This is a genomic window from Acidovorax sp. FG42, assembly GCF_057809195.1.
Window position 1 is genome coordinate 55249 of record NZ_JBMDJM010000015.1, and the last position, 55237, is coordinate 110485.

At 66.1% G+C, this 55237-nt stretch carries 55 protein-coding genes (1 of these 55 cut by a window edge); 39 read left to right on the forward strand and 16 right to left on the reverse strand.

Annotation, left to right across the window (positions count from 1 at the left end; genetic code table 11):
* Positions 1 to 188 precede the first annotated feature (188 nt).
* The 5 genes from ACODSM_RS15970 to ACODSM_RS15990 all read right to left on the reverse strand — a co-directional run bounded on the left by ACODSM_RS15970 (position 189) and on the right by ACODSM_RS15990 (position 4590).
* Positions 189 to 371 carry a hypothetical protein gene (locus ACODSM_RS15970; protein ID WP_488805999.1) on the reverse strand — a complete coding sequence of 61 codons (183 nt, stop codon included), beginning with the start codon at positions 369 to 371 and terminating at the stop codon, positions 189 to 191.
* 34 nt (positions 372 to 405) lie between these two features.
* Positions 406 to 1665 carry a tyrosine-type recombinase/integrase gene (locus ACODSM_RS15975; protein ID WP_488806001.1) on the reverse strand — a complete coding sequence of 420 codons (1260 nt, stop codon included), beginning with the start codon at positions 1663 to 1665 and terminating at the stop codon, positions 406 to 408.
* A gap of 359 nt (positions 1666 to 2024) precedes the next feature.
* Positions 2025 to 2453, reverse strand: a complete 429-nt coding sequence (locus tag ACODSM_RS15980; protein WP_422847278.1) for an RNA-binding S4 domain-containing protein — start codon at positions 2451 to 2453, stop codon at positions 2025 to 2027.
* Complete coding sequence (locus ACODSM_RS15985; protein ID WP_488806003.1) at positions 2450 to 3910, reverse strand: sensor histidine kinase; 1461 nt, start codon at positions 3908 to 3910, stop codon at positions 2450 to 2452. Before ACODSM_RS15985 ends, ACODSM_RS15980 begins: the two co-directional genes overlap by 4 nt.
* Positions 3907 to 4590 carry a response regulator gene (locus ACODSM_RS15990; protein ID WP_488806005.1) on the reverse strand — a complete coding sequence of 228 codons (684 nt, stop codon included), beginning with the start codon at positions 4588 to 4590 and terminating at the stop codon, positions 3907 to 3909. The genes ACODSM_RS15985 and ACODSM_RS15990 overlap by 4 nt, the downstream gene beginning before the upstream one ends.
* A gap of 129 nt (positions 4591 to 4719) precedes the next feature.
* Here ACODSM_RS15990 and ACODSM_RS15995 point away from each other — a divergent pair, with 129 nt between their 5' ends.
* The 14 genes from ACODSM_RS15995 (at position 4720) to ACODSM_RS16060 (ending at position 21598) form a co-directional block, all read left to right on the forward strand.
* A complete protein-coding gene (locus ACODSM_RS15995) occupies positions 4720 to 5679 on the forward strand; it encodes a Bug family tripartite tricarboxylate transporter substrate binding protein (protein WP_015014956.1) in 960 nt (319 codons plus the stop codon).
* Positions 5679 to 6200: a tripartite tricarboxylate transporter TctB family protein gene (locus ACODSM_RS16000; protein ID WP_110961057.1), complete on the forward strand. Its 522-nt coding sequence runs from the start codon at positions 5679 to 5681 to the stop codon at positions 6198 to 6200. Before ACODSM_RS15995 ends, ACODSM_RS16000 begins: the two co-directional genes overlap by 1 nt.
* Positions 6201 to 6264: 64 nt before the next feature.
* Complete coding sequence (locus tag ACODSM_RS16005) at positions 6265 to 7770, forward strand: tripartite tricarboxylate transporter permease (protein WP_110961058.1); 1506 nt, start codon at positions 6265 to 6267, stop codon at positions 7768 to 7770.
* A 202-nt stretch (positions 7771 to 7972) separates the two neighbouring features.
* Positions 7973 to 8602 (forward strand): DUF2325 domain-containing protein, encoded by a 630-nt coding sequence (locus ACODSM_RS16010; protein ID WP_488806009.1) that lies wholly within the window; start codon positions 7973 to 7975, stop codon positions 8600 to 8602.
* A gap of 134 nt (positions 8603 to 8736) precedes the next feature.
* On the forward strand, positions 8737 to 10248 hold the full coding sequence (locus ACODSM_RS16015) for a sigma-54 interaction domain-containing protein (protein ID WP_291447584.1): 1512 nt from the start codon (positions 8737 to 8739) through the stop codon (positions 10246 to 10248).
* Between the two features lie 151 nt (positions 10249 to 10399).
* Positions 10400 to 11593 (forward strand): substrate-binding domain-containing protein, encoded by a 1194-nt coding sequence (locus ACODSM_RS16020; protein ID WP_116747498.1) that lies wholly within the window; start codon positions 10400 to 10402, stop codon positions 11591 to 11593.
* A 163-nt stretch (positions 11594 to 11756) separates the two neighbouring features.
* Positions 11757 to 13241 carry an extracellular catalytic domain type 2 short-chain-length polyhydroxyalkanoate depolymerase gene (locus tag ACODSM_RS16025; RefSeq protein WP_488806012.1) on the forward strand — a complete coding sequence of 495 codons (1485 nt, stop codon included), beginning with the start codon at positions 11757 to 11759 and terminating at the stop codon, positions 13239 to 13241.
* 82 nt (positions 13242 to 13323) lie between these two features.
* On the forward strand, positions 13324 to 14106 hold the full coding sequence (locus ACODSM_RS16030) for an ABC transporter ATP-binding protein (RefSeq protein WP_015014949.1): 783 nt from the start codon (positions 13324 to 13326) through the stop codon (positions 14104 to 14106).
* A complete protein-coding gene (locus ACODSM_RS16035) occupies positions 14103 to 14840 on the forward strand; it encodes an ABC transporter ATP-binding protein (protein WP_060986967.1) in 738 nt (245 codons plus the stop codon). Before ACODSM_RS16030 ends, ACODSM_RS16035 begins: the two co-directional genes overlap by 4 nt.
* A 115-nt stretch (positions 14841 to 14955) precedes the next feature.
* A complete protein-coding gene (locus ACODSM_RS16040) occupies positions 14956 to 15942 on the forward strand; it encodes a branched-chain amino acid ABC transporter permease (protein ID WP_488806015.1) in 987 nt (328 codons plus the stop codon).
* 16 nt (positions 15943 to 15958) lie between these two features.
* A complete protein-coding gene (locus ACODSM_RS16045) occupies positions 15959 to 17032 on the forward strand; it encodes a branched-chain amino acid ABC transporter permease (RefSeq protein WP_060986968.1) in 1074 nt (357 codons plus the stop codon).
* A gap of 93 nt (positions 17033 to 17125) precedes the next feature.
* A complete protein-coding gene (locus tag ACODSM_RS16050; RefSeq protein ID WP_488806017.1) occupies positions 17126 to 19282 on the forward strand; it encodes a D-(-)-3-hydroxybutyrate oligomer hydrolase in 2157 nt (718 codons plus the stop codon).
* Between the two features lie 98 nt (positions 19283 to 19380).
* Positions 19381 to 20547: an ABC transporter substrate-binding protein gene (locus tag ACODSM_RS16055; protein WP_488806019.1), complete on the forward strand. Its 1167-nt coding sequence runs from the start codon at positions 19381 to 19383 to the stop codon at positions 20545 to 20547.
* Between the two features lie 175 nt (positions 20548 to 20722).
* Positions 20723 to 21598 (forward strand): alpha/beta fold hydrolase, encoded by an 876-nt coding sequence (locus ACODSM_RS16060; protein WP_488806021.1) that lies wholly within the window; start codon positions 20723 to 20725, stop codon positions 21596 to 21598.
* Positions 21599 to 21645: 47 nt separating this feature from the next.
* On the opposite strand, the gene ACODSM_RS16065 is transcribed toward ACODSM_RS16060, so the two are convergent.
* Together ACODSM_RS16065 and ACODSM_RS16070 are read right to left on the reverse strand one after the other, a co-directional pair.
* The gene (locus ACODSM_RS16065) at positions 21646 to 21897 is read right to left on the reverse strand and encodes a DUF2789 family protein (RefSeq protein WP_015014942.1); all 252 of its coding nucleotides are present in this window, start codon (positions 21895 to 21897) and stop codon (positions 21646 to 21648) included.
* Between the two features lie 249 nt (positions 21898 to 22146).
* On the reverse strand, positions 22147 to 22389 hold the full coding sequence (locus ACODSM_RS16070; RefSeq protein ID WP_295940833.1) for a glutaredoxin family protein: 243 nt from the start codon (positions 22387 to 22389) through the stop codon (positions 22147 to 22149).
* Between the two features lie 116 nt (positions 22390 to 22505).
* On the opposite strand from ACODSM_RS16070, the gene ACODSM_RS16075 reads away from it, so the two are divergent.
* The 8 genes from ACODSM_RS16075 (at position 22506) to ACODSM_RS16110 (ending at position 30722) form a co-directional block, all read left to right on the forward strand.
* Positions 22506 to 23072 carry a lipocalin family protein gene (locus tag ACODSM_RS16075; protein WP_488806024.1) on the forward strand — a complete coding sequence of 189 codons (567 nt, stop codon included), beginning with the start codon at positions 22506 to 22508 and terminating at the stop codon, positions 23070 to 23072.
* Complete coding sequence (locus tag ACODSM_RS16080; protein ID WP_488806026.1) at positions 23069 to 24103, forward strand: NAD(P)/FAD-dependent oxidoreductase; 1035 nt, start codon at positions 23069 to 23071, stop codon at positions 24101 to 24103. The genes ACODSM_RS16075 and ACODSM_RS16080 overlap by 4 nt, the downstream gene beginning before the upstream one ends.
* Positions 24104 to 24146: 43 nt before the next feature.
* Positions 24147 to 25718, forward strand: a complete 1572-nt coding sequence (locus ACODSM_RS16085; RefSeq protein ID WP_488806028.1) for an FAD-binding domain-containing protein — start codon at positions 24147 to 24149, stop codon at positions 25716 to 25718.
* 3 nt (positions 25719 to 25721) lie between these two features.
* On the forward strand, positions 25722 to 25895 hold the full coding sequence (locus ACODSM_RS16090; protein WP_488806030.1) for a DUF2256 domain-containing protein: 174 nt from the start codon (positions 25722 to 25724) through the stop codon (positions 25893 to 25895).
* Positions 25892 to 27208, forward strand: coding sequence for a DASH family cryptochrome (locus ACODSM_RS16095; protein WP_488806032.1), 1317 nt, complete (start codon positions 25892 to 25894; stop codon positions 27206 to 27208). The genes ACODSM_RS16090 and ACODSM_RS16095 overlap by 4 nt, the downstream gene beginning before the upstream one ends.
* On the forward strand, positions 27205 to 28767 hold the full coding sequence (locus tag ACODSM_RS16100; protein WP_488806034.1) for a cryptochrome/photolyase family protein: 1563 nt from the start codon (positions 27205 to 27207) through the stop codon (positions 28765 to 28767). Before ACODSM_RS16095 ends, ACODSM_RS16100 begins: the two co-directional genes overlap by 4 nt.
* A gap of 47 nt (positions 28768 to 28814) precedes the next feature.
* The gene (locus ACODSM_RS16105; RefSeq protein ID WP_488806036.1) at positions 28815 to 29552 is read left to right on the forward strand and encodes an SDR family NAD(P)-dependent oxidoreductase; all 738 of its coding nucleotides are present in this window, start codon (positions 28815 to 28817) and stop codon (positions 29550 to 29552) included.
* Positions 29553 to 29696: 144 nt separating this feature from the next.
* A complete protein-coding gene (locus tag ACODSM_RS16110) occupies positions 29697 to 30722 on the forward strand; it encodes a phosphotransferase enzyme family protein (RefSeq protein WP_488806037.1) in 1026 nt (341 codons plus the stop codon).
* Between the two features lie 43 nt (positions 30723 to 30765).
* Here the strand turns inward: ACODSM_RS16110 and ACODSM_RS16115 are convergent, their stop codons facing one another.
* From ACODSM_RS16115 to ACODSM_RS16125, 3 genes are all read right to left on the reverse strand, one after another.
* On the reverse strand, positions 30766 to 30933 hold the full coding sequence (locus ACODSM_RS16115) for a hypothetical protein (protein WP_488806039.1): 168 nt from the start codon (positions 30931 to 30933) through the stop codon (positions 30766 to 30768).
* A gap of 141 nt (positions 30934 to 31074) precedes the next feature.
* Complete coding sequence (locus ACODSM_RS16120; RefSeq protein ID WP_488806041.1) at positions 31075 to 31311, reverse strand: DUF2805 domain-containing protein; 237 nt, start codon at positions 31309 to 31311, stop codon at positions 31075 to 31077.
* 113 nt (positions 31312 to 31424) lie between these two features.
* Positions 31425 to 32306 (reverse strand): LysR family transcriptional regulator, encoded by an 882-nt coding sequence (locus ACODSM_RS16125; RefSeq protein WP_488806043.1) that lies wholly within the window; start codon positions 32304 to 32306, stop codon positions 31425 to 31427.
* A gap of 127 nt (positions 32307 to 32433) precedes the next feature.
* Here ACODSM_RS16125 and ACODSM_RS16130 point away from each other — a divergent pair, with 127 nt between their 5' ends.
* From ACODSM_RS16130 to ACODSM_RS16145, 4 genes are all read left to right on the forward strand, one after another.
* Positions 32434 to 33132 (forward strand): class I SAM-dependent methyltransferase, encoded by a 699-nt coding sequence (locus ACODSM_RS16130; protein WP_488806045.1) that lies wholly within the window; start codon positions 32434 to 32436, stop codon positions 33130 to 33132.
* Between the two features lie 216 nt (positions 33133 to 33348).
* Entirely contained in the window at positions 33349 to 33774 is a 426-nt protein-coding gene (locus ACODSM_RS16135; protein ID WP_488806047.1) for a hypothetical protein, read from the forward strand.
* Positions 33775 to 33833: 59 nt separating this feature from the next.
* Complete coding sequence (locus tag ACODSM_RS16140; protein ID WP_488806049.1) at positions 33834 to 34634, forward strand: alpha/beta fold hydrolase; 801 nt, start codon at positions 33834 to 33836, stop codon at positions 34632 to 34634.
* Positions 34635 to 34705: 71 nt separating this feature from the next.
* Complete coding sequence (locus ACODSM_RS16145; RefSeq protein ID WP_488806051.1) at positions 34706 to 35593, forward strand: alpha/beta fold hydrolase; 888 nt, start codon at positions 34706 to 34708, stop codon at positions 35591 to 35593.
* A 373-nt stretch (positions 35594 to 35966) separates the two neighbouring features.
* Here ACODSM_RS16145 and ACODSM_RS16150 read toward each other — a convergent pair whose 3' ends face one another.
* Positions 35967 to 37031, reverse strand: a complete 1065-nt coding sequence (locus tag ACODSM_RS16150; RefSeq protein WP_343736424.1) for an alkene reductase — start codon at positions 37029 to 37031, stop codon at positions 35967 to 35969.
* A 216-nt stretch (positions 37032 to 37247) separates the two neighbouring features.
* Complete coding sequence (locus ACODSM_RS16155; RefSeq protein ID WP_172727634.1) at positions 37248 to 38210, reverse strand: GlxA family transcriptional regulator; 963 nt, start codon at positions 38208 to 38210, stop codon at positions 37248 to 37250.
* A gap of 117 nt (positions 38211 to 38327) precedes the next feature.
* Here ACODSM_RS16155 and ACODSM_RS16160 point away from each other — a divergent pair, with 117 nt between their 5' ends.
* Entirely contained in the window at positions 38328 to 38630 is a 303-nt protein-coding gene (locus tag ACODSM_RS16160) for a putative quinol monooxygenase (RefSeq protein WP_007182542.1), read from the forward strand.
* A gap of 308 nt (positions 38631 to 38938) precedes the next feature.
* On the opposite strand, the gene ACODSM_RS16165 is transcribed toward ACODSM_RS16160, so the two are convergent.
* Together ACODSM_RS16165 and hemH are read right to left on the reverse strand one after the other, a co-directional pair.
* Positions 38939 to 41425 carry a Lon protease family protein gene (locus ACODSM_RS16165; protein ID WP_488806060.1) on the reverse strand — a complete coding sequence of 829 codons (2487 nt, stop codon included), beginning with the start codon at positions 41423 to 41425 and terminating at the stop codon, positions 38939 to 38941.
* Positions 41426 to 41657: 232 nt separating this feature from the next.
* Entirely contained in the window at positions 41658 to 42770 is a 1113-nt protein-coding gene (gene hemH, locus ACODSM_RS16170) for a ferrochelatase (RefSeq protein ID WP_108498418.1), read from the reverse strand.
* 202 nt (positions 42771 to 42972) lie between these two features.
* On the opposite strand from hemH, the gene ACODSM_RS16175 reads away from it, so the two are divergent.
* The 12 genes from ACODSM_RS16175 to ACODSM_RS16230 all read left to right on the forward strand — a co-directional run bounded on the left by ACODSM_RS16175 (position 42973) and on the right by ACODSM_RS16230 (position 53294).
* On the forward strand, positions 42973 to 43644 hold the full coding sequence (locus ACODSM_RS16175; RefSeq protein ID WP_488806062.1) for an amino acid ABC transporter permease: 672 nt from the start codon (positions 42973 to 42975) through the stop codon (positions 43642 to 43644).
* 12 nt (positions 43645 to 43656) lie between these two features.
* On the forward strand, positions 43657 to 44310 hold the full coding sequence (locus tag ACODSM_RS16180; RefSeq protein ID WP_015014909.1) for an amino acid ABC transporter permease: 654 nt from the start codon (positions 43657 to 43659) through the stop codon (positions 44308 to 44310).
* A 63-nt stretch (positions 44311 to 44373) separates the two neighbouring features.
* Positions 44374 to 45180 (forward strand): transporter substrate-binding domain-containing protein, encoded by an 807-nt coding sequence (locus ACODSM_RS16185; protein WP_015014908.1) that lies wholly within the window; start codon positions 44374 to 44376, stop codon positions 45178 to 45180.
* 27 nt (positions 45181 to 45207) lie between these two features.
* On the forward strand, positions 45208 to 45987 hold the full coding sequence (locus ACODSM_RS16190) for an amino acid ABC transporter ATP-binding protein (RefSeq protein ID WP_056638118.1): 780 nt from the start codon (positions 45208 to 45210) through the stop codon (positions 45985 to 45987).
* 90 nt (positions 45988 to 46077) lie between these two features.
* On the forward strand, positions 46078 to 46824 hold the full coding sequence (locus ACODSM_RS16195) for a sugar phosphate isomerase/epimerase family protein (RefSeq protein WP_488806065.1): 747 nt from the start codon (positions 46078 to 46080) through the stop codon (positions 46822 to 46824).
* Positions 46821 to 47771, forward strand: a complete 951-nt coding sequence (locus tag ACODSM_RS16200; protein WP_343736420.1) for a sugar kinase — start codon at positions 46821 to 46823, stop codon at positions 47769 to 47771. Before ACODSM_RS16195 ends, ACODSM_RS16200 begins: the two co-directional genes overlap by 4 nt.
* Positions 47768 to 48793, forward strand: coding sequence for a 2-hydroxyacid dehydrogenase (locus ACODSM_RS16205; protein WP_488806067.1), 1026 nt, complete (start codon positions 47768 to 47770; stop codon positions 48791 to 48793). Before ACODSM_RS16200 ends, ACODSM_RS16205 begins: the two co-directional genes overlap by 4 nt.
* Complete coding sequence (locus ACODSM_RS16210; RefSeq protein WP_488806069.1) at positions 48790 to 49866, forward strand: LacI family DNA-binding transcriptional regulator; 1077 nt, start codon at positions 48790 to 48792, stop codon at positions 49864 to 49866. The genes ACODSM_RS16205 and ACODSM_RS16210 overlap by 4 nt, the downstream gene beginning before the upstream one ends.
* A gap of 100 nt (positions 49867 to 49966) precedes the next feature.
* Complete coding sequence (locus tag ACODSM_RS16215) at positions 49967 to 50674, forward strand: HAD-IA family hydrolase (RefSeq protein WP_110961316.1); 708 nt, start codon at positions 49967 to 49969, stop codon at positions 50672 to 50674.
* 112 nt (positions 50675 to 50786) lie between these two features.
* The gene (locus ACODSM_RS16220; RefSeq protein WP_291446205.1) at positions 50787 to 51650 is read left to right on the forward strand and encodes a DUF2189 domain-containing protein; all 864 of its coding nucleotides are present in this window, start codon (positions 50787 to 50789) and stop codon (positions 51648 to 51650) included.
* Positions 51647 to 51859, forward strand: a complete 213-nt coding sequence (locus ACODSM_RS16225) for a DUF2788 domain-containing protein (protein WP_110961089.1) — start codon at positions 51647 to 51649, stop codon at positions 51857 to 51859. The genes ACODSM_RS16220 and ACODSM_RS16225 overlap by 4 nt, the downstream gene beginning before the upstream one ends.
* 142 nt (positions 51860 to 52001) lie before the next feature.
* Positions 52002 to 53294 carry a type IV pilus assembly protein FimV gene (locus ACODSM_RS16230; RefSeq protein WP_488806071.1) on the forward strand — a complete coding sequence of 431 codons (1293 nt, stop codon included), beginning with the start codon at positions 52002 to 52004 and terminating at the stop codon, positions 53292 to 53294.
* Positions 53295 to 53318: 24 nt separating this feature from the next.
* Here the strand turns inward: ACODSM_RS16230 and ACODSM_RS16235 are convergent, their stop codons facing one another.
* Complete coding sequence (locus ACODSM_RS16235; protein ID WP_488806073.1) at positions 53319 to 54368, reverse strand: tripartite tricarboxylate transporter substrate-binding protein; 1050 nt, start codon at positions 54366 to 54368, stop codon at positions 53319 to 53321.
* Between the two features lie 34 nt (positions 54369 to 54402).
* Positions 54403 to 55237: the 3' portion of a sensor histidine kinase gene (locus ACODSM_RS16240; protein WP_488806075.1), read on the reverse strand. It continues 554 nt past the right edge of the window; the window shows 835 of its 1389 coding nt (coding positions 555-1389); its start codon lies beyond the right edge, outside the window; the stop codon is at positions 54403 to 54405.

Below are 55237 nucleotides of genomic sequence, written 5' to 3' on the forward strand. Positions count from 1 at the left end.
CTGGCGTTTAGGGCCCCAAGGGTTCGCATGCCAAGGTGCTCATTCCGTTCCATGCGCAGCCAGAGGCACGCAATCAGATGTGGGTAGAACTGCAGGGTTTGGAGAAGACCTTCGGGATTCGATCCGTACTGAACTGGACGGTTACTACCGCGCGGCGTGAAAGACTCTGGGCAGAGCCAGTACCTCCCTCAGGGTTCGTCGCGGTATGGTTCGATGATGTCGCCACGGCTCATGAAGCTTTCGAGCCCGAATCCCGGCTCCGACCTATCCTTGAGAAGTACACCACCCATTGGGTAGCCTATCTGGTTGATCGGCTTTGCATTAGGTAGTTGCAGCGCGTGGGCGCTTCCAGAAGCACCTTGCGTGGACATGTTGATGAGGGAACCACGTCTCTGGGCAAATACTCTAGCTCTTGGATATGTGCAGCATCGTAGATCGGGTATCGCTGAAAGCTGATGCCAGCAAACGCCTTGTGTCGCCAGCGCAAAACTCTGCCCAGTCTTGCATCATCTTGCGCCGTTTGTCCAATGCATCGCCGCGGCGGTATGCAGCTTCTACCTTGTTGTCCAGAACGTGAGCCAATGCTTGCTCAGCGATATCCCGAGGGTGATTGGTGAGTTCACCTGCCCAATCGCGGAACGTAGAGCGGAATCCGTGGGGCACTGCATCCACCTCCATGCGACGCAGCACAGAAGTCAATGCCATATCCGAGAGAGCTTTCCCGCTTTCGGTTGAAAAGACAAGATCAACATCTGTCTTCCTGGGTAGCTTTTTCAGAATTGCCAGTGCGAAGCTGGACAGGGGCACGCGATGCTCTTTGCCCGCCTTCATACGTTCAGCGGGAATGGTCCAGACGGAGGCCTCAAGGTCAAACTCATCCCAGCGAGCACCTCTCACCTCACCACTGCGTGATGCGCAAAGAATCGCAAACTCCAGCGCACGCGCAGCCAGACCTTCTCGGCTACTAAGAGCTTTCATGAACTCAACCATCTTGGCGACTGGAAGTGCGCGATGGTGTTCAACCTTCTGAATCTTTCCTGGGGCGGGCAGCAACTTGTCGAGATGGCCCTTCCAGCGTGCTGGGTTGTCGCCAGTCCGATATTTGCGAACGGTGGCCCAGTCGAGCACGCTCTCGATACGTCCACGCAGACGCGTGGCGGTCTCGGTCTTTGTTTTCCAGATGGGCTCCAGAACCTTCAATACGTGGTCTTGTCCAACATCCTGGACAAGAAGATCTCCGAGGTGTGGGTATGCATAGGTTTCCAGAGTTGCACTCCACTGTGCTCGGTGCTTGGGATTCTTCCAACCCTCGCCGTGGGCCTCGATATAGGCAAGAGCTGCCTGTTTGAATGTCTTCTGCGTTGCCTGCTGCGCCTTGAGGCTGCTAGCGATTGCCAGACGCTGCACGATGGGATCGATACCTTGGTCAATCTGCTCTTTGGCTGCGCGGGCCTTTTCCTTGGCTTTGGCCAAGGTCACTTCCGGAAAACCGCCAAGACCCATGTGCCTGCGTTTGTTCCCCACCATGGTCCGTAGGACCCAGGACCTTGCGCCCGACTCCACTACATACAGGTACAGGCCCGCCACGCCGCCCACGGCATGGTGTCCCACCTTCGTCAGGCGCCCAACCTCCAGCGCCGACAGTTCTTTCGCTTTACGTGCCATCTTTCGAATCCCAAAGTCACATCCTTGATGTCAGCGAGCTCGGCGAAGAGCTCTCTGACGTCAAATTGTGCCGTGTTTTTATCCGCCATGGTATCTACCATAATTGATCCGATTGAATCGGATTTGACTGGACTGATTTGGACTTTGAGATCGATTGATTTTCTGGAAAACCTATATAAATCAGCGGTCTAGGTGTTGTGCTTGGACTGATTTGGACTTTGTTGGAAGTTCGGCGGACGGACTCCGTTTCCGCCAAGATAAGCCCCAGGTGCTCAAGCACTTGGGGCTTTTTCTTTGGCGCTTTCTGCCGCCTCGTTCCCGCAGGCATCGCCTGCGAACTGTCAGGCTCCTCGCGCAGGTCACTCGTCGATGGAGGCGCTCCATCGGCTGCCCCAATCGTTTCCTTTGTGGACCTTGTCGATCTCGCGGCGGTCGCGTTTGGTGGGGCGGCCTTCTTGCAATGTGGCGGCGGGCTCGGGGGCCAGGCGGCGCATTTCCGCTGCTTTTTCGCGGGCGGCGATGCTGTCAGGGGTTTCCTCATACAGCTGCTGGGCCACAGGCGCGGGGCCCCGGGCGCCGCTCAGGCCCCGCACGAGCACGGTGCGTGCCACGGGCCCTTGGCGCAGCGCCACGGTGTCGCCGCAGCGCAGGTCGCGGGCAGGTTTGGCCAGTTGACCATTGACGGTGACCCGGCCTTTGCCGATTTCTTCCGTGGCGAGGCTGCGGGTTTTGTAAAAGCGGGCGCACCAGAGCCATTTGTCCAGCCGCATCGTCTCCATCGTGTTCATGGGTGAGATTGTGCCGCTTGCGCCGTCGGCGCGCTGTCAGTCAGGGGCGCAGGCAGTGGCAGGCGGACGACGGCGTCCAGCCCGGTCACCTTGTGGCCCTGGACCCGGTTGGTCAGCGCGATGCTGCCTTCCAGGGCCTGCACGATCTCATGGCAGATGGCCAGGCCCAGGCCACTGCCGGTGCGCACATCACCCGCCGAGAAGGGCTGGAACAGACGGGCCGCCAGTTCGTCATCAATACCCGGACCGTGGTCGCTGATGGTGAGCGCCACATGCCGTCCGTCGCTGCGCAGGTCCACGGTCAGCTCGCTGCCCGGTGGTGCGTGCCGCACGGCGTTATGCAGCAGGTTGCGGCTCAGCTCGCGCAGCATCCATTCGTGCGATTGCACCAGAGCGGGCTCGGTGTGGATGCCGAAGTCGAGGTCGCGCTGGGCGATGAGGGGCGAGATTTCCAGCGCCACTGCGCGCAGGACCTCGTCGAACCGGGTAGCGGGCGGCGCGCTTTGCTGGCGCAGTTGCTCCACCTTGGCCAGGGCCAGCATCTGGTTGGCCAGCAGCGTGGCGCGGTCCACGGTGTCGCTGATTTCGTGCAGGGCTTGCTGTGGCTCCACATCGCCGTGCAGGGCGGACTGCACCTGCGTCTTGAGCACGGCCAGCGGCGTGCGCAACTGGTGCGATGCGTCGCGCACAAAGCGCTTCTGGTGCCGCAGCAGGTGGCGCAGGCGCTGCATGACCTCGTTGGTTGCGTCCACTAGCGGTTGCAGCTCGCGCGGGGCCAGGGGGGCGGCAATGGGGCTCAGATCGCCTTCGCGCCGGGCCTGCAGCTGCTGGCTGAGCTGGCGAACGGGCTGGGTGGCGCGCTGCACCACCAGCACCACGGTGAAGGCGATCACCGCGATCAGCAGAGCCTGGCGCAGCAGGGTGTTGCGCAGGATCTGAAGGGCCAGGGTTTCGCGCACTTCCAGCGTCTCGGCCACCTGGATCACCGCCATAGCCCGCCCCTGGGAGCTGGCCACCGGCTGCAGCAGCACGGCGACGCGCACATCGCGGTCGCGAAAGCGGTCGTCGTAAAAGTCCACCAAGGCCGCATAGGGCGGGCGGGCAGGGATGCTGCCGTGCCACATCGGTAGGTCTTCAAAGCCCGACACCATCTCGCCCTTCAGGGTCGAGACGCGGTAGAACATCTGGCTCTGGTTGTCGGCTTCAAAGGCCTCCAGCGCGGAATACGGCACGATGGCGCGCAGCTGCGCCTCCTCGTCAAAACCCTTCACATCCAGCTGTTCGCTGATGCTCTTGGCAGATGCCAGCAGGGTGCGATCGTAGGCCGTGTTGAGGGATGCCAGTGTCTGGTGGTACAGACTCCAGGTGTTGAAGCCGATGAACAGCACCACCGGCAGCAAGATGCCCAGCAGCAGGCGCCGCCTTAGCGAGTGGTGGCGCACGCCTTTGGGGCTCATGTGTCGGCCCGCAGCAGGTAGCCCAGGCCGCGCAGCGTCATCAACGTCAGGCCCGTGCCTGCCAGCTTTTTGCGCAGCCGGTACACCACGACCTCGATGGCTTCGTATTGCACGTCCAGCTGGCCCGGAAACACCAGCTCATACAGCCGTTCCTTGGTCACCGCATGGCCGGGCTGGGCCAGCAGGGCGTGCATCAAAGCGAGCTCGCGCGGCGTGAGCTCCATCACCTCGCCGTGGAGGTACAGGGCGCCGCTGTCCTTGTCGTAGCGGATGGCGCCGATCTGCACGGTGCTGGGGGCGAGGGGCGCCACTGCGGGGTCTGCGCTGCGGCGCACCAGGGCGCGCAGACGGGCCTCCAGTTCGTCCAGGTCAAAAGGTTTTGGCAGGTAGTCGTCGGCTCCGGCGTTCAGGCCCATCACCCGGTCGCCGACGGTGCCGCGCGCTGTCAGGATGAGCACAGGGGTGCGCAGGCCGCGCGACCGGGCCTGCTGCAGCACTTGCAGGCCGTCCAGGCCGGGCAGGGTCAGGTCCAGGATGACGGCATCGGGCTGCAGCGCGGTCCACTGGCTGAGCGCCGCGCGCCCGTCGCCCACGGCTGTGACCTCAATGCCGCGCCGGGTCAGCGCGCGGTGCAGCGTGGCCTGCATGGTGGGGTCGTCTTCTACAAGGAGCAATTGCATGCGCGGCACCATAGCACCGTCTCGTCGGGCCCCGCGCATGAGTGTTTTCCCTGAGTCTGAGGACAGCCGTTTGACAGGCAGCGCGCGCATCATCGGGCGGTTCGCAAACCTTATCAGGAGACAGACACCATGCGTCGCGATACCTTTCTGAAATCCCTGGCCGCCTTGGCCGCAGCGGGTGCGCTGCCCGTCTCGGCCCAGACGGCATCTGCCATCAAGATGATGATCCCCGCCAACCCGGGGGGAGGCTGGGACACCACCGGTCGCGCGTTGGGCAAGGCAATGCAGGACGCAGGGGTTGCCAGCTCGGTCACCTATGACAACAAGGGCGGTGCCGCCGGCGCGATCGGTCTGGCGCAGTTCGTCAACGGCAGCAAGGGCGACCCGAATGCCGTGATGGTGATGGGTGCGGTGATGCTGGGCGGCATCATCACAGGCAAGCCCCCGGTGGGCCTGGACAAGGTCACGCCGCTGGCACGCCTGACCAGCGAATACAACGTGTTCGTGCTGCCTTCCAACTCGCCTTTCAAGTCGATGAAGGACGTGGTGGACCAGCTCAAGAAGGACCCCGGTAGCGTGAAATGGGGTGGCGGCTCGCGCGGCTCCACCGAGCACATCGCAGCCGCCATGATTGCCCGTGAAGTGGGCGTGGACCCGGCCAAGATCAACTATGTGGCGTTCCGTGGGGGCGGCGAGGCAACTGCCGCCATCCTGGGCGGCAACGTCACCATCGGCGGCAGCGGCTACAGCGAGTTTGCCGAGTACATCGCTGCGGGCAAGATGCGGGCCATCGGGGTCACGTCCGGCAAGCGCCTCAAGGGCGTCGAGGTGCCCACGCTCAAGGAGCAGGGCATCAACGTCGAGATCGGCAACTGGCGCGGTGTGTACGGTGCTCCCGGTATCGACAAGGCCCAGCGCGATGCACTGATCGCCTCCATCGAGAAGGCCACGAAGAGCAAGGCCTGGAGCGAGGCGCTGGCAAAGAACGACTGGACCCCCGCATGGATGGCTGGCGATGCGTTTGCCAGCTTCGTGGACCAGGAATTCGCCAGCCTGCGCGCCACCATGGTCAAGTCCGGGATGGTGTGATGACTGAAGGCAGCACCATTCCATCGCCGCGCGCGCAGACCATCGTCGGCGCCGGTGTGCTGCTGGTGGCCGGAGGCATGGCCTTCGGCGCCTTGCAGATTTCCGGCGAGGCCGGTTACGGCGGCGTCGGCCCCAACTTTCTGCCGTGGCTGTGTACCGTGGTGCTGGCCATTTGCGGCGCGTGGCTGGTGTGGGAGGCACGCACTGGCGGTTACCGCGAGATGGCCGAAGCCAGCGGGCACCCCAAGGCCGACATCGGCTCTTTCGTGTGGGTGTCTGCGGGCCTTCTGGTCAACGCCGCATTGATCGGCACCGTGGGCTTCATCGTGAGCTGCACGATCTGCTACGTGCTGGCCGTGCAAGGCCTTCGCCGCGCAGCACGGCAGCCCCAAGCCGGCTCCGTCGGCACGTGGGTGAAGGATGTGCTGACCGGGCTGGCGATCTCGGCGCCCGTGTTCTGGGCCTTCACGCAGTTTCTCGCCATCAACCTGCCGGGCCTCACGGGAACGGGCTGGCTGTAAGGCCTCCGCCTCCTCTGCCGCAGCCCGGCAAGACCCCTGACAACAACATCAAGAAGAGGTTCTGATGGAAATCTTTGATGCGCTTCTGGCGGGCTTTGCCACCGCCATCACGCCAGCCAACCTGCTGTGGGCGCTGGTGGGCTGTGCCCTCGGGACGGCCGTGGGCGTGCTGCCTGGCATCGGGCCCGCCGTGGCTGTGGCCATGTTGCTGCCCATCACCGCCAAGGTCGAGGTTACGGCCTCGATGATCTTTTTTGCCGGTATCTACTACGGCGCCATGTATGGAGGGTCCACCACGTCGATCCTGCTGAACACGCCCGGGGAGACGGCGAGTATGGTGACCGCGATGGAGGGCAACAAGATGGCCAAGAGTGGCCGCGCCGGTGCGGCGCTGGCAACCTCGGCGATTGGCTCCTTCGTGGCGGGCACCATTGCCACGGTGGTCGTGACGCTGTTCGCACCGGGCGTGGCGGAATTTGCCGTCAAGCTGGGGCCGCCGGAATACTTCATGCTGATGGTGCTGGCCTTCACCACTGTCAGCGCGGTGCTCGGCCAGAGCGCGTTGCGCGGCATGACAGCCCTCTTTGTGGGGCTGGCGCTGGGCTGCGTAGGCATGGACCAGATCTCTGGTGCCGCGCGCTACACCGCAGGCCAGATGGAGTTGCTGGACGGCATCGACATCGTTCTGGTGGCCGTGGGTCTGTTTGCCGTGGCGGAGGTGCTCTACGCTGCCATTTACGAAGGCAGTGTGAACGAGACGCAGAACAAGATGAGCCGTGTGCACATGACCGCACGGGACTGGAAACGGTCCTGGCCCGCGTGGCTGCGCGGTACGCTCATCGGCACACCGTTTGGCTGTATCCCTGCGGGCGGCACCGAGATCCCCACCTTCCTCAGCTACGCCACCGAGAAGAAGCTGGCCAAGGGCGAGGACAAGGCCGAGTTTGGGGGCAAGGGCGCCATTGAAGGCGTGGCCGGTCCTGAGGCGGCGAACAACGCCACCGTGACGGCTGCGCTGATTCCGCTGCTGACGCTGGGCATTCCTACCAGCAACACCACGGCCGTGCTGCTGGGCGCATTCCAGAACTACGGCATCAACCCGGGCCCGCAGCTGTTCACCAGCTCGGCGGCACTGGTGTGGGCGCTGATCGCCTCGCTGTACATCGGCAACATCATGCTGCTGGTGCTCAACCTGCCGATGGTGGGTCTGTGGGTCAAGCTGCTGAAGGTGCCGCGTCCGCAGCTGTACGCAGGCATCCTGATCTTCGCCACGGTGGGCGCCTACGGCATGCGCCAGAGCGCGTTCGACCTGTTCCTGCTGTACGCCATCGGCATTCTGGGGGTGGTGATGCGCCGGTTTGACTTCCCGACCGCGCCGGTGGTGGTGGGCATGATCCTGGGCCCCTTGGCCGAGGCGCAGATGCGCAATGCCGTGGCGCTGGGCGAGGGCAGCTGGTGGATCTTCCTGCAGCGCCCGATGTCGCTGACTCTGGTGTTGATCGTGACTCTGGTGCTGGTGGTTCCACGCGTGATGCGCCGCATGGCGGCACGCAAGCTGGCGTCTTCATAGAGACCCCTGCGTCTGCGCAATCGCGGCGCACGCTGCACGTAAAAAAACCGCGCTCCAGGGCGCGGTTTTTTGTTTTCAGCTCGGGTTGTCGTGGCAAGCCTGGCACCGGGCTGTAGATCCCGAGCCTCCCCACCAGGAGACTTGCTCAACGGGGCTGGATGATAACATAAAATGAGAATAATTCTTATTTGCAAGGTGGTGCATGGATTCACTTCCCCAGGAATTTATGGCGTTGTGCCGGCAGTGGGGTGAGGCGCAGCAACGGTGCAGCAAGCTGGTGGCCGCCCAAGCCGTGCAACTGGAAGCGCTGTCGGCGGAGGTGTTGCGCTTGCGTGCTGCTGTGATCATTCGGGACACGCGCCTCGCGTGGGCGCAGGATGCCCTGGCACAGTGGCAGGCAGCTCAGCCGGGCCTGCCGCGGCGACAGTCCATGGCCCGCCATATCGGCGTGCTGGCGGAACGCATCACTGCCTTGTCGCGCGAGTGCCTGCGATGGAAGCTGGCCGCATCGGCGCCGAGTGCGTCGTCTCAAGCCACTGCAACACCCCAGGGCGTGCACCCATGCACAGAGGTGGCTGTCGAGGAGGACGCGCCAGCCATCAGCGACGCAGCACTGCATACCAGCCTGGCGGCCGCAGACTGGGTGATTTGCCAGACCGGCTGCATCAGCCATGACCAGTACTGGCGGGTGCAGGACCATTGCCGCCGCACCGGCAAGACCTGTATCCTCATGGACCAGCCCCTGGCGGCACAGCCGATGCAGCCGCCATCCGTCGTGGTGCTGCACTGGGGGCGTGCCGAAGAGCGTCAGGCGGCTGACAAGATGCTGTAAATGCCTGATGCGCAGATAAATCATGCCTTGAATGCTACAAATAGAGTAGCGTATCGCTGAGGGCTACGCGCTGTGCTGCCGGTGACCGTGGCTGGGAAACGGATCCGCGTGCACCTCCGCGCTACCATCCGCCCATGCCCCTTCTCACCGATGACGCCCCCGCCTTGCCGCTGGATGCCCAGGGCATTCTGGAACTGGCGGCGCGCTCCATGTTCCAGCTGTTCTCCAGCGTCAGCCAGGGCATGTTCCTGGTGGACCGCAGCGGGCGCATCGTGTGGGTGAATGAAGGGTATCAACGCTTTCTGCCGGACCTGGGTTTTTCGTCGGTGGACCAGTTCGTCGGCCGCACGGTGGAAGAGGTGATCCCCAACACCCAGATGCGCCGCGTGCTGGAAACCGGCCAGCCCGTGCTGATCGACCTGCTCACCAACAAGGCGGGTACCTTTGTGGTCAGCCGCATCCCGCTGCGTGACGATGCCGACCGCGTGATCGGTGCCATCGGCATCGTGCTGTTCGACCACCCTGAGACCACGCTGCAGCCCCTCATCAGCAAGTTTGCGCTGCTGCAGCGCGACCTGGACGACGCCCGGCGCGAGCTGGCCAGCCAGCGCCGCCGCAGCCTCGCGGTGGCGGGCGATGGCGAGCGGCGGTCCAAGTACACCTTTGCCAGCTTCATCGGCTCCAGCCCTGCGGCGGCCGAGGTCAAGCGCCAGGCGCGCCGTGCCGCGCAGTCCACCAGCCCCGTGCTGCTGCTGGGCGAGACGGGCACCGGCAAAGAGCTGCTGGCCCACGCCATCCACGCCGCATCGAGCCGCGCCAGCGGCCCGTTTGTGAGCGTGAACATCGCCGCCGTGCCCGACACGCTGCTCGAAGCGGAGTTCTTTGGCGTGGCGCCGGGCGCCTACACCGGCGCTGACCGCAAGGGCCGCGACGGCAAGTTCAAGCTGGCCGACGGCGGCACGCTGTTCCTCGACGAAATCGGCGACATGCCGCAGAGCCTGCAGGCCAAGCTGCTGCGCGCATTGCAAGAGGGCGAGATCGAGCCGCTGGGCAGCAACAAGCTTGTGCCCTTCAACGTGCGCATCCTGGCCGCCACCTCGCGCGACCTGGCCGCGCTGGTGCGCGAGGGCAAGTTTCGCGAGGACTTGTTCTACCGCCTGCATGTGTTGCCCGTGCGCGTGCCGCCGCTGCGCGTGCGACGCAGCGACATTCCTGCGTTGGTCGAAGCCCTGGGCGAAGACCTGGCCCTGCGCAACGGCACCGCGCCTCCCGAGCTGCTGCCGGACGCCATGGCCCTGCTGGCGGGCCAACCCTGGCGCGGCAACATCCGCGAGCTGCGCAATGTGCTGGAGCAGGCGGTCATGCGCAGCGACTCCCAGTCCATCGACGCCGCGCAGCTGGAGCGCATCCTGCGCGAGGCCGGCGTGGAGCCCGCCGCCCCCGCCCCGGTGCAGGACCCGGGCCACGCCGCCGACGCCGATGACGAAAGCCGCTACCTGCGCCCGCTTGCCGAACAGGTGGCCGAGCTGGAGCGCAAGGCCATCGCGGCTGCGCTCAAAGCCCATGGCGGCAACAAGCTGGCCACTGCGCGGCAGCTGGGCATCTCACGCGCCACGCTCTACGGACGTCTGGAAAACCCTGAATAAATTTCAGGCAAATGTCTGAATTTCAGACATTTATTATGTATTAAATTCAGGCAGTGTCGCTGAGGTGTCAGCAAAAGTATCTTTGAAATCAAGCACTTGGATGCTGGCACAGACTGTGCAATAAAGAAGCATCACAACAGGAGACATCGCCATGCAACGTCGCACTCTGGTCGCCCTCGCTTCCGCAGCCGTTACCGCCGCCACACTTTCTGCCCCCGCGTTCGCGCAGACCGGTGAAATCCGCATTGCCCACATCTACAGCAAGACGGGCCCGCTGGAAGCCTACGGCAAGCAGACCCAGACCGGCCTGATGATGGGCCTGAACTACGCCACCGGCGGCAGCATGACCGTCAATGGCAAGAAGCTCGTCGTGATCGAGAAGGACGACCAGGGCAAGCCCGACCTGGGCAAGAGCCTGCTGGCCTCCGCCTACTCGGACGACAAGGCCGACATCGCCGTCGGCCCCACCTCCAGCGGCGTGGCCCTGGCCCTGTTGCCCGTGGCCGAGGAATACAAGAAGATCCTGCTGGTGGAGCCCGCCGTGGCCGACGCCATCACCGGCGACAAGTGGAACAAGTACATCTTCCGCACTGGCCGCAACAGCAGCCAGGACGCCATCTCCAACGCCGTGGCCATCGACAAGGCCGGCGTCACGGTAGCCACGCTGGCGCAGGACTACGCTTTTGGCCGCGACGGTGTGAAGGCCTTCAAGGACGCACTGAAGAACGCCAAGCTGGTGCACGAGGAATACCTGCCCACCACCACCACCGACTTCACCGCCGGTGCCCAGCGCCTGATCGACAAGCTCAAGGACGTGCCCGGACGCAAGGTCATCTTCATCATCTGGGCCGGTGCCGGCAACCCGTTCAAGATCGCTGACATGGACTTGAAGCGCTATGGCATCGAGATCGCCACCGGCGGCAACATCCTGCCCGCCATGGCTGCGTACAAGAACTTCCCCGGCATGGAAGGCGCCACGTACTACTACTTTGGCATCCCCAAGAACCCCGTGAACGAAGCCATGGTGGCCGCGCACTACAAGGAGTTCAAGACCCCGCCAGACTTCTTCACGGCCGGTGGCTTCAGCTCTGCCATGGCACTGGTCACGGCCCTCAAGGCCACGAACGGCGACACCAACACCAACAAGCTCATCAAGACCATGGAGGGCATGAGCTTCGAGACCCCCAAGGGCAAGATGACCTTCCGCAAGGAAGACCACCAGGCCATGCAGAGCATGTACCACTTCAAGATCAAGGTGGACCCGGCCTTTGCCTGGGGCGTGCCCGAGCTGGTGCGCGAGATCAAGCCTGAAGAGATGCAAGTTCCGATTCGCAACAAGCGATAAACGGTTTGCGTGGCCCCGCTGGCTGGCGATTGTTCAGCCCAGCGGGGATTCATCCTCGCGGGGGCGGCCGCCCCTTTTTTTCCAGTGAATTGATGCATGAACCCCTGGGTGTACACGGGGGCTGGGTCGGTTTTTCTCAAAAATTATTTGGAGACAAGACAACATGGCTTTCAATTTCATCCGGGCGGCTGCGGCAGGGGCTGCGATGGCACTCTGTGGCGTGGGCAGTGTTCACGCTGCCGTCAACCTGCCAGCACTCAAGATCGACAAGACACAGACGACGGTATCGGGCCTGTCCTCGGGCGGCTTCATGGCCGTGCAACTGCACGTGGCGTACTCGGCCACGTTTGCCAAGGGTGCGGGCGTGGTGGCCGGCGGCCCGTTCTATTGCGCCGAAGGGTCTATCGTCAACGCCACGGGGCGCTGCATGGCCAGCCCTGCAGGCATCCCCACCAGCACGCTGGTCAGCACCACCAACACCTGGGCCAGTCAGGGAGTCATCGACCCCGTGGCCAACCTGCAAAACTCCAAGGTCTACCTGTTCTCGGGAACGCTCGACAGCGTGGTCAAAACCGGGGTGATGGACGCGCTGCGCACCTACTACAACAGCTTCGTGCCCGCCGCCAACGTGGTCTACAAGAAGGACATTGCGGCAGAACACGCGATGGTGACGGACGACTACGGCAACGCCTGCTCCACCAAGGGCGCGCCCTACATCAGCGACTGCAACTTCGACCTGGCCGGCGCCATGCTGCAGCACCTGTACGGCACGCTGAACGCCCGCAACAACGCCACCCTGCCCACCGGCAATTACATCGAGTTCAACCAGAGCGAATTCATCACCAACCACGGCATGGCCACCACGGGCTGGGCCTATGTGCCCCAGGCCTGCCAGGCGGGCGGCACGGCCACCTGCAAGCTGCACGTGGTGCTGCATGGCTGCAAGCAGAACATCAGCGACGTGCAGCAGCAGTACGTGCGCAACACCGGCTACAACCGCTGGGCCGACACCAACAACATCGTGATGCTGTACCCGCAGACCAGCACAGCAGCCACCAACAGCTGCTGGGACTGGTGGGGCTATGACAGCGCCAACTACTCCAAGAAGTCCGGCCCGCAAATGGCGGCCATCAAGGCCATGGTGGACCGCGTTTCCAGCGGCACGGGTGGCACCACGCCCCCCGACCCTGTAGCCCTGCCAGCCCCCACGGGCGTGAGCACCTCGGGCGCCACGGCCAGCAGCATGGCCATCGGCTGGGCCGCCGTCACGGGCGCGGCCAGCTACAACGTGTACCGCAACGCCAACAAGGTCAACGCGCTGCCCGTGACTGCCACCAGCTACACCGACACCGGCCTGGCTGCCTCCACCACCTACAGCTGGACGGTGCGCGCCGCCGACGCCAACGGGGCCGAAGGCGCCACATCGGCCGCTGCATCGGGCACCACGCTGGCCGCATCGGGCGGCGGCACGGCCACCTGCACCACGGCCAGCAACTATGCACACACCCTGGCCGGGCGGGCCTATGCCGCCGGGGGCTACACCTATGCGCTGGGCTCCAACCAGAACATGGGTTTGTGGAACGTATTTGTGACCAACACGCTGAAGCAGACCAGCACCAACTACTACGTGATCGGCACCTGCCCCTAAAGTGCCGGGGCGCGCTGCCGCAGGGCAGGGCGCCCCACCCATTCCATCGATTGACTCAGACCGTGAAAGTGAACCCCCACCCATGAGCACCTTGGCTACCAAGGACTTGACCATCCGCTTCGGCGGCCATGTGGCGGTCAACGGCGTGACCTGCTCTTTCGAGCCTGGCACGCTGACCGCCATCGTGGGCCCCAACGGCGCGGGCAAGACCACCTACTTCAACCTGATTTCGGGGCAACTCAAGGCCACCAGCGGCAGCGTGATGCTGGGCGGGCAGGACCTCACGGGCCAGTCCGTCTCGGCACGTACGCACGCGGGCCTGGGCCGGGCGTTCCAGCTCACCAACCTGTTCCCTAACCTCAGCGTGCTGGAGAACGTGCGCCTGGCCGTGCAGGCCACACAAGAGGGCAAGCACCGCCGGGGCATGAACCTGTGGAGCATCTGGAGCGACCACAACGCGCTGACCCAGCGCGCCCGGGTGATCCTGCAGGCCGTGGCCATGACCGACCGGGCCGACACGCCCGTGGCCAGCCTGCCGCATGGCGACCAGCGCAAGCTCGAAGTGGCACTGCTCATGGCGCTGGAGCCGCAGGTCTACATGTTCGACGAGCCCACGGCTGGCATGAGCCATGACGAGGCGCCCGTGATCCTGAACCTGATCCGCGAGCTGAAGAAGGACAAGACCAAGATCATCCTGCTGGTGGAGCACAAGATGGACGTGGTGCGCGAGCTGGCCGACCGCATCATCGTGCTGACCAACGGCACGTTGGTGGCCGACGGCCCACCGGCCGAGGTGATTGCATCGCCCGTGGTGCAAGAGGCTTACCTGGGCGTCTCCAAGGACGCAGAGAAGGAGGCCGCATGAGCACGACGCCAACGACCAACCTGCTCGAACTCAAGGGTGTGCACACCCACATCGGTGCGTACCACATCCTGCACGGTGTGGATCTGGCCGTGCCCAAGGGCCAGCTCACCATGCTGCTGGGCCGCAACGGCGCGGGCAAGACGACCACGCTGCGCACCATCATGGGCCTGTGGCATGCGTCGAAGGGCTCCATCCACTTTGGCGGCAAAGACATCACGGCGATGAACACCCCCGCCATCGCGGGCATGAACATCGCCTATGTGCCCGAGAACATGGGCATCTTTGCCGACCTCACGGTGAAGGAAAACATGCTGCTGGCCGCGCGCAGTGCGCGCAACGCCGCGCAGATGGACGAGGCGCGGCTGCAGTGGATCTTCAAGCTCTTCCCCGCCGTGGAGAAGTTCTGGAACCACCCCGCCGGCAAGCTCAGCGGCGGCCAGAAGCAGATGGTGGCCGTGAGCCGCGCCATCGTCGAGCCGCGCGATCTGCTCATCGTCGATGAGCCCAGTAAGGGCCTCGCGCCCGCCATCATCAACAACATGATCGATGCGTTCGACCAGCTCAAGAAGAGCGGCGTGACCATCCTGCTCGTCGAGCAGAACATCAACTTTGCCAAGCGGCTGGGTGACACCGTGGCCGTGATGGACAACGGCCAGGTGGTGCATGCGGGCAGCATGGCCGCGCTGGCGCAAGACGAAGAACTGCAGCGCTCGCTGCTGGGGTTGGCGCTATGACTTGTATGAGCAATTTCAGGTGTTTTCGGGCGGTAGCGCAGGTATCTATTGCCGTGGAAGCTATTAAATATGTAGCTGATGTGCGTGGTGCGGCAGTGGCTGCTGGAGGTCGGGCATGAACATCACCCGCGATTTCGACTGGAAGCCCCTGGCGCTGGTGCCGGCGCTGGCGCTGCTGGTGCTGCCCTTCATCGGCTCGCCCAGTACCTGGCTCACGCTCACGGTGGCGGGGCTGGCCATGGGCATGATCATCTTCATCATCGCCTCGGGCCTCACGCTGGTGTTCGGGCTGATGGACGTGCTGAACTTCGGCCATGGCGTGTTCATTGCACTGGGCGCCTTTGTGGCCACCAGCGTGCTGGGTGCCATGGGCGACTACACCCAGAGCGCCGAGCTGTGGCGCAACCTGATGGCCGTGCTGCCCGCCATGGTGGTGGCCATGGCCGTAGCAGGCGCCGTGGGCCTGGCATTCGAGCGTTTCATCGTGCGCCCCGTGTACGGCCAGCACCTGAAGCAGATTCTCATCACCATGGGCGGCATGATCATTGGTGAAGAACTCATCAAGGTCATCTGGGGGCCTGCGCAGATCCCGCTGCCGCTGCCCGAGGGCATGCGCGGCTCGCTGCTGGTGGGCGATGCGGCCATCGAAAAGTACCGCCTGGTGGCGGTGGCCGTGGGCCTGCTGGTGTTTGGTGTGCTGGCCTGGACGCTGTCGCGCACCAAGGTCGGCCTGCTGATCCGCGCGGGTGTGCAGGACCGCGAGATGGTCGAAAGCCTGGGCTACCGCATCCGCCGCCTGTTTGTGGGCGTGTTCGTGGTGGGCTCGGCTTTGGCGGGCCTGGGCGGCGTGATGTGGGGTCTGTACCAGCAGAACGTGGTCCCCCAGATGGGCGCGCAGGTCAACGTGCTGATCTTCATCGTGATCATCATCGGCGGCCTGGGCAGCACGGGCGGCGCGCTCATCGGCGCGCTGCTGGTGGGGCTGATGGCCAACTACACCGGCTTCCTGGTGCCCAAGGTGGCGCTGTTCTCCAACATCGCGTTGATGGTGGCCATTCTCTTGTGGCGTCCGCAGGGCGTCTATCCCGTGGCCAACCGCTGATGAGGAGCCGACTGACATGCTGAACCGACTTCTCTCTGGCGACTATCCGCGCAGCAAGGTGCTGGCGGTGATTCTGGTGGCCATCTTTCTGGGCCTGGCGTTCGCGCCGTTCCTCTTTCCGGGTGTCAAGGCGCTGTCCGTGGCAGCCAAGGTGCTGATCTTTGTGGTGCTGGTCGCCAGCTTCGATCTGCTCTTGGGTTACACCGGCATCGTGAGCTTTGCGCACACCATGTTCTTTGGCATCGGGGCCTACGGCATTGCCGTGGCCACCACCCGTATGGGGCCCACGTGGTCGGCGTTGCTGGTGGGGCTGGCAGGCGCGCTGGTGCTCTCGCTGCTGCTGTCGCTGGCGGTGGGGCTGTTCTCGCTGCGCGTGCGGGCCATCTTCTTTGCCATGATCACGCTGGCCGTGGCCGCCGCGTTCCAGACGCTGGCCTCACAGCTGTCGGACATCACTGGCGGCGAAGACGGCCTGACCTTCAAGGTGCCCGAGTTCCTGTCGCCCAGTTTCGAGCCGTTTGACGACCCCTTCCTGGGGGTGAGCATCGACGGGCGGCTGATCTGCTACTACCTGCTCTTCGTCACGGCTGTGGCGCTGGTGCTGGCGCTGCTGCGCATCGTCAACTCGCCCTTCGGCCGCGTGCTGCAGGCCATCCGCGAGAACGAGTTCCGCGCCGAGGCCATTGGCTACCGCGTGGTGGTGTACCGCACCACGTCCAGCGTGCTGTCGGCGCTGTTTGCCACCATGGCGGGTGCCATGCTGGCGCTCTGGCTGCGCTACAACGGGCCGGATACGTCCCTGAGCTTTGAAATCATGATGGACTGCCTGCTCATCGTGGTGATCGGCGGCATGGGCACCATCTATGGCTCGGCCATTGGCGCCGTGCTCTTCCTGGTGGCGCAAAGCTACCTGCAGGATCTGCTGCGCCTGGGCAGCGAGGCCGCCTCAGGCCTGCCCTGGCTGTCTGCGCTGCTGTCGCCTGACCGCTGGCTGTTGTGGCTGGGCGTGCTGTTCGTTCTGTCTGTTTACTACTTCCCCACCGGTGTGGTGGGGCGCCTGCGCGCGGCAGCTGCGCGCAAGGTGGGGTGAGTGGCCCGGCCGCGCCGGGTGACTGGCGTGGCCTGGGTGTGTGGGTGAGCTGTGCAACAAAGACGCAAAGAAAAAACTCCAGGAGACAAGCACATGAAGATCAGCATGAAGAACCCGCGTTTTCGTCCCTTTTCTCGTCCGTTCGTTCCCGCAGTGCTCGCCGCTGCGGTGTTGGCTGCCTGCGGCGGCAGTGATGGCGACAGCGCCGCACTCAACACCAAGCCCGCCTACCTGGGCGCCATCAGCGAGATCACGTACGACGGCACCAGCAACGACCTGCTGACGGCTGGCCTGGGCGCCACGGGGCTGGCGGCGGCCGTGCCACCGGCTTATGCCGACCCGCTCAAGCCCACTGCGGCCGAGCTGCGCCGCACGGCCATCCACACCAACTACCGCGCCATGCTCGACATGACGGCGGCCGGTGGCTACGGCACGCTCTACGGCCCCAATGTGGATGCACAGGGCAAGGTCACCACCAGCGAAGGCAAGGTGGCAGGCACTGAGTACATCGCGTTTGCCGACGACGGCACAGGCCGCAAGAACGTCACCCTCATGGTGCAGGTGCCTGCCAGCTTCGACCCCAAGAAGCCTTGCATGATCACCGCGACGGCATCGGGCTCGCGCGGTGTATACGGCGGCATCTCCACCGGCGAGTGGGGCCTGAAGAAGGGCTGCGCCGTGGCGTACTCTGACAAGGGCACGGGCGGTGCTCCGCACGACCTGCAGAACGACACCGTGCCGCTGATGGACGGTACCCGCACCACGGCCGTCGCAGCGGGCAAGGCGGCAGCCTTCAACGCGGGCCTCACGGCCACCGAGCTGGCCGCCTTCAACACCGCTACGCCCAATCGCTTTGCCTTCAAGCACGCCCACTCGGGCCAGAACTCTGAAAAGGATTGGGGCACCACCACCTTGCAGGCGGTGGAGTTTGGCTACTACGTGCTCAACCAACGTTATGGCGCCACCGATGCAGCGGGCCAGCGTCTCAAGACGCTGACCCCGGCCAACACCATCGTCATCGCATCCAGCATCTCCAACGGTGGCGGTTCAGCGATTGCTGCGGCCGAGCTGGACACGCAGGGCCTCATCAGCGGCGTGGCCGTGTCCGAGCCTGCCATCGAGATGCCTGCCAACCCCGGTGTCACCGTGCGCCGTGGCAGTGCTGAGGTGGCCGTCACCGGCAAGACGCTGGTGGACTTCACGACCTACGCCAATCTGTACCAGGCCTGCGCATCGCTCGCGCCCTCGGTCAGCACCAGCCCCTACGCAGCCGCTTTTGCAGCGGGCTTCGGCAGTGCGGCCCTGCCGATTGCGCCCAATCGCTGTGCGTCGCTCAAGGCGGCAGGCCTGCTCACGGCCTCCACCACGGCCACCCAGGCCGAAGAGGCTTTGCAAAAGCTGCGCGCCTACGGCTGGGAGCCGGAGTCCAACGACCTGCATGCGTCGCTGGCTGCGTTTGAAGTCGCTCCGGCGGTCGCCGTCACCTTCGCCAACAGCCTGTCGCGCGCCAGCGTCAAGGACCACCTGTGCGGCTTCAGCTACGCGGCCACGGCGGCTACAGGCGCGGTGACAACACTGGCACCCGCAGCGCTCGCTGGCATGTTTGCCACGGGCAATGGCGTGCCCCCATCGGGCGGTATCAATCTGGTCAACAACCTGGGCAAGCTGGGCCCGGCACGCGACTTCCTGTCGGTGTCGGACGCGGGTGTGGCCGACTGGAACCTGAGCGGTGCGCTGTGCCTGCGCAACCTTGTCACCGGCAACGATGCCGCCGCCAAGAAGCTGCAGGCCGGTGTAGACGAAACCCGCCGCAACGGCAACCTGCGTGGCAAGCCTGCCGTCATCGTGCATGGCCGTGCGGATGCGTTGCTGCCCGTCAGCCACACCTCGCGCCCCTACGCCGCACTGAACAAGAAGGTCGAAGGCGCCGCCAGCAAGCTCAGCTATGTGGAAGTAGCCAACGCCCAGCACTTCGACAGCTTCATCGGCCTGCCCACCGTGCTGCCGGGTTATGACAGCCGCTATGTGCCCCTGCACGTGTACTTGAACCACGCACTCGACGCCGTGTACGACCACCTCGCCAACGGCAAGGCATTGCCCGCCAGCCAGGTGGTGCGCACGGTGCCACGTGGCGGCACACCGGGCAGCGCACCGGCCATCACCGCAGCTAACGTGCCGCCGCTGGCCACCACGCCCGCTGCCGCCAACGCCATTGCCATCACGGCGGGCGCCATCTCCATCCCTGACTGACCAGGACGCTGAACGACCTCTGTGGAAGCCCGGGGCCCGTGCACTGCAGGTGCATGCCCCGGGCCATTCCAGGCGCAGTCATCACAAGGACGGAAGCAATGAACACTGTGAAGAGTTGGGTAGGCCGCGTGTCGGCCACCCTGCGGTGGGGTGGACCGATGGCGTTGGCACTGGTCGTGGGGGCGCTGGCCCCCGCGCGGGCCGCCGAGGTGGTGGTGGGGCAGGTGGCCCCGCTGTCGGGCGTGCTGGCCAGCACCGGCGCGCAGATGGTGCTGGGCGGCAAGATTTACTTTGACTGGGTCAATGCACAAGGCGGCGTGCACGGCGCCAGCATTCGCCAGGCGGTGGCCGACGATGGTTACAAGGTCGCAGACACGGTGACCCGCACCCGCGAGCTGCTGGCCAAGCCCGAAGTGGTGGCCCTGTACGGCTTTGCGGGCACGGCCAACATCACCCAGCTGCTGGCCGATGGCGTGCTGGAGCAGGGCGGCGCCGCACTGGTGGCGCCGTACACGGGGGGCGAGTCGCTGCGCAACCCGTTCAACCGGTGGATCTTTCATGTGCGTGCCGGTTATGCCGACGAAACCGAGCACATGGTGCAGCAGCTCACCACGCTGGGCATGAATCGTGTGGCCGTGATGTACCAGGACGACGGCTTTGGCAAGGCAGGCCTGGCGGGGGTGGAGACTGCGCTGGCCAAGCGTGGCCTCAAGCTCGTGGTGTCTGCGGGCTACGAGCGCAATACCGACAAGGTGGACGACGCCGTCAAGGCCATCAAGGCCGCCGATGTGCACGCGGTCATCATGATTGCGGTGAACAAGCCTGCGGCGGCCTTCATCCAGCGCTACCGCGAGCAGGGCGGCGGCGCGCAGCTGTACAACATCTCGGTGGTGGACCCGACGGAGCTGGTCAAGCTCGCGGGCCTCAAGAACGCGCACGGCCTGGGCATCAGCCAGGTGGTGCCGTACCCCTACCGCCCGCAACTGCCCGTGGTGCGCGAGTACCAGACGTTGCTGAAGAAGTACGCGCCTGAGGCCGAGGTCAACTACACCAGCTTCGAGCAGTTTTTGGGCGCCAAGGTGCTGGTCGAGGCCCTGCGCCGCGCCGGGCCTGCGCCCACCCGCGCCAAGGTGGTGAAGGCGCTGGAGTCATTGCAAAGCTATGACCTCGGCGGCATCACGCTGGGCTATTCGCCCACCAACCGCATCGGCTCGCGCTATGTCGAGGTTACCGTCATCGGCAGCAACGGCCGCCTCATGAAATGAGCGCGGCTCAAAAAACTCTCCTGGCGTCGTTGTTGCGTCTTGCCGTACTTTCCGTACTGTCTGCGACGCAACGCCTAGCCAGGACCGCTTCGCTGAGTTTTGTGAGCCGCTACCCGTCCACAGGTTGTTTTGTCCGCAGCCTGCATCTATCCACCGACTCACAAGGTTGACCACCATGACTCCGTTATCGCGCTACACCACCTGCGCTGGCTATGAAATCCATTACATGGAGTGGGGCGCGCCGGATGCCCCGGTGGTGATCGCGTGGCACGGGCTGGCGCGCACCGGCCGCGACATGGACCCGCTGGCCGCCCACCTGGCATCGCGCTACCGCGTGATCTGTCCCGACACATTGGGACGGGGCCTGAGCCAGTGGGCGCGCGCCCCGCAAGACGAGTACCGCCTGTCGTTCTACGCGCGCATTGCGGCCGACCTCTTTGACCAGCTGGGGATTGAGAAAGCGCACTGGGTGGGCACATCGATGGGCGGGGCCATCGGTACGGTGTGTGCGTCGGGTTTGTTCGAGCCGCAGCTCAAGGGCTGCATCCAGAGCCTGCTGCTGAACGACAACGCCCCGCGCCTGGCCGATGCCGCGCTGGAGCGCATCAAGGCCTATGCAGGCCATCCGCCTGCATTCGACACGGTGAAGGAGCTGGAGGCGTTCTTTCGGCAGGTATACAAGCCGTACGGCTGGCTCAGCGATGAGCAGTGGCGCCTGCTCACCGAGAGCAGCACCCGCCGCCTGCCAGACGGCCGTGTCACGCCGCATTACGACCCCGCCATGGTGCAGCAGTTCACCCACCACACCAACGACTACCTGATCTGGGACCACTACGACGCGCTCGACATTCCCGTGTTGTGCCTGCGCGGGGCCGAGTCCGATCTGGTGTTGCCAGACGTCACGGCCGAAATGTTGACCCGGGGCCCGGGATCACGTGGCCAGGCGCAGGTGGTGGAGGTGGCCGGCTGCGGCCATGCCCCGGCGCTCAATGTGCCCGAGCACTACGCGCTGGTGGACGGGTTTCTGGCCAGTGCGCAACGTGGGCAATAACACGTTTGCCCGTTCGCCCGTTCGCATACCCGCCCGCGCCGAGGCCGTCAGCGTGGCACACCGGGCCCGCAGCCCAAGGCCTGGCTCAGCTGCTCGGCAGGGATGGCCCAGTCGGCATCCGCCGCAATCGCCTCGCGCAAGAACTTGGCCTGGGCGGGCGACCACACCGCCACGTCCGGCAGCGTGAAATTGACAGCCGTCGTGCGGTGCGTTGCGATGAACGTGGTCATCGACGCCTCGTCGGACGGCAGTCCCAGTTGGTCAAACAGGTCGGACATGGTGTGAATACCGGTTTCCATGGGTGCATCCTTGGTGTGTGGGGTGAAGATCGATCACGCGGCGGCTATCGCCCGCCTCCGTGGCCCAAGCGCTATTGCAGCATGGGCCGGCCCGGCGGAATGTAGGACGGTCTCGGAGTTGTTGGGCTGTCTCCACGCCGCTGAAGAACCTGTTCAAAGGCATAAGGCACATGAGGGGAGCTGGCCCACAGCCAATGCCAGCACCGCAGCCGCCACGCTGCAGCTGCTGCCGGGGGCTGGCCCGGGCCTTCAGAGGCCCAGTTGTGCCAGCGCAGCTTGCAGGCCAGCCAGCCCGCCCACACGCTGATCGTTGATGAAAATCTGCGGCATCTGCCGCACCGAGGGGCCGCACTTGGCATAAAACGCCAGGCGCTCGGCCTCGTCATCGATCTTGATTTCTTCGTAAGGCAGCGAGCGGGATTTGAGGAGCATCTTGGCCGACTCGCACTGCGGGCAGGCGGACTTGGAGTACACGGTGATTTGAAGGGTCATGGTGCGAGTTTACGGGGCGTGGAACGGGCGCCTTGGCAAGGCAACTCACGGCCCCGCACCCCGACGTGGGTGGAGTGGTTTACCATTCGGTTTGTTTTGTGACTGATTGGTAATTTATGTCCTTGCTATTCCCTTGGGTGCGCCGTTCTGTGCTGCTGCTGTCCACAGCTCTGGTGCTCGCGTTGGTCGGTTGCTCCTCCAGCACTCCGCCCTCCGGCATCACCCCCGTCACGCCATTTGACCTGGCGCGGTACGAGGGCCGCTGGTACGAGGTGGCCCGGCTCGACCACTCTTTTGAACGTGGCATGACCGACGTGAGCGCTACGTACCAGCGCCAGAGCGACGGCAGCGTGCGTGTGTTGAACCGGGGTTTTGACGTTGGCAAGAACGACTGGCGGCAGGCCGAAGGCAAGGCCAAGTTCACCGGCGATACCAACACGGCGTCGCTCAAGGTCTCGTTCTTTGGCCCGTTCTACGGCGGCTACCACGTGGCCGCGCTCGATGCCGACTACCAATGGGCGCTGGTGGTGGGGCCAGACCGCAGTTACTGCTGGATTCTGTCGCGCACCAAGCAGTTGGCCCCTGCCGTTCGCGAGCAGCTCATCGCCCGCGCCCAGGCACTGGGCATTGATACGCAGGCCCTCATCTGGGTGACCCACGACCGCACCGATCCGCAGCCATGAGCGCATCCAACAAAACACTCCCTATCGCTGTCATCGGTGCAGGCCTGGCGGGCCTGTCTTGCGCACAGGCCCTGCTGCAGGCAGGGCACGCCGTGCATGTGTTCGACAAGAGCCGGGGCCCCTCGGGCCGCATGAGCACGCGCCGCGCTGAAGACGAGGCAGGTCCTTGGCAGTGCGACCACGGCGCGCAGTACTTCACCGCACGCGATCCGCAGTTCCGCGCTGAAGTCGCCCGCTGGCAGCAGGCTGGTGTCGCCGCTCTGTGGGACGCACGCATGGCCAGCTTTGACGGCACAGCGTGGACCACGCCCGCCACCGCACTGGAGCGCTTTGTGGGCACCCCGCGCATGACTTCGCCTGCCGGGTGGCTGGTGCAGGGCCTGCAGCAGGCGGGCGACCGGGCGCTGGCGCAATGGCAAACCACGGCGCAAAAGCTGGAGCGTCATGCCGATGGCTGGGCCATCACCTCGGCCGAACACGGCCTGCACGCGCAGCGCTACAGCGCCGTGCTGCTGGCCGTGCCCGCCCCGCAAGCCGTGCCCTTGCTGCAACCTGTGGCTGCCACAGGCGCCGCCGTGGCCACCAGCGCACGCATGCGCGGTAGCTGGGCGGTGATGATGCGTTGCCACGAACCCGTGGCCTTGGCGTGGGACGGTGCCTTCATCAACACCGGCCCGCTGCGCTGGGTGGCGCGCGACAGCAGCAAGCCCGGCCGCACAGCCCCCGCGGGCACGGAGACATGGTTGTTGCACGCCAGCCCCGAGTGGAGCGATGCCCATATTGAAGACGCTGCCGATAGCGTGACCGCCACCTTGCTCGCCGCCTTCCGGGCACTGGGCGGCCCCGCACCTACGCAGGTGCAAGCCACGGCCCACCGCTGGCGCTATGCCGACACCGAGCCTGCCCTCACGCTGGGCTACTGGTGGGATGCTGACGCGCAGCTGGGCATGTGCGGCGACTGGATCAGCGGCGGCAAGGTCGAGGGCGCATGGCTCAGCGGCCAGTCGCTGGCCCGCGCCGTGGCGGGCTGATCGCGGGCTGACGGGGCCAGAGCGGCGCAGGGCAAAGCAGGGCATGAGCTACACCGTCGTCTGGTTCAAACGCGACTTGCGCGTGCATGACCACGCGCCGCTGCACCATGCCGCCACCCAGGGCCCGGTGCTGTGTCTGTATGTGATTGAGCCCAGCCTGTGGGCGCAGCCCGATGCGGCCCTGCAGCATTACCACTTTGTGCAAGAAAGCTTGCACGACCTGGCCCAGGCCCTGCAGCGGCGCGGCGCCACGCTGCAGGTGGCCGTGGGCGAGGTGGTGGACATGCTGGCCCGCCTGCACGCGCTGGCTCCCTTCCACACCCTGGTGGCCCATGAGGAAACGGGCAACGCCCACACCTACGCCCGCGACCAGGCCGTGGGACGTTGGTGCCGCGCGCAGGGCGTGGCCTGGCGCGAATGGCCCCAGCACGGCGTGGTGCGCCGCCTGCGCTCGCGCGACGAGTGGCACCAGCACTGGCAAGCCTTCATGCATACGCCCGTGGTGCCCGCCCCCGCAGCAGGTGCACTGCAAAGCCGCACGCTGCCGTGGCCCGCACAGCCCTGGCCCAGCGGGGCCGCGCTGGGCTTGGCTGAGCACGACCCACCCCAGCGCCAGCGCGGGGGGCGCAAAGAAGGCCTGCGCGTGCTGCAAGACTTTTTGGCGGAGCGCAGCCAGGGCTACCGGGGCGGCATTTCGTCGCCGCTGACTGCGCCCAGCGCCTGCTCGCGCCTGTCGCCCTACCTGGCCTTGGGTTGCCTGGGCATGCGCGAGGTGGTGCAGGCCACCCAGCGGCGCCAGCAGCAACTCAAGGCCAGCACCGACTTTGGAGCTGCGTGGCAGCGCAAAGGCTTGACGGCCTTCATGAGCCGCCTGCACTGGCATTGCCATTTCATCCAGAAGCTTGAATCGGAACCCGCGCTGGAGCACCACAACCTGCACCGGGGCTACAACGGCCTGCGCGAAGCGGAATGGAACCCCGCTCACTTCGAGGCCCTGGTCGCAGGGCGCACCGGCTGGCCCATGGTGGATGCCTGCGTGGCCATGTTGCGCGAGACGGGGTGGATCAACTTTCGCATGCGGGCCATGTTGGTGTCGGTGGCCTCGTACCCGCTGTGGCTGCACTGGCGGCCGGTGGGGGAGTGGCTGGCCCGCCAGTTTCTGGACTACGAGCCGGGCATTCACTGGAGCCAGATGCAAATGCAGGCGGGCACCACCGGCATCAACACCACCCGCGTCTACAACCCCATCAAGCAGGCGCAAGACCATGACCCGTACGGCCACTTTGTGCGCCAGTGGCTGCCCGCGTTGCGCCGCGTGCCCGATGCCTGGCTGCTGGGGCCCTGGCGCATGCCGCACGATGTGCAGGCCCGCTGCGGCGTGCGCGTGGGCCACGACATAGCCCTGCCGCTGGTGGAACTGGACACCGCCACCCGCACTGCCAAGGCCCGCGTGCACGGCCTGCGCGCCCAGCCCTCCGTGCGCGCCGCCCAGACCGCGATTGTGGAAAAACACGGCTCCCGCCAGTTTCGCGATGGCGGCAGCCCGCAGGCGCGTGCCCAGGCCCGCGCACGCAACGCCGTCCAGCACCCCCAGCAGCAAACCCTGGACTTTTGAACCATGCGCATGCGCAAAAAATCCGACCTTCCGCAAAAGACCTGCCAACACTGCGGCCTGCCCTTTACCTGGCGCAAGAAGTGGGAAAAGGTGTGGGACGAGGTGAAGTACTGCTCTGACCGCTGCCGCAGCGAACGCAAGCGCAGCGACAAGTCCGCAGGGGAGGGCGCCGCATGAGCACCGTGCTGTTCTGGTTCCGCAGCGACTTGCGCCTGCACGACCAACCCGCGCTGCGTGCAGCCCTCACCAGCGGTGCCACGCACCTGCTGCCCGTGGTGTGTTTGCCCGCACCGGATGAGTCCACACCTTGGGGCTTTGCCCGTGTGGGCGCACACCGCCGGGCCTTCACCGCCGCCGCATTGCGTGGGCTGCAAGGGCAGATGAGCGCACTGGGCAACCCACTGCTCATCTGCCAAGCCCCACCCGCCACCGCCTTGCCGCAACTGGCCCAGGCCGTGGGTGCCACCACCGTGGTGTGCGAAGACATTGCCGCCCCCTACGAACAGGCCGAGGTGGCTGCACTGCGCGCCGCTGGCCTGCAGGTGCGCACCGTGTGGCAGAGCAGCCTACTGCCCCCGTCGCGGATGCCTTGGCCTGTAGACCAGTTGCCCGGCGTGTTCACCAGCTTTCGCCAAAAGGTGGAGCGCGCATGCATCACCCCCGCTACGCCACTGCCCGCGCCCACCCAACTGTTGCCCCCGCCCGATATGCCCGCACCCGTGCTGCAGGCCGTGGGGGCAGAGCAGGGCGCTGCCAGCATCCAGCTACCCGCGCCGCCGCAGGGCAGCGATGCCCGCTCGTCCTTCCCCTACGGCACGCCTGGCTGCGATGGCAGCGAGGCCGCCGCGCTGGCCCACCTGGCGCAGTACCTGGCCCGCAAGCTGCCCCACAGCTACAAGGCCACACGCAATGGGCTCACGGGGCTGGACTACTCCAGCAAGTTCTCGCCCTGGTTGGCTACCGGCGCGCTGTCTCCGCGCCAGATTGATGCCGATCTGAAAGCCTTTGAGCGTGACCACGGCGCGAACGATGGCACCTACTGGCTGTGGTTTGAGTTGCTGTGGCGCGACTACTTTCGGCTGCTGCACCTGCAATACGGCGCGGCGCTGTACCGGGCGCGCGGCTTGTCAGAGCTGCCGCCCGCCCCACACAACCCACGCGGCTTTGATCGCTGGTGCCGGGGCGATACCGGCCAGCCCCTGGTCGATGCCGCCATGCGCGAGCTGGCCGCCACCGGCTACCTCAGCAACCGCCTGCGCCAGGTGGTGGCCAGCTACCTCATCTACGACCTGCGGGGTGACTGGCGCGCGGGCGCCGCGTGGTTTGAATCGCAACTGGTGGACTACGACGTGTACAGCAACCAGGCCAACTGGCTCTACATCGCCGGGCGCGGCACCGACCCGCGCGGGGGCCGCCGCTTCAACCCCATCAAGCAGGCGCAAGACCACGATGCCGACGGCAGCTACCGCCGCCTATGGGGCACAGCATGACCACGCAGCAACCCTCCACCCCTCAGCGTGCTCACACCCTGCGCCTGCTGCTGGGCGACCAGCTCAACCCCGAGCATTCATGGTTTGCCACGCAGGACGACGGTGTGGTCTACGTGCTCATGGAAGTGCGGCAAGAGACCGACTACGTGCTGCACCACGCGCAAAAAATCCTCGCCATCTTTGCCGCCATGCGCGACCTGGCGCGCCACCTTCGCGAAGCCGGTCACCGCGTGCGCTACGTGGCGATTGACGATGCCAGCAACCGCCAGTCCATCCCCGACAACCTGGCCGCCCTCATAGCCCACTACGGTGCGCACACGCTGCAATACCAGCACCCCGACGAATGGCGGCTGGACGAGCAACTGCGCACCTGGGGTGAACAGCAAGCCTTTACGGTGCATGCCGTCAGCAGCGAGCACTTCTACACCTCCCGCACCGAAATGGCCGAGGTGTTCAAGGGCCGCAAGCAGTGGCTCATGGAGCACTTCTACCGCCGCATGCGCCAGCGCCACAGCGTGCTGATCGATGAAGCCGGAGAGCCCGAAGGCGGCCAATGGAACTATGACCATGACAACCGCAAGCCCTGGCCCGGCACGCCCACGTTGCCGCCCGACGCCCGCCCCAAGCACGACCACAGCGCCCTGTGGGTCACCATCCAGGCCGCAGGCGTGCAAAGCTTTGGCAACCCGCAGGCCCACGCGCTGCGCTGGCCGCTGAACCGGGCCGAGGCATTGGCTTGGCTTGACCACTTCATCACCACCACGCTGCCCGACTTTGGCGCGTATGAAGACGCCATGAGTACCAAGAGCGCGCGGCTGTTCCATTCGCTGCTGTCCTTCGCGCTCAACACCAAAATGCTGCGCCCGTACGAGGTGGTGCAACGCGCCCAGGCCGCGTACCACGCAGGCGCTGCGCCCCTGCCTGCGGTGGAGGGCTTCATCCGCCAGATATTGGGTTGGCGCGAATACGTGCGCGGTATCTACTGGGCCCACATGCCCGGCTACGACGTGCGCAACGCCCTGGGCCACCACACGCCGCTGCCAGAGTGGTTCTGGACGGGGCAGACCCGCATGCGCTGCATGCAGTACGCCGTGGGTCAGTCGCTGGAGCATGCATACGCTCACCACATCCAGCGCCTCATGGTCATCGGCAACTTTGCGCTGTTGGCGGGGCTCGACCCCGCTGCCGTGCACCGCTGGTACCTGGGCGTGTACATCGACGCCTTTGAATGGGTGGAGGTGCCCAACACCGTGGGCATGAGCCAGTTTGCCGACGGAGGTCTACTCGCTACCAAACCCTATGTCAGCAGCGCCGCCTACATCGAGCGCATGAGCGACTACTGCAGCGGCTGTCACTACGACAAGAAGCAAAAAGTGGGTGAGCGAGCCTGCCCTTACAACGCGCTGTACTGGGACTTTTTTGCGCGCAACGAAGGCACGCTGGGCAACAACTTTCGCCTCGGCATGGTGTACCGCCAGTTGCAAAAAATGCAGGGCCCGCAACTGGATGCACTGCGCGAGCATGCGGCCAGCTTGCGCACGCGGCTGGATGCGCTGTAGCCCGCTTGCCGAACCACCCCACGACACCCTCACCGCAGGACCGCGCCATGTCTCAAGCACAACCCACCGCAACGCCGTTCACTTCTTTGCAGTCGCTGCCCGACGGCTACCGCGCCCTGGTCATCGGTTCCACCGGCGCCATCGGCAGTGCCTTCCTCGCCCACCTGCAGGCCGATCCGCGCTGCGCCTTGGCCGTGGGGCTGGGCCGCCACACCCACCCGGCGGTCGATTTGGATGACGAAGCTACCATCGCCGCAGCCGCCCAGCAACTCAAGGCCCAGGGCCCGTGGCACTGCATCATCCACGCTGCAGGCCTGCTGCACGGCCCCCACGGCATGCCCGAAAAGCGCCTGGGCCAGTTGAACTACGCGCAGATGGAAGCCACCTTCCGCACCAACACCTTTGGCCCCGCGCTGGTGCTGGCCTACTTTGCGCCGCTGCTGCCCAAGCAGGGCCGCAGCCTGCTGGCCGTGCTGTCGGCCAAGGTGGGCAGCATTGGCGACAACCGCCTGGGCGGGTGGTACAGCTACCGCGCCAGCAAGGCCGCGCTCAACATGCTGGTCAAAACGGCGTCCATCGAAGTGGCCCGCACCCACCCGCAGGCCGTGCTGGTGGCGCTGCACCCCGGCACCGTCAATTCAGCCTTGTCAGCCCCGTTCAACGGCGCAGAAATTGGCCGCCCGGCAGTGGATGCGGCGGGCGACATGCTGCGGGTGCTGGATGGGCTAACGCCTGAGGAGACGGGCCGCTTCTACGCCTACAGCGGCGCGCAACTCCCCTGGTAAGCGTGGCGCGCGGTGCTATGGTTTTGATACTGCGTCCGTAAAACCAGTAAGCGCTAGCGGGCCTTTCGCCCCAAGGCGTGCCCTGGGTCGCTTTCTCTCCGTGCCCGCCCGCACCCCTCGTACGGCTTGCATGCAGAATGCCGCATGCATTCAACCCCATCGCCTGACACGATCCTGTTTGCCTCCCACACCACGGCCACAGCCGCGTCTGTGGGGCAGTGGGTAGAACGCCACTACGGCCTGCCCGTGCAGCAGTGCTACCTGATCCGCCGCAACCTCAATGACAACTATGCGGTGCGGGCAGCGGATGGCAGCCGCTACGTGGCAAGGCTCTGTGCCATCCGACCGCGTGGTCCGTTCAATGTGGACTTTGAGCTGGCGTTGTTGACCCATTTGGAGTCGCAGGGCGTGGGCGTGGCTTCCCCCGTGTTGGCTGCAAACGGTGCAACCAGCGTGGCACTGCCGTTCCCCGAGGGCCCGCGTGTGCTGGTCCTCTTCCGCCACTGCGAAGGAGCCGTGCCCGATACGCCCGAAGACTTGCACCTGACCGGCGCCACACTGGCGCAAATTCACACCGCCGCGCAAAGCTACACCGGCCCCGCAAGCCTGTACGTGCTGGACGGCCACCATCTGGCAGGCCGCACGCTGGACTACCTTGCCGCCCATCCCGAGCTGGCCCCATCCGTGCTGGATGCCTACCGCGAACTGATCCACCGCCTTCTGGGCGAGTTGGCGAATGTTGAAGGCACCTTGACCCGCGTGATGTGCCACGGAGACACGCATGGGTTCAACAACCATGTGTACACCGATGCCGAGGGCGTGCGCCGCGCCGCGTTCTTCGATTTTGATGACGCCGGGCCGGGGTTTCTGGCCTATGACCTGTGTGTGTGGCTGTGGTCGAACCTGCCACGCAAAGCCCCCATGGAGCCTGACGAAGCCTTGCTCCAGCGTTGGCAGCAGTACCTGGCTGGCTACCGCGCAGGCGGCGGCCGTGTCACCGATGCCGACCTCGCTGCCTTGCCGCTTTTTGTGCAGTTGCGGCACCTGTGGAACATGGGGGAGGGAGTGGCGCGCATCCACCACTGGGGCGCCAACATGATGTCGGCCGACTGGATCAAGAAGCAGCCGGAGGTGATGGCCGCCTGGGCCCGCCTGGATTTGCCCGCTTGATGGGGCCTGTCCGGGCCCCTGTGGGTTGCGCAGGCACTCAGGCTCAGGTCATGTGGCGCGGGGCCACTGGGTGCGTCAGTTGCTGCGCGTCGCTGGGGTCTTGCTCCAGGCTGTACGGCACCGAGACAAAAGCCACGCTCAACACAAAAAACAGCGTGGCGGAGACGGCCCGGGCGATGGGGAGTACAAAGTTCTTGAGGTCGGTGTTCATGGTGGTTCCTGCAGCGGCTAAAGGTGAAGAAGGGGCGGGGGTCACATGCCGCCTTGACCCTTGCCGCCATGTTGCCGGTACCAGGCTGAACGGGCGCTGAACACGTGCTGAAAAGGTGCCGAGCGGCGCTTGCTCCATCGCCTACTTGTAGTTCTCCCGGCGCTCCCCAAACTTTCTCACCCGCTTGCGCCACGCCCGGTAGCTGCCCGGCGCCAGGTGGGTGCGCATCAGCACCTTCACTTCATCGTGGTGCAGACCGTGGGCGGCGCGGATCTGCGCAACGCTCACATGGTCGCTCAGCGCCATCTGGATGATCTCGCCCACGGTAGCAGCGTCAAGTGAGGCGTGTGGCGGGTTCACGGCGTGCGGTGTCGTCATGTTCATCAGGGTGCTGGCGTTGTCGCGAGGGTAGTGCGCCGGCATTCACCTTGCGCTGCGGTGGCCCTTTCTCCGTTGCCTTGCTCGTCCTCCACAGGCTTCGGTGCGGACCTTTAGTGATCTACCGCCAGCCCCTCGGCCAGCGCCTCAAACACCACCCGTATCCGCCGTGATGTGCGCAGCTCGCGGTGCGACACCAGCCAGACGGGAAAACGCACCGGCGCCACATCGTCCAGCACGCGGACGATGCCCGGTGTTTCGCGGGCGATCTCGTCCATCATGGCGCCGATGCCCATGCCCTGGCGCACCAGCGCCCAGTGGGTCACGGTGTGGTCTGCGTAGCAGGTGAAGTTGTCTTCGCTCAGGTTCAAGCCGTAGTGGCGCAGGTAGGCAAGGTACCGGCCAGCGCGGTCAGAACCCACAAACTCCGCATTCACCGCGTCCTCCGCGCTGCGCGGGTGGCCGTGGGCTTGCACCCAGCTCTCCGACGCGTAAAAGCACGCCCGGGCCTCGCGCACCAGGCGGGCGATCAGCTCGGGCTGCTCGGGCTGCACGTGGCGGATGGCAATGTCGGCCTCGCGGCGTTGCAGGTCGCTCAGCGCGTTGGACGAGATCACCTCTACCGCAATGCCGGGCGCCTGTGCCCGCAGGCGTTGCAGGATGGGGGGCAGCAAGTGCGTCGCCACTACGTCGGTGGCTGACACCGACACCACGCCCCCCACCGCCTGCGACCGCCCGCTGGCGGCCAGTCCCAGGGCCGCTGCAGCAGTGCCCATGGCGCGGGCATGTTCCAGCAGGTCCAGCCCCGTGGGCGTGAGCACCATGGCCTTGCCCACGCGCTCAAACAGGGTCACGCCCATCTGCTGCTCAATGGCGGCCACCTGCCGGCTCAGGGTGGGCTGGGTCAGGCCCAGCTTGCGTGCGGCGGCCGACAGCGAGCCGGTCTGCGCCGTTTGCAAGAACGCCTTCAGTTGGTTCCAGTCGAGGTTATCCATGCGTAAACGTATATCTTCACTGCAATTTATCGCAGTTTCCTGCGCTTCAATGCATGGATAGCATTTGGGTGTTGCTCATTGCACCTCTGTACTTCGCTGCTTCAGCGCTTCACCCGGTCTGCACACCATGTCGTCTTCTGCCATTGCTCCCGTCTCCCGCGCATTGCCCTCCGCCGCCACCCCGCCGGCTGCGTCAGCCAAAGCGCGCTTCTGGGACCGCATTGCACCCAAGTACGCCACCGACCCCATTGCCGACCTCGCTGGGTACGAGGCCACGCTGCAGCGCGTGCAGGGCCTGCTGTCGCCCCAGCATGACGTGCTGGAGATCGGCTGCGGCACCGGCAGCACGGCGCTGCGCCTGGCGCCCTTCACCCGCAGCCTGCTGGCCACCGATGTGTCGTCGCAGATGATCGCCATCGCCCACCAGCGGCTGGCCGCGCAGCCGTCGCCCGCCTTGCGCTTCGCCGTGGCCGACGCAGAGGCCATGGCGCCGGGGCCCGAGGTGTACGACGCAGTGCTGGCCTTCAACGTGCTGCACCTAATGAGCGATCTGGACGATGCGCTCAGGCAGTTGGTGAAAGTGCTGCGCCCGGGTGGGCTGCTGATCTCCAAGACCGCCTGCATCGCAGAGATGAACCCGCTGATCCCCTACCTGGCCGTGCCCCTGATGCGCGCCATCGGCAAGGCCCCGCCGGTGTTGTCCTTTGACGAACAGCGGCTCCGCTCGGCCATGGTGCAGCAGGGCCTGCAAATCGTCTGCACCGAGCGGCACGGCACGCGCGGCAAGGACATTCGCGCCTTCATCGTGGCCCGCAAACCGGGCTAGGTTTTACCCACTCCCTTCCACACAGGCTGGCGGCTTTGCAAGGCCGCCGGGCGGAGCTTTGCCTACGCATGCGCTAGCGGTCCCCTGCGCTTATCCCATGGACTGCAGAAGGGCACCCTGACATTCGCCCTGCTGCGGCCCTGCCGTCATCACCCCCTTTTTGCCTACGTGGCCTCGCCCCCTCACCCACTACCTCCCATCACTGCCACTCACACCATGAACCATCGCAACCACCCCCTGTCTCTCACCTCCGTCGCTGGCCTTGTCGCAGCCATGGCATTCCTCACCGGCTGCGCGTCCACCCTCGACCAGGCAGGCCTGGAGCAGCGCACGGGGCAAGCCATTGGCCGCACGGCAGGCCAGTTCACCATCACCGACCGGCAAGAGGAAACCGGCGGCCGCATCAACTACACCGTCAACACCCGCGACGGCGCTAGCTACCGGTGCTACGTGTACGGAGTAACGGGCTTTCAGAAGGCCATGACCTTCGGCCAGACGCCACACTCCGACGCCATCTGCACCGCCATGGTGGGAAGCGCAGGCAACGGCGGCGCCCAGGCACCGGCAGCAGCCGCCCAGCCACAGGGCCGCAGTGCGCCCAAAGAATGCAACGCACTGCTGCGCACTGCAGGGCGCTGCTAAATGGCACCGCACCGCTTTAGCCTGCGGGCCAAACCCTTGTCTGCAACGGGCCTTGCACCATGAAGCCATGGCACTGGGCCAGCCTTCTGCTGGCGGCCTGCTTGAGCGGTTGCGCCAGCTTGCCCGGCGCCACCACCGACACGGTGGACGGGCGCACGGTCGAATACGTGCAGGCAGGGCAGGGCACCCCCGTGGTGGTGTTTGAGAACGGGCTGGGCGCCCGGCTGGACTGGTGGGCCAAGGTCTGGCCCGACACCGTGGCAGAAACCCGCGCGCTGGCCTACCACCGCGCGGGCTACGGCCGCAGCGATGCGTCGCCCCAGCCGCGCGATGGGGCGCAGGTGGTGCAAGAGCTGCGGGCCTTGCTCCGGGCCCGCCAGCTACCGCCGCCTTATGTGCTGGTCGGCCACTCGCTGGGCGGCCTGTACATGCAGCTGTACGCGCGCCAATACCCCGCCGAGGTGGCCGCGCTGGTGCTGGTGGACTCCACCCACCCCGAGCAGATGCGCGGGGCGGGCAACCCCGACCTGTGGCCGACCTGGCTGAAAGTGGCCTTCCGCCTGGGCACCTCTGACGTGGTCAAACAAGAGCTGGCAGCGCTGGACGCCACAGGGCAGCGCGTTGTCAGCCTGCCGGTGGACCCAACCCTGCCCGTGTTTGTGCTCAGCGCACTGCAAACCCCGGGGGCTTCATCTGCGCTGGCCGAAGAGGTGCGCCAAAAACGCGCCGACTTCGCCCACCTCTACCCCGGCTCCACCCAGGTGTGGGTGGACAGCGGGCACGGCATCCCCCTGGAGAAGCCCGAGGCTGTGGTCAGCGCAATTCGCGCAGCACTGCAGGCGGCCCGCGCGCCACGCTGAAGGTGGTGGCGGCCACGCCAGTGGCAATTTCATCGTGGCGCGCTGGCCAGACCCCATGCCAGAATGACCCGATGAGCACCACCACCTCCTCCTTCCAGTCCACCGCCGACGGCACGCGCATCACCACCTACACCTGGGCCCAAACCCCGGGCCAACCGGTGGGCGTCGTTCAAATCTCCCACGGCCTTGCCGAGCATGGCGAGCGCTACGACCGCTTTGCGCGGGCCCTGAACGCCGCAGGCTTCATCGTCCACGCCGTGGACCATCGCGGCCACGGGCGCACGGCAGGTGGCAAGCTGGGCGACTTTGGCAGCGCAGGCTTCAGCGGCCTCATTGCCGACGTGGCCCAGTTCGGCGCACTGCTGCGTGCGCAGCATGGGCCGCAGCAGCTCCCACTCTTTTTGTTCGGCCACTCCATGGGCTCGTTCGCAGCGCAGGCGGCCATCCTGGACCACTCATCCACCTGGTCCGGCGTCATCCTTTCAGGCTCCACAGCCCTCGACCTGTTCGCCGCCGCCATGGCCAACGCGCCTGCTGATGCCCCCGCGGGGCTCGCGGCCTTCAACGCAGGCTTTGAGCACCGCACCGGCTACGAATGGCTGTCGCGCGACGCTGCCGAGGTCGATGCCTACGTGGCCGACCCGTGGTGCGGGTGGGACGTGCCACCCGATGTGATCCCCTCACTCTTCGCCCCCGCCCCCCGGCTGGCCGACCCCGCGCAACTCGCGCGCATCCGCAGCGACCTGCCCCTCCTCATCGCATCCGGCGACGCAGACCCGCTGGCCGCAGGCGGGGTGTTGTTGGAGCAACTGGGGCAGCGGTATCGCGATGCCGGTGTGGCCGATGTGGCGTTAAAGCTGTACCCAGCCGCGCGGCATGAGATCTTGAATGAGACGAATCGGGATGAGGTGACGGGGGATGTTGTGGCGTGGCTGCGGGCGCATACGGGTCTGGCGTAGTCGGTACCCGATCCCTGTTAAATAGGCAGGTTTTGGGCAAGTAACCAGGGGGTAATGGCTGGCTGCTCCCGGCCCAAAGCAGAAGATCACGTTTGCATCTTGAGCCGCCGGTAAGTAGCGGCGGGCTGCCGTTCGCGGCCTAACCGTCACCTCAGGATGGGAGGATAGTGCGGCCTCGGTACTGATTGAACCGGAAACGATGTACGTCGTACGAGTTCGGCGGGCGGCGAAGCAAACCGAGGCAACTTATCCATTAAAAATCGTGATGGCGCACAACACTCGGTAGACGCCATCGATTCACAGCTTCGCAAGATCGAAGGGCAGAGCCTTGGGTACAAAGTGGCTCGTTTCTTCGATCTTTTGGGGCGGTGATTTATGCGACCTGCAGTGTCGGATAGTCTGTATAGCCCTTGGCGCCACCTGTGTAGAACGTGTTGGAGTCAGGCGCGTTCAGCGGTGCCTTGGCCCTGATGCGTGTGGGCAGGTCCGGGTTAGCCAGGAAGGCGGTGCCAAAGGCCACAGCGTCAAGCTTACCTTCGGCAATGGCTGCCTCTGCCTCATCAGCGCTGTAACCCATATTGCCCACCAACACACCCTTGAACTTTTCACGCGCCACGGGCATGACATCGGCCTTCTGCACGCCGAAGAAATCGGCGCGCATCACGTGCAGGTAGGCCAGCTTGAAGGCATTGAGCTTATCGGCCAGGAAGCCGATGAGGGCCAGCGGGTCGCTGTCCTTCATGCTGTTGTAGCTGTTGAGCGGCGACAGGCGCAGCCCCACGCGCTCGGAGCCGATGGCCTGGGTCACGGCGGTGAGCACCTCGAACAGGAAGCGGGCGCGGTTCTCCAGCGAGCCACCGTAGGCATCGGTGCGCTGGTTGGGCGTGTCGCGCAGAAATTGGTCAATCAGGTAGCCGTTGGCGCCATGCACTTCCACGCCATCAAAGCCGGCAGCAATGGCGTTGCGCGCACCTTGAGCAAACGCAGCCACGATGCCGGGAATCTCGTCGACGGTCAGGGGGTGGGGCACCGCGTGCGGCACCTTGCCTTGGGGCGTGTGGATCTCACCCTCAATGGCGGTGGCGCTGCTGGAGACAATGGGGGCGCCATCGGCGGCGCCAGGGTAGGCTGCGCGGCCAGCGTGCCAGATCTGCATGAAGATGCGTCCGCCCTTGGCGTGCACCGCGTCGGTCACCTTCCTCCAGGCTGCAATCTGCGCGTCGTTGTAGATGCCAGGCTCATTGACAAAGGCCGATGTACCGGGCGCCACCATGGTGCATTCGGAAATCAGCAGGCCGCCGGTGGCACGCTGGCTGTAGTACTCGGCCATCAGCGCGTTGGGCATGTGGCCAGCGTCGGCACGGGCGCGTGTCAGTGGTGCCAGAAGGATGCGGTTGGGCAGAGTGACAGAACCTACTTGAAGTGGATTGAATAGCATGCGAATGAAAATCCAGGTTACTGGTTACTGAACAGAAAGCAGTGATAAAGGTAACAGTTTCCCAATACTCAGACATTCGAAAGGTCACTGAAGACGGCTTTTGCACGGCTGGTGCTTTTGCACCCAACGCACGATGTAGTGGACACGGGTTGGGAAGGCTTTGCTACCGACAGTTTCGCGGCGGTCTCCGGCCGTGCACGCACCAAACGCCTTTGGTCACCCACCGCGTCGCAACTCCCTGACACCCCGGCCCAGCTTGCGGCGCAACAGGGCCCGCAGGGTCACTCCATCCGAGTACCCGACCTGTGCGGCGACCTGGTCGACGCTGGCGTTCCCGGTGCGCAAGAGATGGACGGCATGCTCCACGCGCAGGTCCTGGAAATACGACAGGGGTGTCTTTCCCAAAACGCTTTGCAGCCGCCGCGCCAAGGTGCGCTCGCTTGTGCCTGCGGCGCTGGCCGCCTCGGTCAGCGAGAACCCCTGCGCGAGCCGACGTCTGGCCCAGCACTCGAAGCGCTCCACCATCGGGTCGGCATGCGCAAGGTGGTCGGGAATCACGAACTCGGCTTGCGAACTGCGTGTCTCGACCAGCAGATAGCGTGCCACCAGGGCCGCCAGCGCCGGACTGCGCCCTCGGATGATGCGCAAGGCCAAGTCGACGTGGGCCAAAGCGGCACCCGCGGTGGTGAAGCGTGTCGAGTTCACGATCATGCGTGACTCGTCCAGCGTGACGTTCGGATAGCGCTTCCGAAACATCGGCCCCAGCCACCATGACGTCGTTGCACGATGCCCATCAAGCAGGCCACTCTCTGCAAGCAAGAAACTACCGGAGCAAGCGGCACCAAGGTGCGCGCCAGCGGTGGACCACTGCTGTAGCGCGGCGACCGCATCGGGCACATCGGGGCGTGTGAGCCGAGCCGAGAGCGTGTCAGGCATCTTGTCGCCAAACGCGGGCACGAGTACCACGTCTGGTTCGGGCACACCATGCGCAGTGACCACGGGCACCGTCAAGCCTTGCGCTGTTCGGATGCGACGCCGCACACCCACCAGCGTGAGCTCTATGTGCGCGGGAGCCTGTGGCAGCGAGCTTGCCATCGCATTGGCCAAGCCTACTGTGTCAGTGAGCGCCGCAAGCCCCAGATCAAACACGCCATCACAAACAAGGATGTGGAGTTTCATGGTAACAATGATATCAATGTTGTCATTATTGCCACTGGAGATGTCTGGCATGAAGACTTAGACTGCAGTCTCGTCGATCCCTTCGCCCACTTTTCCATTTACCCAAAGGAATACAGCATGACCAAGCTCGCCCTGTTTGTTCGCCTCGAAGCTAAACCCGGCCAGGAGGCTGCGCTTGCCGACTTCCTGGCCAGCGCACTGCCGCTCGCCAACGCCGAGTCCGGCACCACGGCCTGGTTCGCATTGAAGTTTGGCCCTTCGACCTTCGGTGTGTTCGATGCCTTCGCCGATGAGGCAGGTCGCCAGGCACATCTGAACGGCCAGATCGCCGCGGCCTTGATGGCCAACGCCGCGACTTTGCTGAGTTCTCCGCCCAACATCGAGAAGGTCGAACTGCTTGCAGCCAAACTGCCTGCATGACAACCCGGCCTTGACCCCATCAGGTCACGCTGCAGGATGGGCGTCACACGGCCCTGCGCGGCGCTACCCCTCGATTGACCGGTGGGGATCAAGGCATGGCCCAGGCTGCTCGTGGCGAATGACTCAGCCCGGCGTTCATAGCCGCTAACAAAACCATGTCACCTCACCGTCAAACACCTGATCGGCGTTTGACGTTGCATGGAGCGAAACAAGAACAATGAGGTCAGCGCTGAGCTGTTCCTCGGTTCAGGGCGGTCGATCGCGGGTGCCGGCCACCAGCGCCTTTAGTCTTCGGCGCACTGAGCGAGCTAGCGCCCCCGAACGGCGCGCCCCCTCCGCGCCCCCCCGGCCACCTGACAAGCCCTCCGATACGCCCGCAGCGTCACCTCCGCCCGCTGCATCACCGTGTCCTCCACCGTGGCCGCCCCTCCGGCCAGCTCGTCGTCCTGCGCCTGCAGCAGCTCCGCCGGGCTCATGCCCGATGCCTCGCCCGTCAGCAGCGCAATGCCCTCGCTCACATGCCCCATGGTGTAGACGTGGAACAGACCGCGCTCCACCGCGTCCAGCACGCTGCGGTCCAGCATCAGGTGGCGCTGGTTGCGGGCGGGGATCAGCACGCCGTGGGTGCCGTCCAGCCCCGCCGTTGCGCAGGCGCGGAACCAGCCTTCGATCTTTTCGTTGATGCCGCCCACGGGCAGCACCTCACCGTGCTGGTTCAATGCGCCGGTCACGGCGATGCCCTGGCGCAGGGGCAGGCCTGACAGGCTGGACAGCAGCGCGTACAGCTCGGCGCATGAGGCGGAGTCGCCTTCCACGCCGCTGTATTCCTGCTCGAACACGATGGATGCATTGAGCGCCAGCGGCGCGACGTGGCTGAACAGCGCGGTGAGGTAGCTGTGCAGGATGAGCACGCCCTTGTCGTGAATGGGGCCAGACATATCGACCTCGCGCTCGATGTTGAGCAGGCCCTCTTGCCCGGCAAAGGTGCGCGCAGTGATGCGGACGGGGAAGCCAAACCGGTAGTCGCCCAGGTCGATCTGCGTCATGGCGTTGATCTGGCCGGTGATGGAGCCCTGCAGCGTGATCAGGCGCTCGCCTTCGGTGATGGATTCGTGCAGTTCTTCTTCGGGCTGGTTGTGGCGCAAGGTGCGGGCGGCCAGGGCGGCCTGCACGTCGGCGGCTTGCACCAGGGTGCCTGCGCGGGCCTGGCACAGCGCGGCGCTTTCAATGGCGAGTGCTTCGGTGTGGGCAAAGCGCGCGCTTTGGCGGCCTTGGTCGTCGGCCTCGCGGTGCGATTGCTCCAGCAGCAGGGCCACGGCGTCGGCGGCAAAGTGGGGCAGGCCGCGTTTTTTGCAGACTTGCGCGACCAGGATGGCTGAGGACTGGTGGGTGCCGGGGGTGGCGATGAACCGGTCTGAAAAGTCCACCTTCACGCGAAAGCGGCGTGCGGCGTCGGGGTCGGCCTCCTGCAGGGCGTAGTACTCCTCCACCGATCCGATCAGCACGATCTTCACATCCACGTCCACCGGCTCGGGCTGCAGCGCCACGGCGCCGCCGGGCGCATGGGCGGCGCCGCCGCCACCGCTGCCGTCCTCGATCTGCAGGCGCCCGCAGCGCAGAAAGCGGCGCAGGCGCGGCCACAGGCCTTCTTCGGCGGCCAGGTCGTGAAGGTGCAGCAGGATGAAGCCGCCATGCGCCTTGAGCAGGCTGCCCGCGTGGATGCTGGCGTGGTCGGCCTGCACGGTGTCGGCGTCGGCGCCGTGTTCGATGCTGCCAAACAGGGTGCGGGCGGTGGGGTTGTCTTCCACCACCACGGGGGCGCTGGTGCGGCCGTGGTTGTCCACCACCACGTTCACCTGGCAGCGGGCCAGCAGGTCGTCCAGCGCATCCTTGCGGTCGTCTTCGGCGTCCTGGCCTTGGTCGGCGTCGCCGGGCTCGAACAGGTCAATGTGGTCCAGCACGGCGCGCTCTACCTGGTCCAGCCACTGCGTGAGCTTGACGGCGTCCTTGATCTGCTTGCGCAGGCCCTGGCGGATGCCGTGCAGCGCGTGCTCCACCAGGGGCTTGATGGTCTGGCGGCGCAGGGCGGCCAGGGCGTCGTCCCGCGTGCGCTCTAGCGGGCGGGTGGTTTCGAGAAACTTGGCGATCTCGGCGCGCAGCTCCAGCTCGGCGGCGTCGATCTCGGCGCGGCGCTCGCGGGGCAGGGCGCGCGCTTCGCCTTCGGTCAGCGGCTGGCCCTTGGGGCCGGTGAGGGTGAACACCATGTGCCCGGCCTCGCGGCTCAGGCGGAACTGGCGCGCTTCGGCAAATGCGTCCAGCGCTGCAAAGGCTTCGTTCTCTTGCGTTTGCCAGGTCTTTTCAATGCGCTCGGCCTCGGCCTTGAAGTCGGGGCTGGTCAGGCGTTTGGGGATGTCGGCCTGCAGGCTGCGTGCCATGTCGGCCAGACCCTGGCGCAGCAGGCGGCCCTCGCCTGCGGGCAGGCGCAGCGCGCGGGGGCGGTCGGGCTGGTCAAAGTGGTGCAGGTAGCACAGGTCGGGCGGCACCGCGCGTTTTGCGGCCTCGGCCTGCATGGCCTGGCGCAGCAATGACGCGCGCCCGCTGCCCACTTCGCCCAGCACAAACAGGTGGTAGTCCGGCTGCTGCATCGCCAGACCAAATTGCGCAGCGGCCTGGGCACGCTCCTGCCCGATCCAGGGCAGGGGCAAGTCTTGCAGCTCGGCGGTGCTGGCAAAGCCCAGCGTGGCGGGGTCAATGGTCAGGCGCAACTGGTGGGGGGCAAGGGCAAATGCGGGCATTGATGTGGGTGGGGGAGGGCGAAAGGGCAGAAGGACGGTGCGGAGGGCGTGGCAGGCAGCCGTGTAGCACCTGGTGACCAAATATGAGCCAAAACGGGCAGATGCGCTAGTGCAATATGCCCTGGTTGCTATCAATAATGTAGTGAATGACGCCGGGCGTGCAGGCCGCCCGGAGCCATTCGCTTTCCCGTTCGGATGCGCAATGGCATGGGCGTCTGCAGCGGCAGCTGCATCAATGCGCCACCGGGCATACCCCGGCGGGCGCACCACCGGCCAGCGCGTGGCTGCGCGCATCGGCCAGTGCGGCGGCGGTGGGGGCCTCGGTAGGCCAGCCCGCCAGATGCTGCTGGGCCACGCGGCTCAGGGCGGTGATCCAGTGGTGGTTGTCATTCAGGCAGGGGATGTAGTGAAACTCTTTGCCGCCCGCGTGCAAAAACGCCTCGCGCACTTCCATGTTGATTTCTTCTAGCGTCTCCAGGCAGTCGCTGGTGAAGCCGGGGCACACCACGTCCACCCGCCGCGTGCCCGCCTTGCCCAGCGCCTCGATGGTGGGCTGGGTGTAGGGCTCCAGCCACTTGGCCTTGCCAAAACGCGACTGGAAGGTGATGCGGTAGCGCTCCTCGCGCAGGCCCAGGCGCTCGGCCAGCAGGCGGCCGGTCTTGCGGGCCTCGCAGTGGTAGGGGTCACCCAGGTGCAGGGTGCGCTCGGGCACGCCATGAAAGCTCATCACCAGCTGGTCGGGCTGGCCGTGGTGCTTCCAGTGCGTTTCGATGGTGCGCGCCAGAGCATCGATGTAGCCGGGGGCGTCGTGGTAGTGGTTCACGAAGCGCAGCTCGGGCACGTTGCGCGTGGCGGCGGCCCAGGTGTAGACGGCGTCAAACACGCTGGCCGTGGTGGTGGCGGAGTACTGCGGGTACAGCGGCAGGATGAGGATGCGCGTGGCGCCCTCGGCCTTCAGCGCATCGAGCTGGCTGGCGATGGAGGGGTTGCCGTAGCGCATGGCGTGGCGCACCAGCACCGCGTGGCCTGCCTCGCCCAGCCAGCCGCGCAGCAGCGTGGCCTGCTTGGCCGTCCAGTGCGCCAGGGGCGAGCCCTCGGGCGTCCAGATGCTGGCGTATTTGGCGGCCGACTTGGCCGGGCGCGTGCGCAGGATGATGCCGTGCAGGATAGGCATCCACAGCAGTTTGGGGATCTCCACCACGCGGTGGTCACCCAGAAACTGCGCCAGATAGCGGCGCACGGCCGGGGCCGTGGGTTCGTCGGGCGTGCCCAGGTTGCACAGCAACACGGCAGTGCGGTCGGCCTGGCCGTGGGTGAAAGGGGGTTCGGGGTGGAAGGAAGGCATGCGGCATTTTCACCCACGCGCCGAGCCAGTGCGGGCTGGGAGCCTATTTGCGGCCTTGCGCACCACCGCCAGCGAGATCAGCGCCGGTCATAGCGTCTTCAGGTGTTTTCAGCCCCTTTTTGGGGTGCATCGGGTATTCCCTGATGTGGTTATGAAACCGGTTTCATAAACTGGCGCCACTTTGGAATAACGACTGTCCACCGTGAATTACCAGTTCCAGTTCGATGCCGTGTTTGCCGCGTGGCCCTTGCTGCTTAAGGGCACCTGGATCACCGTGCAGCTGTCGCTCACCGCCACCTTGCTGGGGCTGGTGGTGGCCATCTTTTGCGCCTGGGGCAAGACCGGCGGGCCGCTCTGGCGGCGGTTTTTGATCAACGCGTACATCGAGGTCATCCGCAACACGCCGTTTCTGGTGCAGCTGTTTTTCTTCTTCTTCGCGCTGCCGTCCATCGGCCTGCGCTGGTCGCCCTACACCGCAGCACTCACCGCCATGGTGGTCAACCTGGGGGCCTATGCGGCCGAGATCGTGCGGGCGGGTATCGAGTCCATCCCCAAGGGGCAGATCGAGGCGGGCAAGGCCCTCAACCTCAAGCCGTGGGAGATCTTTCGGTTTGTCATCCTCAAGCCCGCGCTCAAGGCCATCTACCCGGCGCTCACCAGCCAGTTCATCTTGCTGATGCTCAGCTCGGCCGTGGTGTCGGTGATCTCGGCGGACGACCTGACCTCGGTGGCGGCCAACCTGCAGTCGCAGACCTTCCGCAGCTTTGAGATCTACATCGTGGTGACGGCCATCTACCTGGCGCTGGCGCTGAGTTTCTCGGCGCTGTTCAAGCTGATCTATCAGCGCATGCTGAATTACCCAGACCGTCGCTGAGGAAAGCCTGCCATGCGTACCTTCGGACTCTCCGAGTTTCTTTTCATCGTGCAGGCCGCGCAGTGGACGCTGGCGCTGTCGGCCATTGCCTTCGTCGGCGGTGCGCTGCTGGGGCTGGTGGTGGCGCTGTCGCGCACCTCAGAGAACGCTGCGGCGCGCAATGCGGCGCGGGTGTTCATCCAGGTGTTCCAGGGCACGCCGCTGCTGCTGCAGCTGTTCCTGATCTTCTTTGGCGCGCCGGTGCTGGGGTTTGACATCAACCCCTGGGTGGCGGCGGGCGTGGCGCTGGTGCTCAACAGCGCGGCGTTTCTGGCCGAGATCTGGCGCGGGTGCATCGAGGCCGTGCCACGCGGCCAGTGGGAGGCCGCCCAGGCCCTGAACCTCAAGTACGTGGCCCGCATGCGGTTTGTGGTGTTGCCCCAGGCTTTCAAGATTGCGCTGCCGCCCACGGTGGGCTACATGGTGCAGATCATCAAGGGCACGTCGCTGGCCGCCATCATCGGCTTTACGGAGATCACGCGGGCGGGGCAGATCATCAACAACGCCACCTTTCAGCCGCTGCATGTGTTCACCACCGTGGCCGCGCTGTACTTCGTGATCTGCTGGCCGCTGTCGCTGCTGGCCGCACGCATGGAGCGCAAGCGCGCCCGTGCTCTGGCGCGCTGATCCACGCGCCGCAACCATCTTTTCTTTCTGTTCTCGTTCACACCAACCACCAGGAGACATGCGATGACTTTTTCTTTGCAACGCCGCACCGCTACCGCCGCTTTGGCTGCTTTGGGCCTCGGTGCTGCCCTCACGGCGTTTGCGCCGCTGGCCTCGGCACAGTCCGTGGCGGACATCAAGAAGAAGGGTGAGATCACCATCGGCATGCTGGTGGACTTTCCTCCCTACGGCACCACCAACGCACAAAACCAGCCCGACGGCTACGACGCCGACGTGGCCAAGCTGCTGGCCAAGGACCTGGGCGTGAAGGCCAACATCGTGCCCGTCACCGGCCCCAACCGCATTCCGTTTTTGCTGACCAACAAGGTGGATGTGCTGGTGGCCTCGCTGGCCATCACGCCCGAGCGTGCCAAGCAGGTGCAGTTCTCGCAGCCCTACGCGGCCGCGACCATCGTGCTGTACGGCAAGACCGGCGCCAACATCAAGAGCGCTGCCGATCTGAAAACCGTGCGCGTGGGCGTGGCCCGTGCCAGCACCCAAGACGTGGCTGTGACCAAGGCCGCCCCTGAGGGCACCGAAATCCGCCGCTTTGACGACGACGCATCGGCCATGCAGGCGCTGATCTCGGGCCAGGTCGATGCGATTGGCTGCTCGGTCACCGTGGCGGCGCAGATCGCCAAGCGCGTGCCTGCCAACACCTTCGAGAACAAGTTCAACCTGCTGCAGCAAGCCATGGGCATCGCCCTGCGCCCCGGCCAGGACGAGCTGACCAAGGCCGTGAACGACTTTGTGGCCCGCAACACCGCCAATGGCGAGCTGAACAAGCTGTACCAGAAGTGGCTGGGCGCCGACCTGCCCAAGCTGCAGTAAGCCTGCCTGAACGATAAGGAGCCATTGATGAGCGACGCAGTCACGACCGCCCCCGGCACCCCGCCGATCATCCGCATGGAAGGGGTCAACAAGTGGTACGACAGCTTCCAGGTGCTCACCGACATCAACCTGTCGGTGCGGCCCGGCGAGCGTATCGTGATCTGCGGGCCATCGGGCTCGGGCAAGTCCACGCTGATTCGCTGCATCAACCGGCTGGAGACGGTGCAAAAGGGCCGCATCGAGGTCGATGGCATCGACCTGACCGCAGGCGGCAAGAACGTGGATGCCGTGCGCGCCGAAGTGGGCATGGTGTTCCAGCAGTTCAACCTGTTCCCGCACCTGACCATTCTGGAAAACTGCACGCTGGCCCCCATGCGTTCGCGCGGCATGAGCAAGGCGCAGGCCGAAGAAGTGGCCATGAAGTACCTGACCCGCGTGCGCATCCCCGAGCAGGCGCATAAGCACCCCAGCCAGTTGTCGGGTGGGCAGCAGCAGCGCGTGGCCATTGCGCGGGCGCTGTGCATGGCACCCAAGGTGATGCTGTTTGACGAGCCTACCTCGGCGCTCGACCCCGAGATGGTCAAGGAAGTGCTGGACACCATGATCAGCCTGGCCGAAGACGGTATGACCATGCTCTGCGTGACGCACGAGATGGGCTTTGCCCGCAGTGTGGCCGACCGGGTGATCTTCATGGCCGACGGCAAGATCCTGGAGCAGGCGCCGCCGCAGCAGTTCTTCGGCCAGCCGCAGCACGACAAGACGCGGCAGTTCCTGGGCCAGATCCTGAGTTCCCACCACGCACATTGAAACCCACGCACAGACCCACGCACATTGAGACCTGACAGGTCGTGCGGTTGATGGCCTTCGCCCCGTGGGGGCGCGGCCTGAAAGAAACACATGAAGGTATTGATTTCCCTGTCCTCCTTCGGCGCGGCCGAAACCGGTCGCCACGGCCAGCTGTGGTGCACCGACCTGGCCCAGCAAGCGGGCGCGGACGGCGTGGAGGTGCGTGGCGAGCTGCTGCGCGATGCGGCCACCGAGCTGCCCGCGCTGGCGGGCCGGGCGGCGGTGTACTCCAGCCCCGAAGGCCTGTGGACCCCGCAGGGCGCGCTGGACGAAGCAGCCCTGGCGCGTGGCGTGCAGGCTGCGCAGGTGCTGCGTGCGCCGCGCCTGAAGATGTCGATTGGTGGCTTTGGTCCTTCGTCGCATGCCTCGCTGCAACGCCTCAAGGCCCTGCTGCAGGCCGCCCCGCAGGTGGAGCTGGTGATCGAGAACGACCAGACCGCCACTGCCGGTACGCTGGCCGCCATGCAGGCCTTTTTTGCGGCCCAGGCGCAGGCGGGGCTCGACCTGGGCATGACCTTTGACATGGGCAACTGGCACTGGCAGGGCGAATGCCCGCTGCAAGCCGCGCAGGCCTTGGCACCCTATGTGCGCTATGTGCACTGCAAAGGCGTGCAGCGCCTGCCCGCCAAGTGGGTGGCGGTGCCGCTGGCCGATTCGGTAGCGCCATGGCGCGCTGTGCTGCGTGCCTTGCCTGCCGATGTGCCGCATGCCATCGAATACCCGCTGGTGGGCGACGACCTGGTGGCCGTCACGCGCGAGCAGGTAGCCTTCATCCGCGCTGCGCGGGAGGCCGCATGAGCGATTCAGCCTTCGACGTCGCTCTGTTTGGCGAGGCCATGTTGCTGCTGGTGGCCAATGAGCCGGGCCCGCTGGAGAACGCCACCGGCTTCCACAAGCGCACTGCCGGGGCCGAGACCAATGTGGCCATTGGCCTGGCGCGCCTGGGCCTGAAGGTAGGCTGGGCCAGCCGCCTGGGCACCGATTCGATGGGCCGCGCGCTGCTGGCTGCCATGCAAGGCGAAGGCATTGATTGCTCGCACGTGGTGTGCGATGCCACGCAGCGCACGGGCTTCCAGTTCAAGGAGCGCGTGATGGATGGCCGCGACCCGCAGGTGGAATACCACCGCAAGGGCTCTGCCGCCAGCCAGATGGGGCCCGCCGACGTGGACGAACCCTGGCTGCGGTCCGCGCGCCATCTGCATGCCACGGGCGTGTTTGCCGCCATCTCCGACACCAGCCTGCAGGCCGCCATCCGCACGCTGGAGGTGATGCGCGCTGCGGGCCGCACCATCTCGTTCGACCCCAACCTTCGCCCCACGCTGTGGTCGTCGCCCGAGACCATGCGCCACTGGATCAACACCCTGGCCACCTATGCCGACTGGGTGCTGCCTGGCATGGAAGAGGGCGTGTTTTTGACCAGCGAAACCACCCCTGAGGGTGTGGCACGCTTTTACCGTGAGCGGGGCGCCAAGCTGGTGGTGGTTAAGCTCGGCCCCGAGGGCGCGTACTACGACAGCGATGTGGCCGGCACCGGCCGCGTGCCCGGCGTGCCTGTGGCCCAGGTGGTGGACACCGTGGGCGCAGGCGACGGCTTTGCGGTGGGCGTGATCAGTGCATTGCTGGAAGGCCTGGACGTGCCCGCCGCGGTGCGCCGAGGCGCCTGGATTGGCGCGCGTGCCGTGCAGGTGCTGGGCGACACCGAGGGGCTGCCCACCCGTGCACAACTGCAGGAGGCGGGCCTGTGAGCCTGGCGCTACCTTCATCAGACGGCAGCACAAGCCCAACGCGCAAGCAAGTGCTGGTGTTTCGCGAGCTGCCGCCCGACCAGCTCGCGCGGTTGACTGCCGTGCACGACGTGACAGTGGCCGACCCGCGCAAGCCCGACGAGCGCGCGCGGTTTGACGCGGCGCTGGCGCAGGCGCACGGGCTCATCGGCTCCAGCTTTCCCATCGATGCCGCCGTGCTGGAGCATGCGCCCCGGCTGCAGGTGGTGTCCAGCGTGTCGGTGGGCGTGGACAACTACGCGCTGGACGTGCTGCAGTCGCGCGGCATCATGCTGTGCCACACCCCCGGAGTGCTCGACGAAACGGTGGCAGACTCAGTGTTTGCCCTCCTCATGGCCACCAGCCGCAGGCTGGTGGAGCTGTCGCAGTTAGTGCGCGAGGGCCGGTGGACGAAGAACATTGGAGAAGACCTGTTTGGCAGCGATGTGCATGGCAAGACGCTGGGACTGCTCGGGTTTGGCCGCATTGGCCAGGCCGTGGCGCGCCGCGCCGCACTGGGGTTTGGCATGCCGGTGATGTACCACGCCCGCCGCCCGGTGGATCTGGCAGCCCAGGCCCCTGAATTGCAGGGCAAGGCCATCCACACGCCGCTGCCCCCGCTGCTGGCGCAATCAGACTTTGTGGTGGCCATGTTGCCCTTGTCCGACAGCACGCGGGGCATGGTCAACGCCGAACTGTTTGCGGCCATGAAGCCCGGCGCCATCTTCATCAACGGCGGCCGGGGCGCCACCGTGGTGGAGCAAGACCTGCTGCACGCGCTGGACCATGGCCCGCTGCGCGCAGCGGGGCTCGATGTATTTGCCACCGAGCCGCTGCCGCTGGCGTCGCCCCTGCGCACCCACCCGCGCGTGACCCCGCTGCCCCACATCGGCTCGGCCACGCACGACACGCGCCATGCCATGGCGGCGCTGGCCACCACCAATCTGCTGCAGGCCCTGGCGGGCGAACGGCCCGCCGCCGTGTACAGCCCCATACCCGCATGAGCCCGCCGACACCCGCACCCTCCGCCACGCCCCGCGCCCGCCCCACCATCGCCGACGTGGCGGCCGAGGCCGGTGTGTCCAAGGCCACGGTGTCGCGCTACTTCAACCACCGTGAACGCCTGCTCAGCCCCGACATTGCGGCGCGGGTTGAGGCCGCCATCGCCAAGCTGGCCTACGTGCCCAGCCCCATGGCCCAGGCGCTGAGCCATGGCCGCTCGCGCCTGATTGGGCTGGTGGTGGCCGACATCACCAACCCCTATTCGGTGGCCGTGTTGCGCGGCGCCGAGAAGGCCTGCCAGGACGCCGGCTACCTGGTCATGCTGTTCAACCTGGGCAACGACCGCGAGCGCGAGCGCGCGGCCATCGACGCGCTAGCCAGCTACCAGGTGGATGGGTTCATCCTCAACACGCTGGGGCAGGGCGAGGGGCAGGCGGATGTGAACACCTTGCACGGCAAACCCGCCGTGCTGGTGGACCGGCGCCACGCCGGGCTGGCGGCAGACTTCGTCTCGCTGGACAACCAGGGCGCCATGCGCGAAGCCTGTGCCCATCTGCAGCAGCAAGGCTGGCAGCGTCTGCTCTACATCACCCAGCCCTTGCTGGGCGTGAGTTCCCGCATCGAGCGCACGGAGGCCTTTCGTGCGCTGGTGTCCTCCAAGCGCTCGGCGGTGCGCGGCACAGTGCTGGAGCTGGCAGCGGAGCAGGGCGATGAGGTGCTGGACCAGGCACTCACCGATCTGCTGCGGCAGGCCCGGCCCGGCGAGCGCTGCGCGGTGGTGGCGGGCAATTCGGTGGTCACGCTGCGGGTGGCTGCAGCCGTCTCGCGCATGGGGTGGACGTTTGGGCAACAGCTGGGCTTTGTGGGCTTTGACGACCCTGAGTGGGCGTCGCTGATCCGGCCCGGCCTGAGCGCCGTGGCACAGCCCACCGATGCCATCGGGCAACGCGCCGCGCAGTGCCTGCTGGAGCGCATCAACGGCCTGGAAGGCCCTGCACGCGAGAGCCTGCTGCCGGGCCTGCTGGTGGTGCGCGGATCTTCGTTGGGACCTGCGGGCGCGCCAGATCCGGGTTGAACGCACTGCACGGCGCAAAGGCCTGCGGTATGCTTTGCGGCCCTCGCCCCGGTGCATCGCCGGGGCCTCTTTTTTCGCCTTCATCCTTCAGGTGCGCCCTGTGCCAAATCCCTCTCTGGACACCTCCCGCATCCGCGCCATCTCCATCGATCTGGACGACACGCTCTGGCCCATCTGGCCCACCATCACGCGGGCTGAGAGTGTGCTGCTGGACTGGCTGACCCACCACGCGCCCGCCACGGCGGCATTGTTCTCGGACACCGAGGCACTGCGCGCCATCCGCAACCAGATGGTGACCCTGCGCCCTGACCTGAAGGGTGACCTGAGCGCGCTGCGGCGCGAGTCCATCCGGCTGGCGCTGACGCAGGCCGGTGACGAGCCCGCGCTGGCTGAACCGGCGTTTGATTTGTTCTTTGCCGAGCGGCAGCGGGTGGAGCTGTTTGATGATGCACACGACACGCTGGCTTTCTTGTCAGCGCGCTACCCGGTGGTGGCGGTGTCCAACGGCAATGCCGATATCCACCGCATCGGCATCGGCCACTACTTTCGCCACAGCATCAGCGCGTCGGACTTTGGCATCGCCAAGCCCGATGTGCGCATCTTCCATGCGGCCGCCACGGCCGTGGATGTGCTGCCCCACGAGGTGCTGCACGTGGGCGACGACGCCACGCTAGATGCGCAGGGCGCGCTGAACGCGGGCATGCAGGCGGTGTGGATCAACAGTGCCAAACACCCCTGGCCGCACGACGACACACCGCCCCATGCCACGGTGGACAGCCTTACCGCGCTGTGTCGGCTGTTGGCCTGACGGGTTCTACTGGGTTCGGTTTCTTGCCTCAGGTCAAGGTTTGGGCGCGCGGCGGTTGAAGCTGCGGCCCGATCAGGTCACACTCCATCGTCGCTCAGCGACCCCTCTCACCATGCCCCGTACTCCCCCTCCATTGCCCGCCATCCGCACCATCGGCCTGATGCAGCCCATGACCTGGCTGGTGCTGGCCTGGCGCGACATGGCGCGGGCGGGCTGGATCAGTTTTGCGCATGGCCTGGCGCTCACCCTGTTTGGCGCTGCCATCTTTGCGGTGGCGCATCACCGCTTCTGGCTGCTGGCGGGTGCGCTGTCGGGGTTTCTGGTGGTGGCGCCGGTGCTGGCCACCAGCCTGTATGCGCTGAGCCGCGCGCTGGAGCGTGGCGAGGCCGCCAACCTGGGCGTGGTGCTCAAGACCTGGCTCAACTGGCAGAACAGCCATGTGAACAAATGGGGCAGCGACTACTGGTGCATGCTGCAGTTCGGGGCCCTGCTGGCGCTGGCCGCCTCGGGCTGGGTCATGACCTCGGCGGCGCTCATCACCTTGCTCGCGCCCGTGCCCATCGAGACGCCGCTGGACTTTTTGCGCCATGTGGTCATGGCGCGCGACGGCTGGTTGTTTGAAATCTGGCTGGCGCTGGGCAGCCTGATGGCCGCGCCCATTTTTGCGTCCAGCGTGGTGGCCATGCCGCTGCTGCTGGACCGCCGCGCCACACTGCTGCAAGCTGTGCTCACCGGCTGGCAGGCGGTCATCACCAACCCGCTGCCGATGGCGTTCTGGGCTGCCATCATCCTGGGCTTTACCTTGCTGGGCCTGGGTTCCCTGCTGCTGGGCCTGATCGCTGTGATGCCCATGCTGGGCCACGCCAGCTGGCATGCCTACCGCGACCTGGTAGATGCATCCAGCCTGCCCGAGCGTGACCTGGTGGCCCCCGCTGTACCGAATGCCTCTGTGCGTCGGCCTGGAGGGACATCGTGATTTTTGGATTTACCGAGGCGCAGATCTCGGGCTTCTTCCTCACCTACGGGGTGGGGGCGTTCATTGCCTACATGCTGTTCATCATCGGGCAGCTGGCCTGGGAATCGAAGGCCGGGCGCTTTGGCACGTTCGTGATCTTCCTGGGGCTGGGCGTGGGTTTTCTGGGTTTCCTGGCCAAGGTGGTGATTCAGTGGTGGCTGGAGCGATAGCCGCCCGGGCGGTCTGCTGCCCATGCCCCGCGCTCTAGATTGCGCGCTTTGCGGGGCTTGGCACTGAGGCCTGCGCATTCATTTCTTTCCGTTGTGTTTTGTTTCATGTAGAAACTAATTGCAATGGCAGGAGGTGGTTGTGATGCTGCGTAACTCCCTGATCGTCGCCCTGCTGGGGCTGCTGGCCGAGGCGGCGGAAGCCCTGTCCCTGGGCGCGCCGCAAGGCAAGGTGTGGCTGGGACAGCCCATCGACCTGGGCTTTGAAGTCCAGCTGGACCCCGGCATGTCGGTGGATGCCTTGTGCCCGCAAGCGCGGCTGGTGTCTGGCGATGTGGCCGTACCGGCGGGCCGAGTCCAGGTGAGCGTGCGGCCGGGCGAGCCGGAGCGCAATCCGGTGCTGCGGGTGCAGTCCTCCCACTTGGCCGACGAGCCGGTGCTGACCGCCCAGGTCTCCGTGCATTGCACGGGCCGCGTGACGCGCGAATACACCTTTCTGGCCGACCTGCCCGCCACCGTGGCAGCGGGGCTGAGGCCGGTGGCGATTCCCTGGGAGGTGCCCCTGGCAGAGGTTTCTCCCTCGCGGACGGGTGGGGTGGTTGCCGGAGAAGCGTCTTCTGCATCCGCAATGGGCTCCTCGCGGCCGCGCAAGGCGTCGGCCGCCAGCCGGTTAGCCCGCAAGGGCACAAGGGTGGCCGCAAAGTCTGCCGGGGCTCCTGTAGCGCGCACCTCGTCCCCTGACACCGCTGCGATGGCCGGTGCGACCCGCGGGACGCAGCCTGCGCCCCAAGAACCACCCAGCACTGCACCGAGCGTAGCGCCCGAGACCGCATCAGCGCCCCCCGCACAAGCGTCGGCATCGTCCACCGCCTCGGTGGCTCAGGCTGTTGCGGCACCCGCTGCGCCGGGACCGGCCAAGCCCCGGCTGGTGATGGAGCCGTTGACGGCGCTGGTCACGCCGCCCGCCTCGGGCGAAGGGGCTCCATCCGACGGTGCAGCGCTGACGCCGCTAGCGGCTTCAAACCCAGAGGTCAACGCGCTGGACGGCGGGGGGACCGCCAGCGCGCGCATGCAGGCCTTGCAGGTGGAAGTGGATCGCATGCGCGCGCAGGCCGAGCAGGACCATCAGGCCACGCTCGCATTGCTGGCCCGCGTGGAGCAACTGAATGCAGGGCATTTCCCGGCGTCCCTGGTGTACGGGCTGCTGGCGATGCTGGCCTTGACGGTGGGTGCGGCCGGCTGGCTGCTGGCACGCATGCGGCGCGCCATGGACGCATCGAACGAAGAATGGCGCAACACCTTGACGGCCTATGTGGCGCAGTCCTCTTTGCCCGCAGCAGTAGATGCCGAGACCGAGCGCCGCACGGCGGTGCTGCCTGCCGACGACCGGCCTACAGGGTTGCCAGGACTGCATGGTGCTGGCGTGTTGCCAGCGTAGAGTCGAGGTGCTGCGTGGCGCAGCTCAACGCGGCCAGGACCGCAGCCCCAGGTCCTGCGCCAGGCGGCGATAGTCGGCCAGGCTGCGCTGAACATAGTCATCCAGGGCGGCGCCACTGAGCGCAAAGGGGTACAGCCCATGGCGGGCGCACAGGGCGGCGTATCCGGGTGCCGCCTGCGCTTCCTGCAGGGCAGTCGTCCAGGCGTGGGCGACGGCGTCAGGCACGCTGGCGGCCATGTAGAGGCCGCGCACGGTGGTCCATTGCAGGTCAATGCCTTGCTCGCGTGCCGTGGGCAGGGCGGCCAGCGCGCCGGGCAGCCGTGTGGGGGCCAGCACCGCCAGGATGCGCACTGGCAGGCCTTCCGCAGCGGCCCGGGTGGCCTCGGCCGCGTCGCCGGTGAAGATATCGATGTGGCGGCCGCCCAGCGCCTTGAGCGCTTCGCCACCGCCCTCAAACGACACAAAGCGCATGCGCTTGTGGTCTTGCCCCGCCGCGCGCACCAGCAGCGCAGCCTTCACCCAGTCCTGGCTGCCCAGCGTGCCGCCGGCGCCAAACACCACGCGGCCCGAATCTTTTTGCAACGCGGTGACCACGTCTTGCAAGCGCTGGTAGGGGGCGTCGCGGTGCACCGCCACCACGCCGTAGTCGTTGCCCAGCGTTGCAATCCAGCGCACGGCGCTCACCGGGTGGGGGCCGAAGCGGCCCTGCGCCAGGTTGAGCAGCGAGCCGCTGGAGAACGCCACCAGCGTGCCGGGCCCTCCCAGGCGGCCCGTGGCCACCTGGTCAAACGCCACTGCACCAATGCCGCCGGGCAGGTAGCGGGTGCGCAGCGGCGTGCGGCCGGGGCGCACGGCCTGCAGCGCCTGGGAGGCCAAGCCACAGGTCAGGTCAAATCCACCGCCGGGGCGTGAGGGCGCAATGCACTCTGCCGGTTCACGGGATGCGTCGGCCGCTGCTGATAAGGGAGCCAAGCCCGCGCCAGCGCTGGCAGCGGCCGCGAGCGTCTGCAGCAGCTGGCGGCGGCTGCAAGGCGCGGTCAGCAGGCGGTGCGTGGCGGGCAAGGGCTGCGGCATGGGGTGTGGAGTTTCAGTGGTTCTGCGGGCTGCGTCAGGCGCGGGGCCACCAGAGTATCGCCAGAAGCCCCGATCCTTCAGCGCGCGCCTGCAGCCGCAGGCTGCCCCGGTGCCGCTCGGCAATCGACCGCGCAATCGCCAGCCCCAGGCCCGACCCGCCCGCCGTGGCCTGCGAGCCGCGCCGGTAGCGCTGGCCCAGGGCGTCGCGCTCCTCGGCGGGCAGGCCGGGGCCGTTGTCCTCCACGCTGATGCTCCAGCCCAGGCTGTCACCCGCTGCCGACACGGTGACGGTGCCCTGCGCGGGGGTGTAGGCGATGGCGTTGGCGGCCAGATTGGTCAGGGCCTCGCGCAGCAGGCCACTGTCGCCCACGGCCTCGATGCCAGCGGCGGGCGTATGGATGCCAAAGTCGATCTGCTTGGCGCGCGCCTGGGGCAGCAGTTCCAGCGCCACCGTGCGCAGCAGCGCGGCCAGGTCGAACGGCGTCAGCTCCACCGCCGCCGTGTCGCTGCGGCCCAGTGCCAGCAGTTGCTGTGTGCTGCGCGTGGCGCGGGCGATTTCGCCCCCAATGGCGGCCAGCGTGTGCTGCACCTGCGTGCTGTCGCCCTCGCGGCGCGCGTAGTCGATCTGCATCTGCAGCGTGGTGAGGTGGGTGCGCAACTGGTGCGAGGCGTCGTCCAGAAACTGCCGCTGCTGTGCCACCAGGTCTTGCGTGCGCGCCATCTGCTGGTTGACGGCGTCCACCAGCGGGCGGATGTCGGCGGGCAGGTCGTTGGATGCCAGCGGGGTCATGTCGTCGCTGCTGCGGGCCTGCACCTCGCGCGCCAGCCGCGCCAGCGGGCGCAGCGCCACGGCCAGCAATGCCGCAGTG

What these genes read in the sequence shown, in the direction of transcription:
- ACODSM_RS15970 (WP_488805999.1), bottom strand. Translation starts at nt 371, where the DNA reads ATGTCCACGCAAGGTGCTTCTGGAAGCGCCCACGCGCTGCAACTACCT.
- ACODSM_RS15975 (WP_488806001.1), bottom strand. Translation starts at nt 1,665, where the DNA reads ATGGCACGTAAAGCGAAAGAACTGTCGGCGCTGGAGGTTGGGCGCCTG.
- ACODSM_RS15980 (WP_422847278.1), bottom strand. Translation starts at nt 2,453, where the DNA reads ATGAACACGATGGAGACGATGCGGCTGGACAAATGGCTCTGGTGCGCC.
- ACODSM_RS15985 (WP_488806003.1), bottom strand. Translation starts at nt 3,910, where the DNA reads ATGAGCCCCAAAGGCGTGCGCCACCACTCGCTAAGGCGGCGCCTGCTG.
- ACODSM_RS15990 (WP_488806005.1), bottom strand. Translation starts at nt 4,590, where the DNA reads ATGCAATTGCTCCTTGTAGAAGACGACCCCACCATGCAGGCCACGCTG.
- ACODSM_RS15995 (WP_015014956.1), top strand. Translation starts at nt 4,720, where the DNA reads ATGCGTCGCGATACCTTTCTGAAATCCCTGGCCGCCTTGGCCGCAGCG.
- ACODSM_RS16000 (WP_110961057.1), top strand. Translation starts at nt 5,679, where the DNA reads ATGACTGAAGGCAGCACCATTCCATCGCCGCGCGCGCAGACCATCGTC.
- ACODSM_RS16005 (WP_110961058.1), top strand. Translation starts at nt 6,265, where the DNA reads ATGGAAATCTTTGATGCGCTTCTGGCGGGCTTTGCCACCGCCATCACG.
- ACODSM_RS16010 (WP_488806009.1), top strand. Translation starts at nt 7,973, where the DNA reads ATGGATTCACTTCCCCAGGAATTTATGGCGTTGTGCCGGCAGTGGGGT.
- ACODSM_RS16015 (WP_291447584.1), top strand. Translation starts at nt 8,737, where the DNA reads ATGCCCCTTCTCACCGATGACGCCCCCGCCTTGCCGCTGGATGCCCAG.
- ACODSM_RS16020 (WP_116747498.1), top strand. Translation starts at nt 10,400, where the DNA reads ATGCAACGTCGCACTCTGGTCGCCCTCGCTTCCGCAGCCGTTACCGCC.
- ACODSM_RS16025 (WP_488806012.1), top strand. Translation starts at nt 11,757, where the DNA reads ATGGCTTTCAATTTCATCCGGGCGGCTGCGGCAGGGGCTGCGATGGCA.
- ACODSM_RS16030 (WP_015014949.1), top strand. Translation starts at nt 13,324, where the DNA reads ATGAGCACCTTGGCTACCAAGGACTTGACCATCCGCTTCGGCGGCCAT.
- ACODSM_RS16035 (WP_060986967.1), top strand. Translation starts at nt 14,103, where the DNA reads ATGAGCACGACGCCAACGACCAACCTGCTCGAACTCAAGGGTGTGCAC.
- ACODSM_RS16040 (WP_488806015.1), top strand. Translation starts at nt 14,956, where the DNA reads ATGAACATCACCCGCGATTTCGACTGGAAGCCCCTGGCGCTGGTGCCG.
- ACODSM_RS16045 (WP_060986968.1), top strand. Translation starts at nt 15,959, where the DNA reads ATGCTGAACCGACTTCTCTCTGGCGACTATCCGCGCAGCAAGGTGCTG.
- ACODSM_RS16050 (WP_488806017.1), top strand. Translation starts at nt 17,126, where the DNA reads ATGAAGATCAGCATGAAGAACCCGCGTTTTCGTCCCTTTTCTCGTCCG.
- ACODSM_RS16055 (WP_488806019.1), top strand. Translation starts at nt 19,381, where the DNA reads ATGAACACTGTGAAGAGTTGGGTAGGCCGCGTGTCGGCCACCCTGCGG.
- ACODSM_RS16060 (WP_488806021.1), top strand. Translation starts at nt 20,723, where the DNA reads ATGACTCCGTTATCGCGCTACACCACCTGCGCTGGCTATGAAATCCAT.
- ACODSM_RS16065 (WP_015014942.1), bottom strand. Translation starts at nt 21,897, where the DNA reads ATGGAAACCGGTATTCACACCATGTCCGACCTGTTTGACCAACTGGGA.
- ACODSM_RS16070 (WP_295940833.1), bottom strand. Translation starts at nt 22,389, where the DNA reads ATGACCCTTCAAATCACCGTGTACTCCAAGTCCGCCTGCCCGCAGTGC.
- ACODSM_RS16075 (WP_488806024.1), top strand. Translation starts at nt 22,506, where the DNA reads ATGTCCTTGCTATTCCCTTGGGTGCGCCGTTCTGTGCTGCTGCTGTCC.
- ACODSM_RS16080 (WP_488806026.1), top strand. Translation starts at nt 23,069, where the DNA reads ATGAGCGCATCCAACAAAACACTCCCTATCGCTGTCATCGGTGCAGGC.
- ACODSM_RS16085 (WP_488806028.1), top strand. Translation starts at nt 24,147, where the DNA reads ATGAGCTACACCGTCGTCTGGTTCAAACGCGACTTGCGCGTGCATGAC.
- ACODSM_RS16090 (WP_488806030.1), top strand. Translation starts at nt 25,722, where the DNA reads ATGCGCATGCGCAAAAAATCCGACCTTCCGCAAAAGACCTGCCAACAC.
- ACODSM_RS16095 (WP_488806032.1), top strand. Translation starts at nt 25,892, where the DNA reads ATGAGCACCGTGCTGTTCTGGTTCCGCAGCGACTTGCGCCTGCACGAC.
- ACODSM_RS16100 (WP_488806034.1), top strand. Translation starts at nt 27,205, where the DNA reads ATGACCACGCAGCAACCCTCCACCCCTCAGCGTGCTCACACCCTGCGC.
- ACODSM_RS16105 (WP_488806036.1), top strand. Translation starts at nt 28,815, where the DNA reads ATGTCTCAAGCACAACCCACCGCAACGCCGTTCACTTCTTTGCAGTCG.
- ACODSM_RS16110 (WP_488806037.1), top strand. Translation starts at nt 29,697, where the DNA reads ATGCATTCAACCCCATCGCCTGACACGATCCTGTTTGCCTCCCACACC.
- ACODSM_RS16115 (WP_488806039.1), bottom strand. Translation starts at nt 30,933, where the DNA reads ATGAACACCGACCTCAAGAACTTTGTACTCCCCATCGCCCGGGCCGTC.
- ACODSM_RS16120 (WP_488806041.1), bottom strand. Translation starts at nt 31,311, where the DNA reads ATGACGACACCGCACGCCGTGAACCCGCCACACGCCTCACTTGACGCT.
- ACODSM_RS16125 (WP_488806043.1), bottom strand. Translation starts at nt 32,306, where the DNA reads ATGGATAACCTCGACTGGAACCAACTGAAGGCGTTCTTGCAAACGGCG.
- ACODSM_RS16130 (WP_488806045.1), top strand. Translation starts at nt 32,434, where the DNA reads ATGTCGTCTTCTGCCATTGCTCCCGTCTCCCGCGCATTGCCCTCCGCC.
- ACODSM_RS16135 (WP_488806047.1), top strand. Translation starts at nt 33,349, where the DNA reads ATGAACCATCGCAACCACCCCCTGTCTCTCACCTCCGTCGCTGGCCTT.
- ACODSM_RS16140 (WP_488806049.1), top strand. Translation starts at nt 33,834, where the DNA reads ATGAAGCCATGGCACTGGGCCAGCCTTCTGCTGGCGGCCTGCTTGAGC.
- ACODSM_RS16145 (WP_488806051.1), top strand. Translation starts at nt 34,706, where the DNA reads ATGAGCACCACCACCTCCTCCTTCCAGTCCACCGCCGACGGCACGCGC.
- ACODSM_RS16150 (WP_343736424.1), bottom strand. Translation starts at nt 37,031, where the DNA reads ATGCTATTCAATCCACTTCAAGTAGGTTCTGTCACTCTGCCCAACCGC.
- ACODSM_RS16155 (WP_172727634.1), bottom strand. Translation starts at nt 38,210, where the DNA reads ATGAAACTCCACATCCTTGTTTGTGATGGCGTGTTTGATCTGGGGCTT.
- ACODSM_RS16160 (WP_007182542.1), top strand. Translation starts at nt 38,328, where the DNA reads ATGACCAAGCTCGCCCTGTTTGTTCGCCTCGAAGCTAAACCCGGCCAG.
- ACODSM_RS16165 (WP_488806060.1), bottom strand. Translation starts at nt 41,425, where the DNA reads ATGCCCGCATTTGCCCTTGCCCCCCACCAGTTGCGCCTGACCATTGAC.
- hemH (WP_108498418.1), bottom strand. Translation starts at nt 42,770, where the DNA reads ATGCCTTCCTTCCACCCCGAACCCCCTTTCACCCACGGCCAGGCCGAC.
- ACODSM_RS16180 (WP_015014909.1), top strand. Translation starts at nt 43,657, where the DNA reads ATGCGTACCTTCGGACTCTCCGAGTTTCTTTTCATCGTGCAGGCCGCG.
- ACODSM_RS16185 (WP_015014908.1), top strand. Translation starts at nt 44,374, where the DNA reads ATGACTTTTTCTTTGCAACGCCGCACCGCTACCGCCGCTTTGGCTGCT.
- ACODSM_RS16190 (WP_056638118.1), top strand. Translation starts at nt 45,208, where the DNA reads ATGAGCGACGCAGTCACGACCGCCCCCGGCACCCCGCCGATCATCCGC.
- ACODSM_RS16195 (WP_488806065.1), top strand. Translation starts at nt 46,078, where the DNA reads ATGAAGGTATTGATTTCCCTGTCCTCCTTCGGCGCGGCCGAAACCGGT.
- ACODSM_RS16200 (WP_343736420.1), top strand. Translation starts at nt 46,821, where the DNA reads ATGAGCGATTCAGCCTTCGACGTCGCTCTGTTTGGCGAGGCCATGTTG.
- ACODSM_RS16210 (WP_488806069.1), top strand. Translation starts at nt 48,790, where the DNA reads ATGAGCCCGCCGACACCCGCACCCTCCGCCACGCCCCGCGCCCGCCCC.
- ACODSM_RS16220 (WP_291446205.1), top strand. Translation starts at nt 50,787, where the DNA reads ATGCCCCGTACTCCCCCTCCATTGCCCGCCATCCGCACCATCGGCCTG.
- ACODSM_RS16230 (WP_488806071.1), top strand. Translation starts at nt 52,002, where the DNA reads ATGCTGCGTAACTCCCTGATCGTCGCCCTGCTGGGGCTGCTGGCCGAG.
- ACODSM_RS16235 (WP_488806073.1), bottom strand. Translation starts at nt 54,368, where the DNA reads ATGCCGCAGCCCTTGCCCGCCACGCACCGCCTGCTGACCGCGCCTTGC.